A 55,862-nucleotide genomic window follows, 5' to 3' on the forward strand; every position below is an offset into this window, starting at 1 on the left:
CTGATATCACGTAGCGGAGAGATCGCAAGACCGGAACAGGACGGCGAGTGGGGGAAAGAGAGAGCTGATCGTGGGGAGAGACCGACAGGCATAGTGTGAGATCGGGCCGGATTCTCCGCTCGGTCCGGATCCGATTACTCAGCTCCGTTCCCTCGGACCGGTTTAGCCCCCCACCCCTTCGTTTCAGGTGGAACCAGCCACACCCTCGTCCGCCAACGGAGAGAGCAACCACACAATACTGAAATCTGATAGGAACGAACCACAAGACTGCGCCCGAGAAACGTCTCTCATCTAGATAAATACACTAGAAGAACCGGTAAAATAACGCCGACTAGCTAGCGTATTCTATTTTTCTCTAGTACGGGTTTGGTTTAATTACATTGGATATAAATCTTTCCTAGTCTAGACCGATCTCTCTCGAACCCCCTCCCCAGGTTTTCTCGTTCCACTCGAAACGAAGGGGTGGGGGGGTCACGGACCAGCCAGTTCCCCACCGGTCCACGGCTTCGTCGAATCGTCCCGGCTATCGACTCACATGACATCGAAACTGACAGTTCCGGGGGCTCCGCTCACTCACCAGTTCAAACAATCGAAATCTTTAATATAGTATCAACCGGCGTTTCTCGTGGTTCATTTGGACGCGAAGGAACACCACGTTTCCCGGATTCCGACGTATCCCGGGCTCTGAAACCGGATAACTCGTTCGCGTCCCGGGCTCTCCACCCGAAACGAAGGGGTTCGACACGGTCGCCAAACGAAAGTTAAGACGCATGACAGATACGAACGAACGTTCTCAGGACACGCCAGAGTCGGTCGATCCCGGCGGGGAAGACGCCGGTGTCAACCACAGTGACGATGACTCGTCCGCTCGCCCCAACCGTCGGACGGGAGAGGATCCGTCCTCCACCGAGCCTGTCACCGACGGACGTTCCGAGCAGGTGGACGGGGGAGATCCGCCGCTCCCGGACTCCGAGACGGACGAGAAGCCCCCGGAATCGCGGATCGACGAGATGCTCCGGGAGGAGTCCTCCGAGGAGAAAGGCCCCTCCCGTGGACTGTTCGACGACCTCCTCTCGGGAGAACCGATCTTCGAGAAAAAGGAGGTCCTCAGGCCGTCGTACACTCCTCGAAAGCTCCCACATCGCGAGGATCAGATCAACAACATGGCGACGATTCTCGTCTCTGCCCTCCGGGGAGACACTCCCTCCAACATCCTGATCTACGGGAAAACGGGGACCGGAAAGACCGCGAGTGCGAAGTTCGTCAGCGAGGAACTCGAATCCACCTCGAAGAAGTACGAGGTCCCCTGCGAGGTCGAGTACATCAACTGCGAGGTCACCGACACGCAGTACCGCGTTCTCGCACAGCTAGCCAACAAGTTCATCGAGAAGAATCGAAGCCGGATCGACGAGACCATCGACGAGTACGAATCCCTCCGCGAGCGCGCCCGCGAGGACTCCTCCGCACTGGCAGATACCGAGTTCGACTCCGTCGAGGAGGTCGACGAACGGATCGACTCCCTCGAATCCGAACGGGACTCGTTCAACGAGGTTCCGATGACCGGGTGGCCCACCGACCGCGTGTACAACTCGTTTTTCGACGCGGTGGACTACCGCGAACGGGTCGTCGTGATCATGCTCGACGAGATCGACAAACTCGTCGAGAAGTCGGGCGACGACACGCTGTACAATCTCTCGCGGATGAACTCCGAACTCGAACGCTCCCGGGTGTCGATCATGGGTATCTCGAACGACCTGAAGTTCACCGACTTCCTCGACCCCCGGGTCAACTCCAGCCTCGGCGAGGAAGAGATCGTCTTCCCGCCGTACGACGCCAACCAGCTCCGGGATATCCTCGAAGCCCGCGCGGACATCGCGTTCAAGGACGGCGCGTTGACCGAGGAGGTGATTCCGCTCTGTGCGGCCTTCGCCGCCCAGGAACACGGCGACGCCCGCCGGGCGCTGGATCTGCTCCGAACGGCGGGCGAACTCGCCGAACGGGACAACACGAACAACGTCGAGGAGGATCACGTCCGCGAGGCCCAGGAGAAGATCGAAATCGACCGCGTCGTCGAGGTCGTCCGTACCCTCCCCCAGCAGTCGAAACTCGTTCTCTTCGCGATCATCCTCCTGGAGAAACAGGGGGTCCACAACATCAACACCGGCGAGGTCTACAACATCTACAAGCGACTCTGCGAGGAACTCGATACGGACGTGCTCACCCAGCGCCGAGTCACGGACCTGATCAGCGAACTCGACATGCTCGGCATCGTCAACGCCGTCGTCGTCTCGAAGGGCCGGTACGGCCGGACCAAAGAGATCAGCCTCTCGGTTCCACTCGAAGAGACGGAAGCGGTTCTCCTCTCGGATTCGCGACTCGGCGATATCGAGGACGTACAGCCGTTCGTACAGGCTCGATTCGATAACTGACCGATAAATATATCCAGTACTATCCGCCCTTCGTTTCTACTGGAGCGACTCACTCCCCGGCGTCGACGACCTCGTAACTCACGTTCTGTTCTCTGAGTTTGTCGGTGTGTCGTGACAGCGCGTCCGTCGCGGCGAGCAAGAGCACGTCGAGACCTTTCGCAGCGGCTTCCTGGACGGCGTCGGGAGTCCCAAAGCGGATGTCGGGATCGAGTCCCGTCCGCTCCGCGAGCGCGACGGCCTCGGCGCCGGCCACGGCGACCAGGTCGTGTTCCTCGCCCAGTTCGACGACACGCTGTCCGTCGACGCTTTGACTCCCACCGTTCTGGACCTGTGGAATCGAGACGACGGCGACCGTCCCGAGGTCGTATTCGACGACCCCCTCGAAGTTGGTGATCCCGACATCCGTCCCCGGCGTCGCGTCCGTCACCGCAACCGCTGTTGCTCCTCCGGTGTCGCCCGACATCGCCCGCAACACACCGTCCTGCATCGTCAGCGAGACGGTTTCGCCCTCGCTGATCTCCGTCGAGGCGATTGCCGTCTCGGTTTCGACCTGTCCGATCACGTCCTCCGAGACGTGCGAGACGAACTCCCGGAGGCCGTCGGTCTGGGAGATGAGCCAATCGACGCCTTCCTTGGTCACCTCGTAGCGCCCCCTCCCGTGTTTGTTGACGAAGCCCTGTTCGACGAGGTCCTGCAGGTAGTCGCTGACCGCCTGTGCGGTGATCCCGATCGCGTCTGCAATCTCCTGTTGGTTGACCGCAGGCTGTCGTTCCGCAATCTCGACCAGGATCTGGTATCTGGTCGCCGTCCGCTTGCTTCGGAGCACCCCGAACTCTCCTGAATCCGTCTCCTTCGCCATTACCGAATCTCCGTGCCGAAAACGCAAGTAAGTTTTCACTAGTATCTGTCTACCTGCGAAATAACCCCCGCCCGGCGGGACGTAGAACAAACTTGCTTACTCTAAAACAACCAAAATTGTTTTACGTCCTACGCGAGTTGTATATCCCATGGCACACCCAGTGCTTCCACACGAGGCAAAGGCCGGCCCGACGAAAGCGGAGGTCAGGGCGGTGTTGCTTCGCAAACTCGATCTCGATTCGACCGACCACTTCGTCGAGGTCGGATCGTGTACCGGGGCCGTCACGATCGAGGCGGCCCGACGGGCCGGTCGGGTCACTGCGCTCGAACGGAAGAGCAATCGACTGGAAACGACCCGGAAGAACCTCGCGGCCAACGACGTCGACGCGGCGGTCGAACTCCGGCGGGCGGAGGCACCCGACGGACTCCCTCGGGACGCCGACGCGCTCTTTCTCGGCGGGAGCAGAAACTACGCCGAGGTTCTGGACCGCGCGGTCGAGACTGGCATCGACCGCGTCGTGATGAACGTCGCTCGACTCGAAGTCGCCGGGGAGGCGACGGAGGCGTTTCGTGACCGGGACCTGCTCGACGAGGTCGTCCAGTTCCAGGTCAGCCACGGCTACGAACTCGCCGGCGCGACGAGTTTCGACTCGGACAACCCGGTCTACATGCTCGTCGGGGGAGTCGGCGGGGACGACCAGGCCGCCGAGGGGGGAGCATGACGCTGTACGGCGTCGGACTCGGGCCGGGTGATTCCGGGCTGATCACCGTCCGGGGACGGGAACTGCTGGAGAGCGCGGATGTCGTCTACACGCCCGGCCGACTTTCCCGTTCGGTCGCGACCGAGTACGTTCCGACGGACCGCCTCGGGGATCTTGACTTCCCGATGACCCGCGACGAGGACGAACTCCGCCGGGCGTGGAAGGCGGCCGCCGCCGAAATCGCTCCCCGAGCACGCGGGGGGACCGCGGCCTTCGTCACCCTCGGTGACCCGAATATCTACTCGACGTTCGGCCACCTCCGTCGAACGCTCGACGCGTTTCACCCCGAGGTCGATCTGGAACTCGTTCCCGGCGTGAGCGCGGTGACCGCGTTCACGACGGCGCTGGGGATCGAGATCGCCGCGGGCGCGAGTCTCACCCTTCACGAGGCCTCCCGCGGGGCCGCACCGACCGGCCCCGACCGGATGATCCTGTTCAAAGTGACCGACGTGGCGGAGACCCACGAGGGACTGACCGACGCGGGCTACGAGGTGACCTACGGCCGGCGGCTGTACATGGAGGACGGAGAGACGGTCGTCACCTCCGATCCCGCCGACCTCGCGGACCGGGATTACTACACGCTCGCGTACGCGGAGAAGGAGGGACTCGACTCCACGCCGGCCACGGCCACCTTCGAGACGGCCGATACGCCGGAGGCGAGGACCGACGAGTCGGCGGACTCGACGCAGCCGAAACCCCGGACCGACGGCAACGGGATTTCGACTCGAACCGGCGAGACCGACAGGTCGGTGAGTCCCGGAGCGGCCGAACGATCCGACAGCTATCTCCAGCAGTCCCAGCGCGAGATCATCGAGATGGAGCGGGCGATCGGCGAGGCCTGCGGCGACGAACTCCCGGAGGTGCCGCCGCGATGACCGACCCCCAGCGGGCCATCGACGCCCGGGGCCGACGGCCCGCCACAGAGCGCGACGAGCGCATCGCCGAACACAGCGCAGGCGAGAAACAGGAGGGGATCCCCTTCATCGGGGCCGGTCCGGGCGACCCCGGACTGTTGACCGTCACGGGCAAGGAACTCGTCGAGGAGGCGGATCTCGTCGTCCACGCGGGGTCGTTAGTCAACAGCGACCTGCTGGAGCGGTACTGTGCCGACGCCGAACAGGTGACGAGCATCGGCAAGGATCTCGAAGAACTGGTCCCGCTGATCCGGGACGCGTACGAGGAGGGCCGGACGGTCGTCCGTCTTCACAGCGGCGATCCGGCTATCTACGGGGCCGCGGTCGAGCAGATGGACGCCCTCGAACACGAGGGCGTCCCGACGTACATCGTCCCCGGCGTGACCTCTGCCTTCGCCGCCAGCGCGTCGCTGCGCACCCAACTCACCCTCAACGGCGTCGCCAACCACGTCGCCTTTACCCGTCCGCAGGGCAAGACCCTCGACCCCGAGGACGACCACATCGGCGAGTTCGTCGAGATGGGCGACGTGACGACCTGCATCTACCTCGGCACGCACGCGATTCCGGAGACGATGGATCGCCTGCTCGCCGAGGACCACGACCCAGACACCCCAGTTACGGTGGTCTATCACGCCTCTTGGCCGGACGAGGACATCATCGAAGGCACCATCGAAACCATCGGCGAGCGAGTCGAGGCGGCGGGGTACCGCGCCTCGGCGATGGTCATCATCGGCGATGCCGCTCGGAAGGCCGGCTACGACCGCTCGTATCTCTACGACGGCTGGGCGAACCGATCTTCAGGCGAGGCTGACGACTGACATGAGCACTGACACAGACAGCGATACGACAGAATCGACGGACAACGACTCGGGCGGACACTGCTCGACACCCGACTCCGACGGCGAGGTGGCCGAGGAGATCGCGATCATCAGTTTCGAGCGGAAGATGGACACCGCGGAGGAGATCGCGGCCGAACTCGACGGGCAGTACGACCGGATCGACATCGTCGAGTACCACGGCGAGGTCTTCGCCGAGCACTGGGGCGAGTACGACTGTTTCGTCGGGCTGATGGCTTCGGGCATCGCGATGCGCAAGACCGCCCCCCTTCTGGACGACAAGTGGGACGACCCCGCAATCGTCGTCATCGACGAGGCGCTGACCTGGGCGATTCCGATCACGGGCGGCCACCACGGCGCGAATCAGGTCGCACACGATCTCTCCCAACTCGGCGCGGTGCCGGCGATGACGACCGCAAGCGAGGCCGCAGGCAAGCAGGGCGTCGAGAGCAAGGCCAAGGCGCTCGACACCCACGTCGTCAACGGCGATTCGACGGTCGCGACGAACCTCGCCGTGCTCAACGACGAACTCGGTCCCGTCGCACGACTGGACGGTCCCCGCGCGGTGCTGGTCGGCGACGACGTCACGGTACTGAAACGCAACGGCGACGACGGCGTCGTCCTCGGGACAGGCACCGTTTCGGGTGTGGGCAAAGCCCAGGTCATCGACGCCTGGGAGCAGGCGCTCGCCGACCTCGATCTGACGCTTGCGGACGTGGATTTCGTCGCCACAGGCACCCGAAAGGAGGGCGAGGACGGACTCTACGAGGCCGCACAGGAGATCGGCGTCGGGGTCGTCCTCTTCGAGAAGGAGACCCTCGAACGGTTCGAGGGGCCCTCCGAATCGCGCTCGAAGGAGCTGATCGGCTGGCCGGGCATCGCGGAGGCGTCGGCCATCGCCGGCGGCCGCGAGCACGACCTCGCCCGCGAGAAGGAACGCTTCGACGAGGCGGTCACCGTGGCGGTGGGGCGGTAAGATGGCTGCCGACGAGTACGGACGGCTCTACGTCGTCGGAATCGGTCCCGGCCTGCCACACGACATGACACAGGAGGCCACGGATGTCATCTCCACGGCCGACTGTGTCATCGCCTCGAACCTCTACCAGGAGTTTCTGCGCACCGACGGGACACTCCCGCCGGAGAGCGCCGCGATCGACGCGGCGACCGACGGCGGCACCGCCGCTGACCGGGCCGCCGAGTCGGCGCGTCCCGGCAGCGAGGACGGCACGATTCTCGAACGGCCCGACGGCAGCCGCCAGACGCTGATTCGCTCGTCGATGGGCCGTCAGATCGAACTCGCGACGGAGGCCTTCGAGCGCGTCCGGGCCGGTCAGACCGTCGCCCACGTCTCCGGCGGCGATCCGAACGTCTACGGCAAGAGCGATCTGCTCTTTCTGATGGCCCAGGAGGAGGAGGCGACGGACGTTCCGATCGAAATCGTCCCGGGCGTCACCGCCGCACTCGGCGGTGCGGCCAACGTCGGCGCGCCGCTGTCGAACGACTTCTGTACGATTTCGCTGTCGGACAAGTGGCGCGGCTGGGACGAAATCGCGGAGAAGCTCCGGGCCGCGGCGATCAGCGGTTTCGTCATCGTCCTGTACAACTGCTGGCGCGATTACGAGCGGGCGATCGACGTCATCCGCGAGGAGCGGGCCGACGACGTACCAGTCGCCATCGTCAACGACGCCGGCCGCGGCGACGCCGGCCGCAACCTCGACGACGAGACGGAGACGTTCTGCCGACTGGACGAGGCGACGGAGCACGACGACGAGGTCGGCGGCATGGGCACCTCGATCATCGTCGGCAACCACGAGACCGAACGCTGGGAAAACGACTACGAACAGTTTCTCGTCACGCCCCGCGGCGGGCGTGACGTGGAGGATTTCTAATGAGCACTGACAACACCACCGAGACGACCGACGCGAGCACAGACACTGAGACGAACACAGACACCGAATCGAACTGTGGAGCGAGTAGCGCAGAAACCAGTACAGAGTCGAAGTGTGGGGCTAGCAGCGCGGACGCCGCAAGCTCCAGTACGGAAGTCGATACGAGCAGTACGGAGTCGAAACGCGGAGCGAGTTCGGAGACCGACAGCACCTCGAAATGCGGCGCTAGCTCCGACTCGGAGTCGTCGAGTTCCGGCTGTGGTGCGAGCGACGAGAAAGAGGTCGCCTCGACGGTCGAGGACTTCGACGCCGAGCCCGGACAACTCCTCGCGGTCGGACTCGGCCCGGGCCAGCCCGAGGGGATGACACAGCGCGCCCAGTCGGCGCTGCTCGACGCCGAGCACATCGTCGGCTACACGACATACGTCGATCTGCTCCCCGACGAGATCACCGACGACGCCGAGGAGATCTACGACACGCCGATGTGCGGCGAGGTCTCTCGAACGGAGGAGGCAATCGACCGCGCGCTCGCGGGCAACGACGTGGCGATCATCGGCAGCGGCGACCCGAACGTCTACGCGCTGGCGGGCCTGGCACTCGAAATCCTGGAATCGAAGGGCGCGACCGCGAGCATGGTCGACTTCGAAGTCGTCCCCGGCGTCCCGGCCGCCCAGTCCTGTGGCGCTCGACTCGGCGCGCCGCTTGTCAACGACACCGTCTCCATCTCGCTGTCGGATCACCTCACCGATATGCCGACAATCGAGTCCCGGTTGCACGCCGCCGCCAAGGAGGGGTTCACGATCACGGTCTACAACCCCTGGAGCCGCAAGCGCCGGGAGAACTTCCGGAAGTGCTGTGAGATCCTGCTCGAACACCGCGACCCCGAGACGCCGGTCGGCGTCGTCCACGGCGCGGGCCGAGAGGACGAACAGGTCGAAATCGTCGACCTCGCCGACCTGGAGGAGTTGGGCGAGAGCGACCTGATCGACATGACGACGACGCTGGTGGTCGGTAACGAGGAGACGTACGTCTGGGACGACCGGATGGTGACCCCCCGCGGCTACGAATCCAAATACGACTACTGATGACCACCAGCTACAAGATCCGACTCGACCGCGGAGCCTGCGACGGTATCTTCGCCTGTCTCGTCCGGGACGACCGCTTCGCCGAGGCCGACGACGGACTCGCGACGATCGACGTCGACGGGATCACACGCGACGGCGAGGTCCTAATCGCGACGCTTGAGGACGACCAGATCGAAACCGCGCGGCAGGCCGCGGCCGCCTGTCCGGTGGATGCGATCACTGTCACGCCGACGGCTGACCTCGACCAGCACTCGACAGCACAGCCGACGGAGGTGAGCGATGACTGACGCCGCCCCGACTCCCGACCCAGTACCGGACCTCCTCGAAGCGCGGCCGGAGACGGCGTACTTCTGGGGTCGCGTCGCCGGCGACGGCGAACTGACCGACGAGGCCGTCACCGTCCGAGCGGGCGACGAGCAGGCCGCCGACGCGCTCGCGGCACTCACCGGCGTCGACGATGTCGACCACAGCCAGACCGCACGCACCTCCGCCCACGACAGTTCCATCGTCCGGTACGACGACGAGTACGAACTCACCGTCGTCGGCGCCCCGGCCGACCGCGCCAGCGCCGCGCTCGGACTCCCACAATCGGGGTCGCCCGGCGGCTACCGCTTCGGCGCGTTCAGCGAGCAGTACAGCCAACTGCTGCGCGGGATGCTCGAAGCCTGCGGGACGGTTTGTTTCCGCGAGTCCTCGGGCTCGGTCGGCATCTCCTTCGTCCACGACGACGAGCAGTTCCTCGACACGGTCCGCGCGCTTTTGGACGACATCGGGCCACACGTTCCGACCGAGGACCTCGAAGACTCCTCCTCGGGCGGCTACTGGTTCAGCGTCGCCGACGACGCCGACATCGACGAGTTCGCGGCGTGGCTGTACGCGGGCAGCGACCAGACGGGGCTGTACGCCAGCGACCGGAGACAGAAGCTCCGCCGGAGCGTCGAGCGAGCGACCGGCAAGGAGACGGGTGAACTCTCGCCATGACCACGAACGCACCGGCTCCCGCGCAGTCGCTCGACGGCGAAGCGGTGCTGTTGGTCGGCCACGGCTCCCGCCGCGAGAAGTCCAACGAGCAGGTCCGCGACCTCGCCGCCACTCTGGAGGGGCGGTTGGGCGTCCCGGTCGACGCCGGCTTTCTCGAACTCGCCGAGCCGTCGATTTCGGAGGCGATCGACGGTCTCGCGGCGAGTCACGACCGCATCACGGTCGTCCAGCTCTCGCTGTTCGCCGCGAGCCACGTGAAAAACGACGTGCCGCTGGCCGTCGAGCAGGCCCGGGCCGAACGACCGGAGACGACCATCCACAACGGCGCACACCTCGGCGTCCACCCCGCAATCGTCGATTTACTCGACGACCGAGCGGCCGCCGTCGAGGAATCCCTCGGCGTCGACCGCGAGGACGAGGACGTGGCCGTCGTCCTCTGTGCTCGCGGGTCCAGCGACCCCGACGCCAACAGCGACGCGGCCAAACTCGCGCGACTGCTCTACGAGGGCCGGGAGTTCTCCAGCGTCGAAACTGCCTTCATCGGTATCACCGATCCGGAACTCGAATCGCGGCTCCACACGGTCGCGAAGGATCGGCCGGACGCCGTCGTCGTCCTCCCGTACATGCTCGGAGACGGGGTGCTCACCCAGCGCGTGCGCGAGCACACCGACGAGTTCGACGCTGAGTACCCGTACGTCGCGGCCGCGGCGGGCGACCCGCTCGGCACGGACTCACGGCTGCTCGACGTGCTCGGCGACCGCTGGCAGGAGGCCCGCACCGAGAGCGTCCAGATGTCCTGTGACACCTGCAAGTACAAAGTCGAACTCGACGGTTACGAGGAGGATGTCGGCGGAGCGCGAGCGATGTTGCGCGCCCTGACTCACCAGGAGGAACACGCCGACCGGACGGACGTGGACGACGACCCCCACGTCCACGACGCGCCGGCCAAACACGTCGCCGTCTGTACGAACCAGACCTGCGCCGCCGACGGCGCGCCGGCCGTCCTCGAACGACTCCGTCAGGAGGCACGCGACTCCGAGGCCTGCGACGCCCGGATCACCCGCACCTCCTGTCTGGGCCGCTGTGGCGAGGGGCCGATGGTCGCCGTCTACCCCGACGGCGTCTGGTACGGCGGCGTCGAGACCGACGACGCGGCAGAGATCGTTTCGTCCCACCTCGACCGGGACCGCATCGTTTCTCACCTCGTAGACCAAACACTGTAACATGGCTTGCCACGAAATCGAAGCACTACGACTCGGACTGATGAACGTTCTCGGCACCGAAGACCGCAGCGCCCGCGAGCACGCGATGAGCGAACTCGAAGGGCACATGACCGGCCCAATCGAGGCGCTCGCGGAGGCCGATACGCTCTCCGAGATCGAACGCCACCTCGACGCGGCGCTGGTCGATCTCGAAGAGGAGATCGCCGAGACCGACAGCGACGACCCGGAGTACGACTACCTGCGGGGCCGACTGGTCGCCGTTCGCGACGCCGAGCAGGCGGTCCGTCGGCTGACCAGCCAGGGCGAGTCCGTCCTCGACGGACTCGCGGAGGCCCACGACGTGCTCCACGAGACTTTCCCGGTCGATGAGTAGCCTCGCGAACACGGTCGCACTCGACGAGGTCGATCCGGCCCGTTCCCGACACGCCGGCCGGCGCTCGGCGGTGGCACTTGGCTCCGATGCGGTCGTCGTCGGGACCGCCGCCGGGACTGTCCGCGCCTTCGACCGCGATCCACTGGCCGAACGATGGCGGGCAACGCCGGCCCCTGGTCGCGAGGAGGATCCGTCGGTCGTCTCCGCGGTGATCTGCGAGGGAACTGTGATCGTCGGCGAGCGGAGCGCGACCGGCCACGTCCGCGGGTACGACCTCGCGACCGGGGAGCTATCGTTCCGATACGCGACGGCCGACGACATCGGCGCTCCGGCCGAGGAGACGCGGTTTTTCCTGCCGTTCGTCGTCGATATTCGGACGGACGGGGACCGAGCGTACGTCGCCGCTCGCCGTTACGAACGCGACGGCGGCGACCGCTCGTTCGAGAGCGTGATCCACGCCCTCGATCCGGAGGGAACAGTTCGGTGGCGGTACCAAACCGACGCCTCCCCGATCAGCCTCGACGCGGCCGGAGACCGACTCGCAGTCGCGTACAACCGCTGTCCCGGCGAGTACCAGCACGGACTGGTCCTGTTGGACGCGAACACGGGCAGCGAACGCTGGCACTGGGATCCGGGTACCGACGGCCAGCGCCGAGTCGGTGACGTTTCGCTGCTTGCCGACGGTCTCGCGCTCACGTCTCACGGCGACTACCGCGGGTACCGTCTCGACCCCGGCGGAGCGATCCGCTGGCGTGTCGATCTGGCAACGCCCCGAGAGATCGGTGGCGAGACGCTGTACGCCTACCCGAACCACGTCCACGCGAGCGACCACGGCGTGGCCTTCGTCACCGGAAACACGTACGCGGAACAGGGCCGTGACACTGACGGGCTCCACCCGGACGAACACACCGTCTTCGGCTACGCTCCGGCGGGCGGCCAGCGCTGGAAAGCCGACATCGGCGGTTTCGCCCACGGCCTCGCCGCTGACGCCGACCGGATCGCGGTCCCTTCCGCTCAGCACTTCCGAAGCCGTGATCCGGACGACCACGGACTATCGACGTTCGACATCGGTGACGGCCCGCTCCAGGCCACGGAGACAGACGGTATCGTGACGGCGACTGCCGTCGACGGAAATGGAGTCGTCGGGGTCGAGGAGCCGGTCAGCTACCACGACGACGACCGGACCCACGGTCGGTATCGACTGCACGCACAGCCGGTGTGATCGCTGCCGGCCCGAATCGCGGCTTTTGAATCCCCCCACGTCGAACAGAAGGCAATGACACTCGTTGCGTTCGATTTCGACGGGACGCTGTCGGACTCGGAGATGACGGTCCTGCTCGGTGAGCAGTGTGGGGCGGCCGACCAGATGGACGAGATCACCGAACAAGCGATGAACGACGAGATCGAGTACGCCGAGAGCCTGCGCAAGCGCTGTGCGCTGCTCGACGGACTCCCCGAGGCCGACGCACAGGAGGCCTTCGATCAGGTCGTCCTCCGGCCGGAGACGGATGCCGTCGTCGAAGCGCTCGACTCGGCGGGCGTCTACACCGCGATTCTGACCGGCGGGTTCGAGCGCGGCGTCGAATCTGCACTCGAAACGGCGGGGGTCGACGTGGAGACGCTGATCGCCAACCGCCTGCCCGTCGAGGACGGCGAACTGACCGGCGAGGTCGAGGGGCCGTTGATCGAGGGGACCAAAGACGACGCGCTCGATATTCTGACGACGGTCGTCGAGGAACCCATGGAGGAGACCGTCGCCGTCGGTGACGGCGCCAACGACCTCCCGATGCTCGAAGCCGCCGGCTTCGCGGTCGGGTTCGCCCCCAAACCCGCGGTCGAACCGGCCTGCGATGTCGTCGTCGAGTCGATGCCCGAACTGCTCGACGTGCTCGAAGACCGCGGCGTCTGCTGAATGCCGCAGTACGTCTACGTCGTCGAATGTGCCGACGGCTCGCTGTACACCGGCTACACGACCGACGTGGGCCGGCGCGTCGAGGAACACAACGCCGGAGACGGCGCGAAATACACCGCTGGCCGCCGGCCCGTCTCGCTCCGGTACGTCGAGTATCACCCCTCACGGAGCGCCGCCCAGAGCCGCGAACACGCGATCAAGTCCCTCTCTCGAAGCGAGAAAGACCGGTTGCTTCCCGACGCCGACGACCGCGTCGGCATCGACTACTCCGCGGTCGTTTAGACGAACTGTCGGATCGTCAGATCCAGCGTCTGCAGGTCGACGATGGGAGCATAGCCCACGTCGGGATCGAGGTTGACTTTCTTCTGGAAGTCCGTCTGTGACTGCCAGCAACTGGAGTTGATCATCAACACGTCGTGATAGCTCCCGTAGCCGAGTTTGTGGACGTGGCCCGTGTGGAAGATATCGGGGACCTCCTCCATCACGAGATGATCCTCCGGTTCGGGTGCGATCCGGGTCTGGCCGCCGTACTGGGGGGCGACGTGGCGTTTCCGCAGGAGTTGCTCCATCGCGTCGTGCGGGCGTTCGTAGGTCGCGGACTCGTCGGGGAGTTCTGCGATCACCTCGTCCAGAGAGACGCCGTGATACATCAGGACGGACACCCCTTCGACGGTGACGACCGAGGGGTTCGCCGAGATGGTGGCGTCGTGTGCGGACATGATGTTCCGGAGTTCGTCGTCGAAGGCCGGTTGTGGCTCGGCCAGTCGGACGGCGTCGTGGTTCCCCGGGATCATCACAATCTCCATGTCGCCGGGCACGTCTTTCAGGTGTTCGCTGAAGGCCTCGTACTGGTCGTAGATGTCGACGATCTCTAACTCCTCGTCCTGGCCGGGGTAGACTCCCACGCCCTCGACCATATCCCCGGCGATCAGCAGATACTCGACCTCCCCGGCCTCTTCCGTGTGTAGCCAGTCAGCGAACCGCTGCCAGCCCGCCTCCATGAACTCCTCGCTGCCGCAGTGTACGTCGGAGATCAGCGCCGCCTTTACCGGCCGGTCGGCGGTCGACGGTGAGTGTGTCCGCGGAATGTCCGGGAAGTGCAACGAGTCGACGAACAGGATCCCGCCGTCGTCCGCGAGCGTCCCTTCGACCGCGACCACCTCGTCGTGGAGCATGTTCCGCACCTCGTCGGCGAACTCCCGGTCTTTCATGATCAGGCAGGGAAAGGTCCCGGTCGTGTCTTCGAGTTCGACCAGCCAGTGCCCGCTCGCTGTCGAGCGGATATCCGACACTAGCCCGATCAGCGCGGCGTCGCTGCCCGGAGACATCTGTTCTATCGTCTCGGCCGGTCGGTGGTTGACTCGGCCCCGTAGCTGACCTGCGAGTTTCTCGTAGCGGTCCTGAAACACGGAGACGAAATCGCTGTACTCGCCGGTCCCGACGCTCGGGATGTCGCCGCTAACTTCGATCTCTCGGTCCTCTCTCGACCGTCGGTCCGCGGTCTGCTCCCCCGTCGGTTCGACTTCCGTTGTCTGCTCTTCTGTCGATCTGACTCCCGTCGTCTGCTCTCGCGTCGACCGGACCTCGGGAGATGACTCTCTCGCTGATTCGACTCCTGTCGTCTCCTCTTCCGCTGATCCGACCTCTGTGGCCTGCGCTGACTCGTCGAGAGCCGTCCCTGTCGTCGTCTCCCGGCCGCTCCGCGTCTCCGCCTCGGACCGCTGCTCGGTGACTGCGGCCCCTCCCGGCGAGTCGGCCGCCCCGGCCGAATCTCCCGTCTCTCCTTCGGTCTCCGCTCGGCCCGGCCCGGTGGCCGCCGCTGACCCCTCCGTTTCGACTGCAGTTTCCTGCCCCCCGTCACGCGGTTGTCCCTCCCGCGTTCCACCCGAAACGTGGGGGTCGTTCTCGTGGCGCTGACTCCCGGAACTGGCTCCGTCTGACCGGCCCTGTGGCGTCGTGTAACCCTCGCCCGTCGGGTCGTTTTCGATGGTCGCTCGCACCTGTTCGGCGGAGAGTACGAGCGCGTCTTCGGGGGCGTTTTCGACTGCACGCTCGATTGCCCGCATCGGATCGGGTTGGTTGGCGATCAGCGTGACCGCCTCCCGCTCGGCGTTGTATCCCCGGTCGGCGAGCGCGCGGACGATCCGGGCCGGCGTCTCCAGTGGCACACTCGTACATACAGGTAGGCCAGCAAAAGCGTAGCGGAGTACGGCGCTCCAGAGAGTGGCGGCGGCGCTCGGCCCGACCAGCCGCCCTCAGTCGTGCTGTCTGCGACCAGTCCTTCCGGTATCTCGACGCCCCGCCGTAACCTCGCGGGATAACGCAGGTCCGAAACCCTCCGCTGACGCAGGCGTCAGTGTCGGCTGATTCGGTTGACTGCCACGTCCGCCGCCGCCGCAGCCGGGTAGACGATTTCGTCGACGAAGCGCCGGTGTCCGTAGTCTCTCTCGCCGTCTTCCGAGATCCGGAGGATCGTCCGGACGTCCGTGCCGTTCTCTGAGACAGTCTCACAGATTTCGAGATTCACCCCCGTGTCGTCGGTGAGGGCGGCCACGACATCTGCCTCGGCCAGTCCCGCCCGTTCGAGGATACTGTCGTCAGTTCCGTCCCCCGCAATTACGTTGTGCACCTTCGGCGACACCTGCTCGCACCGCTCGTGGTCTCGTTCGACGATGGTGACCGCGTTTCGCTCCTCGCTGAGTTGTTCTGCGACGCGACGCCCGACCCGGCCACCCCCGATAATGATCACGTGTCTTGTCATTGCCCTCTGTTATCTATTGTTCAGCCACAGTGTAAAGTGTTACAGACAGTCATTTCGGGGCGCCAACCCTGCGCTGGCTACCACAGTAGTTCACGAACGACCCAGCGAGCACGCCGCTCCGACCGTCACCGTCGTCTCGCTGTTTGGCTCGTCCGGCGGATCGTGTTCCGCAACCGGGGGAGATAATCCGTCAGATCGCTGGTCGTCAGCATCCCCACTGTCTCGCCGTCGTCGACGACTGGGAGCCGTTGCAGCGAGCGCTCTCTCATCAGCGCCGCGGCCGTGTGGATCTCCTCGCTACTGGACACGGAGACCAGTGATCTGCTCAGAAACGTCTCCACCCGGACCGCTCCGGTGTCCGCACCGGAAGCGACCTGTCGCATGATATCTGACTCGGTCACGATGCCGAGCGTCTCTCCGCTGTCCTGATCGACGACGAGCGCCGACCCGACATCTCGGCGCGCGAACAGTTTCGCGACCGCGCAGGCCGTCGCCTCCGGACCCACTGTGTAGACCGACTCTGTCATCACGTCACCGACCGTCTGTTCAATCATACTCCCTCTCTCTTCCAGGGACGGTTAACGCTGCCGCGTGGCTGATAGCCAGTCTATAACTAATCGGATAGCTCTGTCAGCGTATCGCATGACCGTCGAGCAACAGTCCGGGACGGACATCGAAACTCACCTCCGGCGAGCGTTAGAGACCGCCGAAAACAGCGAGACGAGATATCACCTTCGGGAGGCGCTCCAGAAGTGTTCCGCGGCGGAGTCAGTTCAGTTCGGTTCCGCGTCGGCGTTCGACGACTGACTCGGCCCAACTGATCGCCTCGTCCAGCACCTCCGTCGGGTCGTCGTCGTACTCGAAGTCGCGGATGTGTTCCACGTCGTCGTCGCCGTGGCCGCCGATCAGGTGGGTCTGTTGGCCCTTCCGGTCGGCCGGGACGAGTCGGGCGAGCACGTTGTTGTGTGCCTTCGCGGTCTCGTACTCGGAGAGCCGACGGGTCGGCTCCTCGTCGACCAGAATCGAGAACTTCGAGAGCATCATGTACGTCGCGATGTCCTCCTCGGCGGTGTAGCCCTCGACGCCGGGCAGGTCGTCCGCGAGCCGGGCCTCGTAGCCGTGGATGTCCAACTCCTCTCGGATCGTCCCCGCGGCGTCGCTCCCGCCGGCGCTGGATTCGAGCACGAGCACCGAGTTGTCGATAGTGTCGAGCACCGTATCGAGCGCGCCGGCGAACTCCGCGAGTTCCTCACCCTCCGCCCCGAGGGCTTCGAGATAGCCGGCGTCGGCAATCGACCGGAGGGTCTCGATCTGCGTGCGGAGATCCTCTCGGGTCTTGGGCTGGCCCCAGTACTCCTGCATCTTCGGTCGCTTGTCGACCGCCTCCACGTCCAGCGGTTCGTCGCTGTGACGGATCGCCTCCAGCGCGGCCTGTGCGCTCTCGATGGTCGAGAAGTAGGTGATCGTCTCCTCGACACACACTTCGAGGAGATCACGTTCGCGGGAGAGCACGAGGTCGATCTCGCCGTCGTGCAGCGCCTCCTTGATCGCCTCTTTGTCCTCGAAGTCGTCGAGTTCCTTCACGTCGAAAAACTCCTCGAAGCCGACGACCGGCAGGTCGACGATGGCGGTTCCCTCGAGCGGGATCGGCTTGCCGACGCACATCTGGGCCTTCTGGTAGGCCTTGCCGAAGGTGTCGGCGGTGCCCATCACTTCGCCGGTGGATTTCATCTCCGGCCCGAGGCGGGGATCGCTGCCCGGCAGGCGGTCGAAGGGGAGCACGACCTCCTTGACGCTGACCTGCTCGGGGATCTGCTCCTCGTAGTCGAGTTCGTCGAGCGTCGCGCCGGCCATCACCTTCGCCGCGATCTTCGCAATCGGCACGCCCGTCGCCTTCGAGACGAAGGGAACGGTCCGCGAGGAGCGCGGGTTCGCCTCCAGGACGTACACCTCGCCGTCGCGCACGGCCAGTTGGACGTTCAGCAGTCCGACTGTGTCGAGTTCGCGGGCGATGTCCTCGACGACCTCTCGGACCCGGCGGTTCACGTCCCGACCGAGCGAGCGCGGCGGGATCATACAGGCGGAGTCCCCGGAGTGGACACCTGCCGTCTCGACGTGTTCCATCACGCCGCCGATGAGGACGTTCTCGCCGTCGGAGACGGCGTCCACGTCGAGTTCGACCGCATCTGCCAGGAAGTCGTCGATGAGGATCGGCTTCTCGGGGGAGACACGGACGGCCTCCTCGATGTAGGTCTCCAGATCCTCGTCGTTGTAGACGACATCCATCGCGCGGCCGCCGAGCACGTACGAGGGACGCACGAGCACCGGGTAGCCGATCTCGTGAGCCAGTTCCAGCGCCTCTGGCTTGCTGGTCGCGGTCGCGCCCTCGGCCTGTGCGATGCCGAGGTCGTCCATCAGTTTGTTGAACCGGTCGCGGTCCTCCGCGAGATCCATCGCCTCGACGGAGGTACCCATGATCTCACAGTCCAGGCCGCGGCGCTCGATCTCCTTCTCCAGCGGTTCGCCGATGTCGACGGAGGTCTGACCGCCGAACTGGACCATCACGCCGTCGGCGTTGGTCGCCTCGATCACGTCCGCGACCTCCTCGGCGGTGATCGGCTCGAAGAAGAGGCCGTCGGAGGTGTCGTAGTCCGTCGAGACGGTCTCGGGGTTGTTGTTGACCACGTGGGCGTCGATGCCCATCTCCCGCAGCGCGCGGACGGCGTGGACCGAACAGTAGTCGAACTCGACGCCCTGGCCGATCCGGATCGGACCGCCGCCGACGACGACCACGCTCTCGACGTCGCGGTCGACCTGAAGTTCGTCGCGGTTCAGCCCCGAGATCGGATCCCGTGCGGAGTAGTAGTACGGCGTCGTCGCGACGAACTCCCCGGCGCAGGTGTCGACGAGTTTGAAGTCCCGCTCGGAGGTCTCGGCGTCGACGCTGTCGACGGTCACCGCGCCGCCGTCGGAGCGTGGCTCCGACGAGGATCGCGGACCGTCGGTCCGCTCACCCCCGTCGGGCGTCGCCTCGCCTTCCTCGACTTCCTCGTCGGTCAGCCGTTCGGGGAGCCAGGAGGCGTGGGTGTCCTCGAACTCCCCGCCCGCGAGCGCGGTGATCTCCTGGTCGGTGAACCCGACGTTCGCCGGCGTCTGGAAGTTCCCTTCGGTGGCGTTCTGCGCGGCTTCGGCGATCCGTTTGAACCGTTCGAGATACCACTCGCGGATCTCGGTCAGTTCCCGGATCTCATCGACGCTGTAGCCGCGGTCGAAGGCCTCGAAGATGGCGTACGGGCGGTCCGGCGTGGGCCTCGCCAGGTACTCGTCTTCGAGGGTGTCGTCGTCGACCGCGCCGAGGTCGTCGGCGGGGTCGTACTCCGAACTCCTGAGCGCCTTCAACAGCGACTCCTCGAAGGTCCGGCCGATTGCCATCGCCTCCCCGGTGGATTTCATCGCCGGCCCGAGCTCGAACTCCACGTCGCGGAACTTGTCTTTGGGCCAGCGCGGCACCTTCGTCACGACGTAGTCGATAGCGGGCTCGAAGGCGGCGGTCGTCTCGCCGGTGATCTCGTTTTCGATCTCGTGGAGGCGCTTGCCCAGGGCGACCTTCGCGGTGACGCGAGCGATGGGGTAACCGGTCGCCTTCGAGGCCAGCGCCGAGGAGCGGGAGACGCGGGGGTTCACCTCGACGACGCGGTACTCCCCGCTGGGGGTGCCGTCGTCGCGCCAGGCGAACTGGATGTTACAGCCGCCCTGAATCCCGAGTTCGCGGATGACCTTCAGCGCGGTGTCGCGCATGTCCTGATGGCCCTCGTCGGGGATGACCTGACTCGGCGTGACGACCATCGACTCGCCGGTGTGGATCCCCATCGGATCCAGGTTCTCCATGTTGCAGATGATGATACAGGAGTCGTCGGCGTCGCGCATGACCTCGTACTCGAGTTCGATCCAGCCGTCGATCGACTCGGTGATCATCACGCGGTTGTCCCGGGAGAGATTCAGCCCCTTGCGGACCTGCTCTTTCAGCGTCTCCATGTCGTCGATGACGCCCGACCCTGCCCCGCCGAGGGTGTAGGTCGTCCGCATGATGACCGGGAGGCCGCCGACCTCCTCGACCGCCTCTTCGACCTCGTCGATGGAGTCGATGGTGACCGATGCGGGGACGGGTTCGCCGATGGACTCCATCCGCTGGCGGAACTGGTCGCGGTCCTCGGTTGCGTAAATCGTATCCAGCGGCGTCCCCATCACTTCGACGTCGTGCTCGTCGAGAACCCCCTCCTCGGCGAGTTCGGCGGTGACGTTCAGTCCGGTCTGGCCGCCCAGCCCCGCGATCACGCCGTCGGGGTTCTCCTTCCGGATGATCTCGGCGATGGCTTCGGTGTTGATCGGTTCGATGTACACCTCGTCGGCCATGTCGGGATCGGTCATGATCGTCGCCGGATTCGAGTTTACCAGGACGACACGCGCGCCCTCCTCCTGCAGGGCACGACAGGCCTGTGCGCCCGAGTAATCGAACTCGGCTGCCTGTCCGATCTGGATCGGCCCGCTGCCGATGAGCAAAATAGTTCGATCTTCGGCTGTCATTACACGGAGGGAGTTCGCACATCGTAATAAGCCCGGCGATACGGTACGAAACTCGCAGACGAATTTCGAATATCGTATTGTGACGATATCACACGTCACCCGTTCGCAGACCCGGGGCCGTTGCCCGGGCGTAGCGTTCTTCCCTCCGCTGGTCGGATACCGGGTATGGACGCGCCCAGCCAGGGAGACACGTACACCTTCGAGCGCACGTTCACCCGCGAGGACGTCGAGCAGTTCGCCGAGGTATCGCAGGACACGCAGGCCCGCCACACCGAACCCGACGAGGACGGCCGTCTCATGGTACACGGTCTCCTGACGGCGACGCTTCCGACCAAGATCGGCGGCGACCTCGACGTGCTGGCGGCGTCGATGGAGTTCGAGTTCACGCGACCGGTCTACACCGGCGACACCGTCACCTGCGTCTGTACGGTCGAATCCGTCGAGGAGCGACCACAGCGGTACGACCTCAGTATCGACACCGTCTGCCGGAACGAGTCTGAGACGGTCGTCCTCAGGGCGACGATCGACGGGCACATCTGGAAGGATTAAGCCACGATTCGCACACGAACGAATACATCGTATACGCGGTCGGACTGGAGCGCAGACCGCTACTCGCTCCACGGCTCTCCGAGCCCGAGCGCTCCCAGATCGACGTTGTCGGTGACGAGGTCGGCGGCCCGGTCGTACGGTGATCGGTCGTCCCGCCGAGCCTCGGGTTCCGGTCGGTTTCTCCCGGCGGCCTCGAACACCCGCTCGACGAACGCCGAGCGGGCGTTGTCGTTCTCGAACAGCCCGTGGACGTACGTTCCGAGCACCCGTTCCGTCCCGACACTCTCGCCGCCGAGCGGACGCTCGACCGACTCCGTCGGCGTCGACCGACCCATGTGGATCTCGTAGCCCGAGACTGTCCCCGAGCCACCGGCGAGCGGCCCGACGCCGGAGAGCGTCCGGGTCGTCCGTTCGAGACGCTTGTCGGCGGAAAACCGGGTTTCGACCGGGAGTAACCCCACGGCTTCGACCGTCCCAGACACCGCCGTGCTCTCGATGCCGGCGTTCGTGATCCGCTCCCCGAGGATCTGAAAGCCCCCACAGAGGCCGACGATCGGTCCGTCGAACGCCCGAAGTCGGTCGTCGAACCCCGACTCCCGGAGCGCGAGCAGGTCGTCGACCGTGTTCTTCGAGCCGGGAACGACGACGCCGTCGATCCCGGACAACGAGCCGTCGAGTGGCAGATAGACGACCCGAACGCCCGGCTCGCGGGCCAGCGGGTCGAGATCGGTGAAATTCGAGATCCGCGGCAACCGCGGGACGCCGACGTTGATCGTCCGCTCGTCGGCCACGTCGTCCCCGCCGACGACGCCGCGTTCGTCGCGGTCGGGGATGGAGATGCTGTCCTCGGCGGGCAGACCGGGGTCGTCGTACGGAATCACGCCCAGCACCGGCACTCCGGTTCGGTCTTCGATCTCCTCGATCCCCGGTTCGAGCAGGCTCCGGTCGCCGCGGAACTTCGTGATGACCGCGCCCGCGACCTGCCCGTGGAGTCGGTCGGGGAGCAGTTCGAGGGTGCCGTAGAGGCTGGCGAAAGCCCCGCCGCGCTCGATATCGACGACGACGAGTATCTCGGCGTCGGCGAACTCGGCGGTCTCGACGTTCGCGAGGTCGCGGTCGTGGAGGTTGATCTCCGCGATGCTGCCGGCTCCCTCGGCGACGATCACGTCGTGGTCGGCCGCGAGTCGCCGGTAGGAGTCGACGGCGGCCTCGCGAGCGCGCTCCCAGTGGTCGTCGTAGTAGTCGTCGACGCCGACGTGTTCGGTCGCCTCGCCCTGGATCACCAGTTGGCTCTCGCCGTCGCCCCGCGGCTTCAACAGCACGGGGTTCAGGTCCGTCGTCGGCGTGACCTCCGCCGCCGTCGCCTGGACGTACTGCGCGACGCCGATCTCCCCCCAGTCGCCCGACTGTGAGACGACGACCCGTGCGTTGTTGCTCATGTTCTGGGCCTTGTACGGCGCGACCGAGACGCCGCGACGGGCGAGTGCTCGGCACAACCCCGCTGCGACGGTGCTCTTCCCGACGTGGCTCGCGGTCCCCGCGATCAGCACTGTCTCGGTCATGGTCTCCGCTCAGTACTCAGTTCCCTTCCGTGCGCTGTGGCCCGCGTCGAAGGGGTGGCTCTCCTTGGCGACGTTCGTGACGAGATCGGCCAGTTCGGTGACGTACTCGGGGCGGTCGTGTCCGCCGGTCAACACGAGTTCCAGCCCGTCGGGTTTCGACTCGACCAGGTCGACGACGTTCCCGGGGTCGACGAGCCCCCGGTTCGCGGCGTAGAGAATCTCGTCGAGGACGAGCATGTGGACGCCCTCTTGCGGTGGTCCGTCGAGCGCGAACGGCGAGTCGAGGTCGGCATCTCGGCAGCCGTCCAGTAGCTCGCGAGTCCGTTCGAGGGCACCCCGGGCCTGTGCGGCGTGGTCGTCGTCGTCGGAGCCGTCCCGGAAGCCGTGCCAGCCGTAGTGACCCGCGTTCTCGTAGCTAAAGCCCGGCATCGCGGTGATCGCGTTGTACTCCCCGCGGATCGACTCGACGCTGCCGGCGCCGCCTTTCATGAACTGGAGCATGTGTACGCGGTAGCCGTGGCCGGCCGCCCGGAAGCCCATCCCCATCGCGGCGGTCGTCTTCCCCTTCCCGTCGCCCCACCAGACCTGTGTGAGTCCGAACTCCGCCGGCGCAGCGGGTTCGATCGGCTCGGGCGTCGGCCGCTGGTCGTCCGTCGATTCGTCCGCCGGTTCGCTGTCGTGTTCGTCTGTCATGAGTGCTCTCGTGGATCGAAAACGTCCGCGCGCTGGTCAGTTACGACGCCGTACCTCGCTGCCTCGACGGTTTCCGGTGGCTCGTCCTCGGCGTACCGCGCCTCGAAACCCGCTCGGATCGCCTCGCGGACGCAGGCTCGGGCCGCGGCGCCGACCTCGGTCGCGCTCCCGCTGAACTCGGCCTCCTCACCGTCGACCGCGCTCCCGACGACGATTGCGTCCGTCGTCGTCCCGGTCACGCCGGCAACGTCGAGCAGCGTCGCGGTCTTCGCTTCGGCGACGACGCTGACGAGATTCGCCTGCGCACCGTCTGTCAGCGACCGATCCGTTGCGACGATTAGATTCACCGTTCCGACCGACCCTGGGCCCGCTTCCGAGATATTTCCCTCGTGAGTCTCTTTCGGATCGGCCGGAAGCGTCGCCGGGTTCGAGAGGCCGACAGTGGCGTAGGCCACCACGGGGCCGAGTCGTGCGCCGCGGGCGTGGTTCACGTCGACGCCGGTCAGCAGCGTCGGCCCGGACTCCCGGAATCCCGCCGCCTCGCGTTTTTCGCGGCTGTACCGGTCGATATCCTCGCGCTCCCAGCCCTCCGGCACGGTGATGTTGTACGCCGCCGGTGCGCGCTCGAACCCACCGCTGTAGCCGGTCGAGAGCCACCGCGCGCCGGGACGCCGAAGTCGGAACACGCCCTCGGTCACAGCCGGTTCATACACCGTCCACCACCTCCAGCAGTCGGTCGTTCTCCGCCGGCAGTCGGACGGCGACCCGGACGTGATTGTCCAACCCGCGGAACGTCCGCGCGTCTCTGAGAATCACGCCCTGCTCGCGGGCGGCTTCGAGCACTGCATCCACCGACCGCCCCTTCACGTCGAGCAGCAAAAACGGAGCCGCAGAGGGCGCGACATCGAACGTCTCGGACAGTTCCGCTCGGAGTCGCTGGCGCTCGCTCTCGACACGCTCTCTTGTCTCTGCAACGAACGCCTCCGCCCGGAGACAGTGCGTCCCGACGGCGAGTGCCGGGGCGGAGAGATTCCACGTCCGCCGGGCGGCCGACAGCGCCTGCCCGAACCGTCCGGTCGCGACGGCGAATCCGGCACGAATCCCGGGCATCCCGTACAGTTTCGTCAGCGCCCGCGCGACGACGACCCCCTCCGTTCCGGCCATCGACGGCTGTTCGGTGAACCCGAGAAACGCCTCGTCGACCAGTAGCGTCGTTCCCGCCTCCCGACACGCGGCGGCGAACCGCTCCAGGTCGGCCCTGTCGTACAGCCTCCCGGTCGGGTTGTTCGGGTTGCAGACGACCGCCGTGGCGTGTCCCGATGGGTCGGCAGCGGGAATCTCCTCGGCGTCGACGAAGACGGGGTCTGCGCCCTGGAGACGGACCTCGCGGGCGTACTCCCCGAAGCTCGGAGCCGGGACGAGCACGGAGTCGCCCGGGGAGACCGCGAGTTCGATGCTCCGACGGATGGCCGCGAGCCCACCGGGCGTCGGAACGACGGACTCGGGATCACAGCCGACGTACGCCGCCGCCGCCTCGCGGTACTCTTCCGGCGGCTCCGGCGGATAGCGCTGTGTCTCGCTGAACGCCTTCCCGTAGACCTCCTCGGTCCCCGGCGGCACCCGCGGATTCGTGTTCGCGCTGAAATCGAGCACGTCGGCTCTGTCGCTGCTCCCGTGGGGCGTCCGACCGACCCGCCCTGCGGTTTCGACGCCGCCGGTCGACCGGGCGGTTCCCGGCGGTCGGTCGCCGGCGAGGGACTCGGCGACCGCGGCGTCCTCGGGGTAGTTGACGTTCACCGCCACGCGTACGTCGTGGCTGACTGTGACCCCCTCTCGCTCTGTCTCACCGACGACGTTCACACCTGCCGAAGCGATTGTCTGCCCGTCCCGTTCCATCGTCGTGTCGCTGCTCACCCCGAGCGTTCCTTTGAGGGTATCTGGAACGTAGACGGACAGCGACCCGCTTTCGTGTCGATTCAGCAGTCGATCTATCACTTCACCGTCGAGCAGCGGGAGGTCGGCGGCGACTGTCACGACCGGCGGTTCGATCCGGCCGAGAGCGTACCCCAGGTCTGCGACGTAGCCCTCGCCCGGCGCGTCGATGATCGTCACCGCTTCCCCTCGCTTCGAGTCGAGATACCGGCGCGTCTCCGGGGTGTGCGGGGAGACAACCGCGTAGATGTTCTCGACTCGGCTGTCGACGAGCGCCCCGCAGACGCGGTCGACCATCGGAACGCCACCGACCTCGTACAGCGGCTTCTCGGTGTCGGCGCCGAGGCGGGTGCCGCGGCCGCCGCACATCACGAGAGCGTCCACGCCATCACCCCCGCGTGCAGCGCCGTCGCCCGCGCCAGTTCGTTGGTCGCGCCGAGTACGTCCCCGCTCACGCCGCCGAGGCGTCCTCTCGCCCACCGAGAGACGGCGGCGGCGCTCACCCCCGCACCGAGCAGCGCCGCCGCCCCCGGGAGCAGTCGGGGCCAGCTCAGAAGGGCTGCTGGGGCCGCGAGCAGTCCGACGACGACCCCATCTCGGGCCGTCGCGTTGCCGGTCAGCGACGACCCGAGGCCGTCGTGTGCAGCAGTCCCGAGGCAGACGACCCCGGCCATCGCCGCCTTCGCTCCGACCTCCGCGACGACGACGAGCGCCAGCGCCCGTCTCGGCAGGCCAGCCACGCCGACCGCCGCGGTCCCGAGCGCGAAGACGACCAGCGCGACGCCGAGCACGCCGCCGGTCCCGACTTCGGTGTCTGTCATGACCGCCCGCCGCCGCTGCGGGTCGCCGTGGACGACCGCGGCGTCACCGAGGTCGGCAACGCCGTCCAGGTGGGTGATCCCCGTCAGACCGTAGACGAGTGCGACGAAGATCACGGCGGCGGTCACGTCAGGTCCCGGCAGCAGGAAGACGGGTGCGAGGAGGCACCCGAGTAGCAGACCGACGACCGGGAACACCGTCGGCGTCCGCCGAAACGCGTCCCAGTCGCGCTCGCTCCCGCCGACGGGGATCCGCGAGAGGAACCCGACCGCCCCGCGGACCGCGGCGATGCTCATCCGATCACCCCCGCCGCCCCGGCGGCGACGCCCGCGAGCAGGAAGGCGACCGCACCGGCGACTGCGACGATTCGAGTCCCCCGGCGGGCCTCGGCCGCGCTCGGCAGGTCCCGCTCCGGGTTGAGGACGTACGCGTCTGTCTTGACGAGTTTGACATCCAGCACGGCCGCGAGCGTCGCCATCGGCCACCCGGAGTTCGGCGACGGAGGTGCGGACGCCCACTGGCCGGCTCGGACCATCGCGGCGGGGTCGCCCGCCGCGAGCGCGATACAGCCAGCGCTGACTCGCGCCGGTATCCACATCGCGACGTCGTCGAGTCGGGCGCTCGCCCACCCGACGGGTTTGCTGCGGTAGCCGAGCATCGAATCCAGCGTGTTCACCGCTTTCACCCAGACCGCCGCCCCGACACCGACCGCCAGCGAGAGGTGGACGCCGACCGCGAAGGCGGCAAGCGGCGCGACCACCCCGTCTGCGAGGTTCTCCGCCGCGCTCTCCACTGCTCCGCTCCGGAGTTCGCCCGGTGAGAGGGCGGCGGTGTCCCGTCCGACCAGCGCACTGACGGACTCGCGCGCCGTCGCCGGGTCGGATTCGGTCCCGTCGATCACCTCCTGTGCGACCGAGACGAGCATCCGCAGGCTCACCGTCGAGAACAGGACAAGTCCCGCGAGCACGCCGGCCAGCGCTGTGCTGATCGCCAGCGCGGCCGCCGTCGTCGCCGCAGCGAGCAGGCCGGCGACGAGCGGCAGCACGACGGCGACGACCAGCCCGATGACCTTCGGGCGACGCCACTCCCGGTCGACGGCGGCGACGACCCGGCCGAACCACGCGACGGGGTGGACTCGCTCGGGCGGCTCCTCGAAGAGCAGGTCTCCGGTCAGCGAGAGGCCGACCGCCCCCGCCGCTGTCAGCCCCATCTCTCACCCCGCGCGAGCGGTCCGTCGCCGACGATCCAACTCGACCCGCCGACTTCGCTGATCCCCCCGTCGGTCTCCGGGTCGTCACCGATATGCAACAGCTCTCCGGTCTCGACGCCGAGGGCGTCAGCGACTGCGGTAAACGCGTGGCTGTCGGGTTTCCGCCAGCCGCAGTCGACGCTCGTCACGACGGCCTCGAACCGCTCTCGGTCGATTCCTGCGCTGTCGAGGGCGTGTTCGGCCAGTCCGGCGACGGCACAGTTCGAGAGCACACCGACCGGTCGCCGGTCAGTCAGGTACTCGAGCAGGCGCTCGGCACCCGGTCGGGGTTCGGCCTCGACGGCGAAGGCGGCCCGAACCGCCTCCGCGACGGTCGGCCGTATCTCCTCCCGACGGAGCGGTTCGTTTCGGCTCGCCAGCGCCGCTGCGACGTGGTCTGCGAGCGGGAGTTCGCCCCCCTCTTTCACGTCGAGATGTGCCTCGCGGTAGGCTGTCGCCCAGTCGTCTGGCACGCTCACCCCCCGGGCGTCGAGTTCCCGCGCGACCGCCGCGGCGGGGTCGTCGGGCCGTTCGACGCTGACGAGCGTGCCGAACAGGTCGACGGAGACGGCCGCGCAGTCGGCCACCGCCGCCCGGAGAGCCGTCTCCCGGCACATCTCAGAGCACCTCGAGAAAGGAGTCGAAGGCGCCGCTTTCGGGGTGGAGGTGGGCGTAGGTCCCGAGCGTGTCGTACTCGGTCAGTCCGTCGCGCTCGTCGGTGATCCCGTCCCCTCGAACCACCTCGAAGGCGAATCTGGCGTCTCTCCCGACCGTCAGCGAGGAGTAGTGAAACTCGTGACCGCGGCGCCGTTCGCCGGTCCGGGCGGTCAGCGTCTCCCGCTTTGCGGCGAGTTCGACGTGATCGAGCGCCTGGTAGCGGTCGTGCATTCGGACCTCGGCCGGGAACACTCCGCTCATCTCGTGGCTCTCTCCGTCCGTTGTCTCCAGTTTCTCACACAGCGCCATCAACCCCCCGCATTCGCCGAGCACCGGCAGGCCCTCTTCGGCCCGGTCGCCCAACTCGTCTAACGCGTCGCTCGACGCGAGGGAGTCGCCGTGCAGTTCCGGATAGCCGCCGGGGAGATACACCCCGTCGCAGGCCGGGAGTTCGTCGTCGGCCGTCGGCGCGAAGGTCACCACCTCCGCTCGGCTCCGGAGTCGTTCCAGCGTCGCCGGATAGGCGAAACAGAACGCCCGGTCGCTGGCGACCGCGACCCGGGCACCCGTCTCCGGTCGGCGCTCGGGACTCGGAGCGTCGGCCGCCGGTTCGGCGAGTTCCCGGATCGCCTCGACTCGGATGTGCTCGCTGGCCGCCTCCAACTGTTCGGCCGTCAGCCCGGTCTCCTCGCCCATCTCCAGGCCGAGATGTCGGTCCGGGATCTCCAGATCCTCGCTGGGCGGGATTCGACCCAGGTAGGTCAGCCGCTCCGGCAGTGCCTCCCGGACCCCGTTCTCGTGGCGGCCGCCGTGACACCGCTGTGCGATGACGCCGGCCACGTCGACCTCCCGACCGGCCGCTTCGGCGTACCGCTCGAAGCCGAGGGCCGTCGCGGCGACGCTCTCCATCCCGGCGCTGGCGTCGACGACGAGGACGACTGGCAGGCCGAGCGCTTCCGCGACCATGGCCGTGCTCGACGCGTCGCCGTCGTACAACCCCATGACGCCCTCGACGAGGCAGATGTCACCGTCGCCGCGGTGGTAGTTGCGGCGGATCCCGTCCTCGCCTTCGAGCCAGCAATCGAGCGTTCGGGAGGGCCGGCCCAGGAGTTGCTCGTGGTGGCTCGGATCGATGAAATCCGGGCCGGCTTTCGCCGGCTGGACCGTCAGCCCGGCGTCTTCGAGGGCGACGCTGACCGCAAGCGTCGCGACTGTCTTTCCGACTCCCGAGCTCGTTCCCCCGAGTACGAGCCCGTTCATCGACTGTGCCTCCGGGGTGCTGGATGGCCGTCTCTCATGGCTGTGGTCGCTGTTCGGTTACCCGGTCGTACACCGCGGTGACTCGGTCACGAAACCGTTCCATCTCGATGTCGCGCTCCCGACAGCGCGCGAGCAGTCCTCCCATCCCGACGCCTTCCTTGGCCTCGCCCGCGACGTAGCCGTTCAGCGCCGGATGGTCCCGGTGCTCGAAGCCGGGATCGGTGACCGTCAGCTCCAGACCCAATCGGTCGGCAAGCTCTTCGATTGCGGCGCTGTCGTCCTCTGCGACGAACGACGTCGTCGCGAGCGACAGCGGCGCGTCGACCCCCTCGTGACGGACCAGCGCGGCCCCGGTCGCCAGTTGCGTTCCGCCGGCCAGCGTCACGTCGGTCCCCGATTCCAGCGCACCGACGGTCAGTCCGAACACCGCCGCGAGCACGGGATCACCCATCGTCTCGACGGCCCGGACCGGATCGTCGGCGGCGTCGCCGTCCACCAGACCGCTCGCGTCCATCCCCTCCGCCACGACGCGTCTCTTCAGCCCGAGGGGATTCTCCGGCAACGACGACGAGACTCCCGTGGGTTCGCCGAGCGCGGTGAGCACGCCGAGCGCCGTGGTCGTCCCGCCGGGAATCGTCTCGCCGATCAGTACGCGCTCGTCGCCGAGCGCACGACCCACTCGCTTCCCGGCGGCGACGACCGCCTCGGCGTCCGGGAGCGGCTCCGGTTCGCGAACGTCGGCACCGACCGACCCCCCGAAATCGACCGTCGGTGTCACCGTCTCCGCCGCCAGTCCGGCGTCGACGCCGAGCAGGTCGATTCCGAGCAGTTCGCGAGCGGCCCGGCTCATCACCGCCGGTGTCGGACAGCCGCTCGGGCTCACGGGCACCGGGCGGTCCACCGGCTGTCCGTATTCGAGCAGTTCGAGGTCGGCGGCCGGCGTCTGTCTCATCAGTTCGGGCGTGGCTCCGGCGGCGCTGATCCCGTCGATGCGAGCGGTCTCGGTGTGTCCCCCGACGAGTACGAGCCGCATCTTACGACCGGGAGTGGCCGTCGCCGTCCGTGGCGACTGGCTGCTGGGTCCGGGTTAGCTTCGCCTCGAACTCCTCGCCCGCGTTCCCGAGCGTGCGCCGCTTTTCCACCTCGGCATGAATCGCGTCGGTGATGCGTGGATGACCCGCGAGCGGGCCGGTGTACTCCAGCCCGCCCCGGCCGAGTTCGAGTTCCGTCGGAATCTGCTCGGCTGTCGCCTCGCTCTCCCCCAGAAACAGCGGCACGGCGACCGCGCTCGGATTGCTGACGTTGTACCGGACGCACTCGACGGCCGGGTTCTGCAGCAGATAACAGCTCACGATCTCCCCGTATTCCGTCCGCTCGCGGAGCCGCTCGGCGTGGCGTTCGGTCGTCCGCCGGTGCTCGGGCTGTGAGTTGCTCCCGAATCCGACGAGAACCAGCGTCGCGTCCGAACGGGCCGGGACCACCTCGCCGGCCTTCTGTTCGACCACGTCGGTCACGGCCGCGCTCCTGCCCGGTGGCTCGCAGTAGACGACCTCACCGGAGACGTGCGACAGCGCCGCGGGCACGCCCCGGGTCGTGGCGTGGCTGTGTGCGATCCGCATCGGGACGGCGTACACCCGGTCAGCGGATAGCTCCCGGAGCTGTCCCCGGAGTTCCTGAACCGGCTCGGTCTCGTAGGTCGCCGTCTCGACGGCGTCGACCCCGCTCCGCTCGCGCAACCGGTCGGCGTGTGTCTCGAATAGCCGCGCGCTATCGGCTCGCTCGCGCCCGACGAGCACGATCGATTCCGTCGTCATGGGTCGACCGCCTGCCCCCGATAGTTCAATTTCATCTTAATTACTCCAAGTTGGCTTGGTCTAGCTGTGGCCGTGATCCCAAAAATAGCTTTTGGTCGGCCCGACCCAACCCGTAAACTGCTCGCTCCCGTAGTAGAGGTATGTCGACACTTCAGGCGGACACTGCGGCCGATCCCGACCGACTCGTCGAGGCGCTGCCGCCCGCCCGAGGGGCGTGGGAGCGGACCGACCACGAGGGTGGGATCGTCGAGTACGTCATCGCGGGCGACGACGGCGTCTGTACGGCGGCGAAACTGGTCGTCAGGCCCGACGTCATCGAGGAGACCGCGGTCAGACTCGACCGCAAACGCGACTGCACCGACGTCGGTACGGACCGCTTCGACGACGTTGCGGCGGCCCGAGAGACGGTCGAACGCGAACTCTCGGCCGTGCTCGACGGCATCGAAGCGTAACCAGTGTCGTCCGGAACTGTCCCGAGCTTTTGTCTCTGGAACCCGAGCACCCACTGTGAACCACGACCGCATCCACGCCCGCGAACCGCAGCAGGATCCCGAGCGGTGGACGAGCGGCCGGATCGACTCGATTCGGGAGGAAGACGGCCACTGCGTCGTGACTGTCCGCCCCGAGGACGGCGACCAGCGGGTCGAACTCACGGTCACGTTCGCAGTTCGGGACCTGTTCGTGGAACGACTTCCCATCGACGGCGACCAGTCGCCGGTCGGCGAACGGATCTGGTACCGCGAACGCGGGGGCTGAGCGTTCAGTCCGCTCGCAGGACGAACACCGACAGATCCGAAAACGGCGACTCCTGCTCGGTCTCTGTCGTCTGCTCTGCCAGATCCGCGAGCGCGGTTCGCGTGATCGTCTCCTCGTCGTGTGTCAGGTGTTCGAGCACGAGCGCGTCGAGACCGCCCGCGACCCCGCTGTCGAGTAGATCCGCCGCGATGTCCTCGGGCATCCAGTCGTAGGGTCGCGGCAGGACGAGGAGGTGTCGATCACCGGCGACCGCCCGGATCCGGTCGAGATCCGCCGAGATGTCCCCGCTTTTGTGCAGCGTGACGAATCGGCTGTCCTCCATCGGCGTCCGCGCCCGACTGGCCGCGATCTGCAGCGACGAAATCCCCGGGATCACCTCGACGGGCCGCTCGACCGCCGCCTCGACCTTGCCGACGAACTGATAGCCCGAGTGGTTGGGGTCGCCCATCGCCACCGCGGTTCCGTCCTCGCCCGCGGCGACCCGGTCACCGAACGCCGACAGCGTCTCTGCTTCGTCCCGGTAGCCGCAGGTCAGCGCCTCGCCCTCGATCACGTCGGCTACGAACTCGACGACGCTCTCGAACCCGACGACGACATCCGCCTCCGCTATCGCCCGTCGCCCGCGCGGCGTCAGATACGCCAGATTTCCGGGACCGATTCCGACCGCCGGGACGGCGTTCTCGTGGCGCTGTTCCGGCGCGGCGGCCGCGCGGTCGGCGGGGTCGGGGCCGCTGTCGAGGTCGTACTCACTCATCGAGATCCACCGCGCCGTCGCGCGCGTCGCTGGCGACGTGGACGAGTTCGTTCGTCAGTCCGGCAGCCAGGCCGCTCCCGCCGCGGCGACCGACGTTCGTGATCGCCGGGACGCCGCGTTCCGCTGCGACCGCCCGGAGTCGCTTCCTGCTCTCGGCGGCCTTGACGAAGCCGACCGGCGTGGCGACGACGACCGCCGGTCGCGTCCCGTCCGCGATGCAGTCCGCGAGCGCGAGCGCCGCCGTCGGCGCATTACCCACGACGGCAATCGCTCCGTCGTAGACGCCCTCGCGGTCGAGTTCGAGTACCGACGCGGCGGTTCTGGTTATCCCCGTCTCGGCGGCCAACTCCGCGCCGTTGCCGATGGCTTTCCGGACGGGACAGTCGTGGCCGCGCCCGGTGATCCCGGACTCGACCATCGTGATGTCTGTCACGATAGGCTGTTCGTCGAGCACCGCCCGCGCGCCGGCGCGGATCGGTTCGTCCTCCTCCTCGCCGGTGAACCGGACGAGATGCTGGAACTCGGGGTCGCCGGTCGCGTGGACGCTCTTCTGCCGGATCCGGTCGGCGAGCGTCTCGTCGGGGACGAGTTCGCGCACGCGATCCATGCTCGTCTCGGCAATCTCCATCGCGTCCTCCGTCGTCGCGCCGAGGTCGGCGTACTCTTCTGTCGGTTCGCCCGCGTCGACGCCGCCGTCCGTCCGCGTCTCCTCAGTCGTCATCGCTCGTCACCTCCGTTCGGTTCGCCGCCGTATCCCGCGCTTCGATGTCGCCGTCGGCCCGGAGGTTGATGTCGCGGAGTCGATCCGCCGTCTGGTCGTCGGCGTCCCACAGCCCCCGGTCGATTGCTTCCAGCAGGGTGTCGGTGATGCTCTCCAGCGCCCAGGGGTTCACCTCGCTCAGCCACTCCTGGCGGTCCTCGTCGAAGGCGTACTTCTCGGCGACATCCTCCCAGAGTCGGTCGCTGATGACGCCGGTCGTGGCGTCCCACCCGAGCGCAACGTCGACCGTGGTCGAGAGATCACCCGCGCCCTTGTAGCCGTGTTCCTCCATCGAGTCGAGCCACTCGGGGTTGAGCACGCGCGCTCGCATCGCCTTCCGGACCTTCTCCTCGTTGGTGTAGACATCCACGTTGTCGGGGTCGCTCGAATCGCCCACGTACGAGGCCGGCTCCTCCCCGCTCAGTTCCGTCACCGCGGTGATGAACCCGCCGTGGAAGGCGTACCAGTCGGAGCTATCGAACTCGTCCTGCTCGGCGGTGTCTTCGATCTTCACCGTCGCCTCGACGCTGCCGAGGCGGCGCTCGAAGGCGTCGTGGGCCTCCGAGACGTTGCCGCGGCTGCCGAGCGCGTAGCCTCCCCACTGGACGTAGACATCCGAGAGGTCGCCGCTGTCCTCCCAGTTCCCCTCGTCGACGGCCTTGTTCGTCCCCGCGCCGTAGCCGCCGGGCCGAGTGGTGAACACGCGCTGTTTCGCCGTCTCGGTCGGCTTCTCGACGCCCGCCGCGTCGAGTTCCTCGGCCTCCTCCTCGACGTGCTTTTTGACGTAGTTCATCTCGTGCGGTTCGTCGAGGTCGACGACGGCGTCGACCGCGTCGTGGATCACCCCCGCCGCCTGCGGGAAGGCATCGCGGAAGAGCCCGGAGACACGGGTGGTCACGTCGATCCGCGGCCTGCCCAGTTCGTCGAGCGGGATCGGGTGTACGCCGTCGATCCGTCCGGCGTCGGTCCACTCCGGTTCGACGCCCATCAGCGCGAGCACCTGCGCGATGGTCTCGCCGCGGGTCCGGACCGTCGGCGTCCCCCAGGCGACGACGCCGATCTCCTCGGGGTACTCGCCGTGGTCGTCGCGGTGACGGGCGACGGTGCCAGCGGCGACTTCGCTGCCGACCTCCCAGGCGCTGTTCGCGGGCACTTTCCGCGGATCGAGCGTGTAGAAGTTCCGGCCCGTCGGGAGCAGATCGACGCCGCCGCGGGTCGGCGCGCCGCTGCCGCCCGGGGGGACGTACTCCCCGTTCAGCGCGTCCGCAGTCTGTGGAATCTCCGCGCTCGCTTCCTCGACGCGGGGTGCCACCTCCTCGCAGATGAACGACAGCGCCTCACGGAGGTCGTCGTGTGCGCCGCCCGCGACGCGTGCCTCACCCAGCGGCTCGATATCGACGACCAGGAGGTTCATGTTCACCTCTTGATCCGGGCCGGCATCGACCTCCGAGGCCGGCACGTCGAACTCGTGGTCCGCGAGCGTCTCCACGAGGTCGAGACTCGTCTCGTAGACCTCGTCGGCGGCCTCCGCGTATGTCATCCCGAGTTGCTCGTCGTAGCTTCCCGGTTCGTCGAGCATACGCTCGTAGTCGACACCGAGCACGCCTGCGACGCTCTCGCGGAGACTCGGCCCGCCCGGGTTCTCCAGGCGGGTGAGCGCGACGAGATACTCGACGAGTCGCTCTCCCGCCGGCGGTTCGCCCATCGTGTGCAGGCCCAGCCGGATCTGTGTCGTCTTCACGTCGGTCAGGTACTCGTGGACGCGCTCGACCAGTTCGTCGATAGCGAGGTCGTCGCCGTCGACGCGCCCCTCGGCGAGCGTCGTCCCGGCCTCGTCGGGGCCCCGTACGTCCGCTTTCCCGTCGATCGCCCCCGAGATCCCGAGTTCGACGGCCAGATCGAGGTCGTCGATCTTCGCCCGCAGCAGGTCTTCCAGGTGTTCACCGTCGTCGGTCCGGGCGTCCTCCATACCCGCTTCGCGGTACTGGTCGGCCAGCGACTCCAGTTCGGCCAGGTCGTCGTACGTGCCCGCGTTGCCCATCACCGGCGTCAGGTAGTCGACGACCGCGGCGTAGGAGCGCCGCTTCGCCTGTGTCCCCTCGCCGGGGTTGTTGATGATATAGGGGTAGATGTTCGGCAGCGCACCGACCAACTGATCAGGAGCGCTCTCGCCGTTCAGTCCGACGGTCTTGCCGGGCAACCACTCCAGACTGCCGTGGGTCCCCAGGTGGACCACCGCGTCGGCGTCGAAGGAGTTCCGGAGCCACTTGTAGAAGGCCACGTAGTCGTGCGGCGGCTGGAGGTCCGAATCGTGATACACCTTCGAGGGATCCATCCCGAACCCGCGGGGGGGCTGGACAGTCACGAGCACGTTGCCGAACTCGACGCCCGGAATCGCGAACGGTCGGTCGGGGGCCTCGCCCCACTCCTCGACGATGTTCTCCTGGAACCGCTCGTCGGTCGACGCGAAGTACTCCTGATACTGCTCGGGGGCGACCGTATCGACGCTCGACTCCCGCACGTCCTCCGGAGCGACCCAGCGGTCGTCCAGGGTGAGTTGCGCGGTCAGGCGGTCGATCAGAGCCTGTCCGTCGGCGGCGTGGCCCCCGCCCAGGTCGTACCCACGCGCGTCGAGTTCGTCGAGCAGATTGACCGTCGACTCCGGCGAGTCGAGGCCGAAGGCGGTCCCGATGCCGTCGTCGCTCGGGGGATAGTTGTGCAGGACGACGGCGACCTGTTTCTCCTCGTTGGGGGTGTGGCGCAGGTTCGCCCAGTTGACCGCGAGTTCGGCGGCGTGCTCGACGCGGTCCTCGATGGGGAAGTGCTGTTTCGGCGCGGTCCCGATACCCGCCTCGTCGTCGGTCCGTTCCTTCCCGCTGATCGGGTGGGTGATGACGTTGCCGTCGAACTCCGGCAGCGCGACCGACAGCGCGAGCTCGAAGCCCATCACGCCCGTGTCGCTGGCCTCGTACCGCGACCGCGAGCGCATCGTCGTGACGGTCTGAATGACGGGCACCCCGAGACGATCCAGGAAGACCGCCTCCGCGTCGTCGCCCTCGTCGTCGGCCGAGCGACCCCGCTCGTCCATCGACAGCGAGAACATAAACGAGGAGAGCACGCCGTCGACGACCGGTTCGCCGTCGTCGAGCAGCCACTCCTCGGTGACGCGCTCGGCGTCCCACTGTTCATCCGTCTCCGTCGCCGGGTTGCAGAAGATCGGCAGGGCGTTCGCGCCCCGGGCCTCCAGCGCTCGAACCTGCGCGTCGACGTATCTGGTGTTCTCGTGGGTCCAGTGAGACTCGTAGAACCAGACGGCGACAGTCGGCTTGTCGGGGTCGAACGTCGACCGCAGTTCCTCGTAGGAGACGCCCGGACGGTCGGGATGGTACACCCCCTCGGTCGGCAGCGTCACCGCGTCGTCGTACTCGAAGCGCTCGTCGCCGTACTCGTCTGCGAGAAACCGCAGACAGTTGGCGACGTTGCTCGTCCCGCCTTTCTCCAGGTACTCGCAGACGCGGTCGCGGTCCGCGGCCGTCGTCGAGGTGTCCTCGATGGCGTAGCCGTCGCCGGTCGATTTCACGACCAGCGGCACGCCCGCCTCCGCGAGACGTTCGACGGCGTGGTCGTACCCCGGCATGCTCTCCTCCGCCCCGTGTAGCCAGAACACCGCCGCCGTCGCCTCGCTGATCTCGTCGAGAAAGGCCTCGACGTCTTCCTGACCGTCGAAGTCGCTCTCCGACCGGACGATCAGATCGATACCGACCTCGGCGGCGGCCCGCTGGACGGCCCCGAGTTCGTTCTCCGTCGCCGTGTAGAGTCCAATCGTTGGCATAACGTTTTAAACCTCTGTTTGTCTAATACAAGTATGATTGAATACGGGCAGGACAAAAAAAGTTCGCACGAGCGGACTTCCAGGCCCTCATTTTCGGATATAACCGGCCAACAGGAACTCAAACAGGCTTTACTGGCCGTCGGCGCGAACGACGAGTTGGACGGTCTGTTGATCCAGGGAGAGAAGGGGACGGCGAAATCGACCGCGGTGCGGGCGCTCGGGGAACTGCTCGGCGAGCAGCGCGTCGTCGCGGACTGCCCGTACGGCTGTCCGCCGGCAGATCCGGCCCGGCAGTGCGCGGACTGCCGGGAGCGCACCGATCCGCCGGTCGAACGCCGGTCCGTCCCGCTGGTGACGCTGCCGCTGGGCGCGACCCGCGAGCGCGTCGTCGGCACCCTGTCGGTCGCGGACGCGCTGGCGGGGGAGTACGAGTTCGACCCCGGACTGCTCGCCCGCGCCAACCGGGGCATCCTCTACGTCGACGAGGTGAACCTGCTCGACGACCACCTCGTCGACGTGTTGCTCGATGCCGCCGCGAGCGGTCAGAATCAGGTCGAACGCGACGGGGTGAGCGTCTCCCACCCGGCGGAGTTCACGCTCGTCGGGACGATGAACCCCGAGGAGGGCGAACTCCGCCCGCAGCTCCGCGACCGGTTCGCGCTCCAGACGACCGTCACCGGCTGTCCCGACCTCGACGACCGCGTCGAGATTATCGACCGCGCGCTCGGCGAGACAGACGACTCGTCCTCGGCGGACGACCCGAGAGACCGATTTACCAGCGCCCGACAGTCCCTCGACGACGTTGTACTGCCACGGGAGTACAAAACTGATATCGCCGAACTGTGCCGCGATGCCGGCATCGACGGCCACCGCGGGGACATCGCCACCGCCCGCGCGGCCCGGACTCTCGCCGCGCTGGACGGTCGCTCGAAGGTCATCGAGAGCGACGTTCGGCGGGCGGCCGAACTCGCCCTGGCGCACCGGCTCAAATCCCGCCCGTTCGAGGATCCCCCTGATCTCGACGATCTGCTGGACGAGCAGTTCGGCGACGAGCAGGACGAGGACGGCTCCGAAGAGCAGGATGCCGACGATGCGGACGGAGACGACCCCGACGAGGGCGAGGAGGGCGAACGCGACGGGGCTGAGGCCGACGGAGACGGGGGCGACGAAGCCGACGACGGTGGCGACGCTGATCCCGAGCGGAGCGACGGCTCGGCCGACCAGCCAGACCACTCCGACGACTCCGGGGATGGGGACACTCCCTCCCCGGAGACGGAGCAGCACGACGACCAGGCAGAGGACCCGCCAGCAGAGGATTCGGGAACTGCCGGCGCGGCCGATCCCCCGGAACCGGAGGGAGAGTCCTCGATGTCGGATGGTGGTGATTCCTCGGACGCGCCCGACGAGGAAACAGAGGGACAGCCGCTGGTGCCCGGGCAGTCCAGAGCCGCCGTCGGGGACGCGACGGCTCCCGAGATGGAGATTCCAGACGCGGCCGGGCAGACCGACGGCTCGTCGGCAGGCGGTTCCACGCGGACGACACCCACGACCGACGGCACCGGGAGCCGCGTCCGGACGACCAGCGCGACCGACGGCGCGGACATCGACGCCGCGGCCTCGGTTCGGGCCGCGGCCGCTCGGGGCGGCGACAGCGTTCAGTCGCGGGACCTCCGCCAGTCGGTCCGCGTGAGCGACAGCGCCGCGCTCGTCCTGTTCGTCGTCGATGCGAGCGCGTCGATGCGGCCCGCGATGCGCGCCGCGAAAGGCACGCTACTCGACCTGCTGGACGACGCCTACAGGAACCGCGACGAGGTCGGATTCGTCGCGTTCGCGGGCGAGCGCGCCGAGGTGTTGCTCCCGCCGACGGACAGCGTCACCCGCGCGGCCCGCCATCTCAAGGAACTTCCGACGGGCGACCGGACGCCGCTTCCCGACGGCCTCCGCACCGCCGGGACCGTGCTGAACCGTGCGGACCCGGCGACCAGCGTCGTCGTTCTCGTCACCGACGGAAAGGCGAACGTCGCCGACGGAAGTCCCGTCGCCGAGACCCGTCAGGCCGCGCGACGACTCGCCGCACTCGACGCACGGGTCCTCGTCGTCGATGCGGGCGACGAGCGGGAGGCCGGCCTCGTCGGCCCGATTGTCGAAGCGACCGGCGGTGAACGCGTCCCGCTCGCCGCGCTGTCTGCCGACCGGATCGACGCCGCCGTCGGCGGCGCGAGCGAAACCTGAGTTTTGTCGTCCCGTAAGTTTTACAACTGAGCTTGTACTCTATCAACTGTGGTTTCAGATGTCGCAAACTGAGACAGTTCACGACCGGATCGAACAGGCCCGCACGGAGTTGACGCCGACACAGATCGCCGTCGGTCTCGCACTGGCGGCGTCGCTCGGGTTCGTCCTCATGTTCCTGCAGGACCCGATGGTCCACGACGCGATGCACACGTTCAGACACGGCGCGGGGATCACCTGTCACTGATGTGGCCCACGCTGAAACGCGGGGTGGCGGCCGGCGGTCTCGTCGGCGTCGTCTACGGGCTGTTCACGGCCGTGGTCGTCCATCCGCTGACCGCGTCGCTCGCGGAGATCGCACACCACGGCGGACACGGTCACGACGCGGGCGCACACAGCCACGCCGTCTCCGAGACGACGACGGCGGTCGTCAGCGTCGGTAGCGGCGTTCTCTGGGGGATCTTCCTCGGCGCGGCCCTCGGACTCGCCTACTACTTCCTCGAACCGGCAGTTCCGGGATCGTCGGCCACCCGTCCGTACGTTCTCGCCGGCGCCGGCTTCCTGACGGTCTCCGTCGGCCCGTGGCTCGCTCTCCCGCCGGTCGCGCCCGGGATGGAACACCAACTGGCGGCGTCGACTCGCCTCGTTCTCTACGCGGGGCTGATGCTCGCTGGCGCGGTGCTAGCCGTCCTCGGGACGGCCCTGTACCGGCGGGCCGGTGACCGGAGACGCGGCGTCGCCGCGGGGCTGGCACCGATCGTCGCCGCCGTCGCGGTCGTCCCGCTTCTCACGCCGACGGTCGTCACCGCCGGCGGACTGTCGACGGATCTCGTCGCCGCTTACCGGGGACTCGTCGTCTTCGGGCAGGCCGGCCTGTGGTTCGGACTCGCGACCGCGTTCCGCTGGCTCGGCCCGGCACCCACCAATCTCGACCTCACGCCCCATGAAACGCAGATCTGACCAGCACCGAGACCGCCTCGACGCCCACGTCTTCGTCTGTACGAACGACCGCGAGGAACACGACTGCTGTGCCGGGGCGGACGGCGAGGCCGTCGCGACGGCGATCAAACAGTGGCTCCGCGACCGTGACGCCTTCTGGACCGCCGTGTCGGTGAGCACGACCGACTGTCTGGGACTGTGTAGCGCCGACGGCGCGGCGCTGACGATCCAGCCCCGCAACGAGTGGTACTCCGACGTTAGACCCGAGGACGTTCCGGAGTTGCTCGCCGCCGAGTTCGGGCCGGAGGCCGATCAGACCGGTGCCGGTCCGACATCGGCTCCGGCAGACGACTGACTACGGCGTCGGCGGATCGCCGTCGTAGGCGTCCATATCGGCGTAGAAGTTCAACAGCCCGAACTTCAACTTCTCCGGGTCCATGTCGATCATCTCCGCGCGTTCCTCCGGCGGGAAACTCCCCCGGACGGCGTAACTGGGCATCTCCATCTCCGCTCGCTCGGTGTACCGGGAGTCGACGAGCACCCGGGCACCGAAATCCTCCGGCGAGCGGACGACCCGCCCCAGCGCCTGCCGGGTCTTCCGGATCGTCGGAATCTCGACGGCGTATCGCCAGCCGGCGCTGTCCTCGCCGCGGCCGGTTCCGCTGGTCTCGTCGCCGAAACTCTCCTCGTAGGCGTCTTGGACCGCCTGCATCCGCTCGTCCAGATGCGGGTAGGGGACGCCGACGACGATCACGCTCCGCGCGTCGTCGCCGTCGTAGCTCACTCCCTCGCCGAGGGTCCCCCACATCGAGGTGTAGAGGACGCCGTCGTCGTCGTCGGTGAACCGCTCGCGGAGGTCGTGGGCCGACGTGCCGGGTTCGTCGAGGTAGGTCGTCCCCTCGCTCACCCGTTCGCTGTATCGCTCGGCCTCGCCGTAACTCGGGAAAAAGACGAGCGTGTTTCCGGGGGTCATCCGCACCGTGTCCTCGATGATCTCGGTGACCGACTCCTGCACTGCGGGTTCCTCGCGTTTGCTCGCGAACAGCGCCGGCCCGTCGACGGTGTACGTGCGCCGGCGCTGCTCGGGGAACTGCGCGCCGTAGGCCATCGTCTCGACATCGTCCAGACCGAGCACGTCCTCGGTCACGTCGAACGGCCGCAACGTCGCGCTCATCAGCACGCTCGCGTGGAGGTCGTCGAACAGGGCTCTGGTCACCTGGTTCGGGATGCAGGTGTACAACTCCGCGCGGCCGTATATCTCGCCGTCGGCGGGATCGGTCCCGGTATCCAGCGTCTCCCCGTCGGTCCCGTCCTGCTCTCGGCGCACGCTGACGACTGGGTAGGTCCCCATCGCGCCGCTCTCTTCGAGCCACTGGGCGACGAACTCCGCGGCTTGGAGGGTCTGACACTCCTTGCGGACGCTTCGCTCGCCGTTTTTGTACTCCCGCTCGTACCGGCTGTCGAGTTCGTTGCCGAGTTCGACCGCGGCGTCGATCTCGCTCTCGTAGCCCGGGCCGACGTACGTCTGCAGGAAGGCGAGCGTCAGGTCGTCACGCCTGTCCTCGTTGTCGATTGCCAGGTCGTACCAGTTCTCGCCGACGGTCGCGCGCTCGCCGAACTCGAAGCCCTCCTCGTAGGCCTCCCGGAGCGCGCCCAGAAACGTCTCCAGGACGTTCTCGGCGTTGTCCGCCCGCGGGTCCTCGACCCCGGAGAGTTCGTCCAGCGCGCTCTCGACGGTGTTCTCGGTCAGCGTCCGCCGAGCGTGGTCCCGCGCCGCCGATTCAACGTTGTGGGCCTCGTCGAAGATCGCGATCACGTCCTCCGGGTCCCGCCCCAGCCACCGGAAGAACTGCTCGCGGATCATCGGACTCAGCAGGTGGTGGTAGTTACAGACCACCAGATCGACGCCTTCGACGCCCTCCTTGAGCAGTTCGTACCCGCAGAGGCCGCGCTCGTGGGCGTACTCGTAGATCTCGTCGGGCGTCCGAACGTCCTCGTACAGCCAGGCGAAGAAGTCGGTCGTATCGGCGGTCAGGTTCCGGTAGTAGTGGTCGCAGGTCGCGCGGTCGGCAAACTCCTCCAGTTCCTCCTCGACCGATTCGAGTTCGTCCATCACCGAACTCCGCGCGGCCGCGGCGTCGCTGTCGCCGGCCTGACCCTCGGCCAGCAGTTCCCCCTGTTTCCGTTCGAGTTCGGCCTGCTCCTGTTCGGCCTCGACCAGGTCGCGGGTCGTGTCCCGAAGCGCCTGACACTCCTGGTAGTCCACGTCGATGTGACACATCGATCCCTTCCCGCGGAAGACGACCGCCCGGATGTCCTCCGTCTCGGCGATGGCGCTGGCGTCCCGCCGGAACTGCCGCATCTGCTGGTGGACGTTCGTGGTGATGACGACCGTCTTGTCGTGTTCCCGGGCGTACTCCAGGGCGGGCACCAGCGAGGCCAGCGTCTTTCCCGTCCCGGTGGCCCCCTCGAACAGCATGTCCGAGCCGTCTTCTAAGGCCTCGTAGATCCGACCCATCGCCTCGCGCTGGTGTTCGTAAGGTTCGCTGTAGGGGAAATACCGGAGATACGACGCCTGTGACACGACCGGGGTTAGGCCCCTCTGGAATAAAACGCTGATCCCTCCAGGGTGGACGGTGTCCCGCCCCGCCCCGGCAACCACCGGAGCGACGGCGGGAGTGCCGGTTCGGATTGCCACACTGCGGTCCTTTCTCTCAGACGAACCCATCAATAATCACGAAACACAACAGTAAATTTTTACTCGATACACGTAAATTCGTCCTGTATGAGAAATCCAAGCCGGCCCGTCGCTGGTGTCCTCGCCCTCCCCCTGGTTTGCTGTGTAGCGGTCGGCTACGCCGCAGCGGCCGGGATCGCCGGGGACACCAGCGCCCCCGCTGAACTTCGTTCCGACAGCATCGACACCGCTCAGGAGAACATCACGGCCTTTCCGGTTGCAGGTGGTGCCAACGGCACCGTTCCGATCAAAGTCGAGATGTACGGTATCGAGACGGTGACGGTCACGTACGGTCAACTGGGAGGGGGTCAGCACGTGCGCTTCGATGTGACCCTCCGTGATGCGAACAACGACGGTATCGGGACTGTCACCTTCGACCCGGTCGAGTTCGGAGCCCCGAACGACGGGTTCACCAACAACGACACGACCGACATCGTCAACACGAGTGCGGAGTACGCGACCGGACTCGACGAGGTCGGCCTCGCTAACGGAACCTACGATGTCTACGTCTCGACAGGCGAGACCCCGCATTACAACTCCGAGGTCGCGGACTCGGCACAGTCGGTGATCGAAGACGAGTATCTCACGAACGGCACCTACGAACGGGTCGAACTCGTCGCCGCCGCAGCGCCCGAGTTCACGATCACGGAGACCGATCTCTCGGCGACGACCGTCACCGTCTCCGAGTCGGTCAACCTGACCACGACCGTCCGCAACAGCGGCGGTTCCGCGGCGGAGTACACGGTCACCTTCACCAGCGACGGCGAGGAGATCGGAACCGAGACTGCGACCGTCGAGCCAGGTTCGACAGAGGTGCTCGCGTACGAGCACAGTTTCGAGTCCGCGGGCACCTACGAGGTTGCGGCTAACGGAATGCAGATCGGTGAGGTCGCCGTCCAGGCAGACGGACAAAGCGACGGAGGCTCGAACGGCGGTGAGAACGGCGAGTCGGACGACGGCACCGACGAGGATTCGAGCGACGGTAGCGGACCCGGATTCGGCGTCTTCGTCGCCCTCCTCGCGCTCTCGGGCGCGGCCGTCGTCGCGAAACGTCGCGGATAAGGAGTCGCCCTGCCCTCCTACACCCGAATCGTCCGTTTCGACGCGGGAGCCTCGCCGTCGGTCCTCACTCGCCGCCGAGTGTACCCCACTCGCCCTCGAAGAAGGTCAGCGCGTCGCCGTCTTCGAGTTGCTCGGCGGCCTCGACGTGGCCGATGTAGATCGTGTGATCGCCGGCTTCGACGGCCTCGTGGATCGAGCAGTCGACGTACCCGAGCGACTCCGAGAAGACGGGCGCGCCGGTCTCGGCGGTCGTGGTCGGGTGGTCCTCGAAGGGGTCGATATCCTCCTCGGCCATGTCGGCGAAGTGTTCGCCGAGGATCTGCTGGTCGGCGGCGAGGATGTTGACACAGTAGCCGTCGGCCTCGCCGCTCTGCAGTTGGTCGTGGGCTTCCGTCCCGTGATCGAGACAGACGAGCACCAGCGGCGGGTCCAGAGAGACGCTACTGAAGGCGTTGACCGTGATCCCGTGTGGCTGGTCGCCGTTCAGTGTCACCGCAGTGACGCCGGTTGCGAACTCGCCCATCACGCTCCGCAGGTCGATGTCTGACATACCGTTCTGTTAGGGGTTCCGACAGATGAAGATTCGTCTTTCCGTCCGGTATCAGCGCTGATAGCACCGGGGCAAAGCCTTTCGTACTGGCAGCGAATGCCCGTCGTATGTCAGAGGGTGCGTTCGTGCTCGACGAACCGGGAGTGTATGGGGAGTTCGATCCTGCCGAACGACAGTGGATCCAGGCGCTGTACGAACTCCCGTTGCCGGTCGTCGTCGCCGACGAGTCCAGCCGTATCGTGGTGTTCAACGACGCGATGCAGGAGCTGTTGTCGCTCGACGCGGCGGCGGTTCCCGACCTCGAACCGTGGGAGATCTTCCGCACCTACGAGACCCACGGCACGAAGACGACGATGGCCGAGCGGACCAGAGAGGCCGGCGAGCCGATCCGCGGCATCGAGACGGAACTGCTCGATCACGACGACGTGACCCACGATGTCGTCATCTCCAGCACACCGATGTACGACGCCGCCGGAGAGATCACGGGGACGGTGACCGCGATCCGGGACGTGACCGAACTGCGGGAGAAAGAGCGCGAACTGACGGCGACCCACGAACGGGTCGCCGACCAGCTCGCGGATGTCGTCGAGCGACTCGACGATATCTCCGGGCGCGTCGCGGCCAACGCCGAGCGCATCGAGAGCGACGCCGTCGAGCAGGACTCGAACCTCCAGGACGCGCTCTCGGAGATCGAGTCCGTCAGTGCGAGCATGGAGGAGATTGCGGCGACGACCGACCAGATCACCGAGACGGTCGGGGAGGCCCGGGAACTGGCGAGTGCGGGCCAGCAGGCCGGCGAAGAGGCCGGCGAGGCCGCCGACGGGGTGCTCGCGGCCAGCGAGCAGCTCACCGAGACGATCACCCAACTCGCCGACCGGATGGACGACATCGACGAGATCACCGAGGTGATCGCCGAGATTGCCGACCAGACGAACATGCTCGCGCTGAACGCGAACATCGAGGCCGCCCGCGCCGATCAGGGCGGCGAGGGCTTCGCCGTCGTCGCCGACGAGGTGAAATCGCTGGCGAACGAGACCCAGGAGTACACCGACGAGATCAGCGAGGAAGTTCGGGAGATTCAGGAGAGCAGCCGCACGGCCGTCTCGGAGGTCGAACAGGCCTACGACCAGGCGGTCACGGCGAGCGAGCAGGTCGACGCGGCGCTGGACTCGCTGTCGGAGATCGTCGGCGCAATCGAGGACGCGGCGGCGAGCACCGACGAGATCGCATCGGCCAACGACGAACAGGCCTCTCGCGTCGAATCCGTCGCCGCAACGATCGACGAGGCGGCCGACCAGGCCGAGACGGTCCGGGAGGGTGCTCAGGATACCGCCGAACTGGCCGACACACAGACTGCTATCGTCGACGACGTCCGACGGACTGTCGACGACCTCGCCGCCGATCTGGAGGACTGAGATGGAGGTCGCAATTCTCGTCTACGGCGGCTTCGACGAACTCGACGCTATCGGTCCCTACGAGGTCTTCGAGAACGCCGCCGACGCCGGCGCGGACTGTTCGGTCTCGCTCCGGACCATCGAGGCTACCGACCCGGTGACGGCCAGCCACGATCTGACGATCCAGCCCGACGGTCCGCTCGACGCCGTCGAACCGGATCTGCTGGTCGTGCCCGGCGGCGGATGGAACGACCGCTCGACAGCGGGCGCGTGGTCGGCCGCAGAGGAGGGGACGATCCCCCAGCGGATCCGCGCCCTCCACGACGAGGGGGTCTCTGTCGCCGGGGTCTGCACCGGCGGGATGCTCCTCGCCCGTGCCGGGGTTCTCGACGGCCGCCCGGCGGTCACCCACGCGGGCGCACTCGCTGACCTCCGAGCGACCGACGCGGAGGTCGTCGACGCGCGGGTCGTCGACGACGGCGACGTACTGACCGCCGGCGGCGTTACCTCGGGGCTGGATCTGGCCGTCCACCTCGTCGACCGGGAGTTCGGCAGCGAGGTGGCCGAGACCGTCCGGACGGAGATGGAGTACGAACCGCGCGGCCGGGTCCACCGGTAATCGAAGGGAAGATTTGTACCACCGGCCCGCTAACCCCACGCTAATGGAGGGGCCACTCTGGACCGAACGGCACGCGCCGACCATCGAGGAGTTGCCGCAGGCGGAGGTACGCGATCACTTCGAGCGGGCGCTGGAGGAGCCGATGAATCTCGTGGTCCACGGTCCGGCGGGCAGCGGCAAGACCGCCGCCGTCCGCGCGCTCACCCGGGCGGCCCACGACACCCCCGACGCCGACCGGATCGAGATCAACGTCGCCGACTTCTTCGATTCCACGAAAAAGGAGATCGCAGAGGACCCGCGGTTCAGTCGCTTCATCGACGCCAAGCGCCGCCGGAACTCCTCGAAGGCCGATCTGATCAACCACGTCCTCAAGGAGTCGGCCAGCTACTCCCCCGCGACCGGCGAGTACAAGACGGTGGTACTGGACAACGCCGAGGCGATGCGGGAGGACTTCCAGCAGGCGTTGCGCCGGGTGATGGAGCAGTACTACGAGGCCAGTCAGTTCGTCATCACGACCCGCCAGCCCTCCGCGCTGATCGCGCCGATCCGCTCGCGGTGTTTCCCGATTCCGGTCCGTGCGCCGACACAGGACGAGATCATCGGTGTCCTCGAAGAGATTGCCGAGGCCGAGGACGCCGCCTACGACGACGAGGGCCTCGAATACATCGCCGGCGCGGCCGACGGCGACCTCCGACAGGCCATTCTGAACGCGCAGACGACACACGAGCAGGAGGGTGAGATCACGATGAACGCCGCCTACGAGACGCTGTCCTCACTGGGCATCGACGAGCGCGTCCAGGAGATGATCGCCGACGCGGAGGCCGGCGAGTTCACCGACGCCCGCTCGACGCTGGACGAGTTGCTCGTCGACGAGGGATACAGCGGCAGCGAAGTCCTCGAAGACGTCCTCGCGGTGGCCCGCTCTCGGTACTCCGGCGACCAACTGGCGGAACTCCACCGCCTCGCCGGCGAGATCGATATGGATCTCCACGAGGGGACCAACGACCGCCTGCACGTCTCTCACCTGCTCGCGAACCTCGCGGAATAACCCCCCGAGGGCGCTTCTCTCGATTTATTTTGTTTTCGGTCGGTTCAGTCCCGCTTCCCACGCACCGGTCTCCGTCTCGTCTCCTGGTCGCGGTCTCGTCTCCGGCCGCCGTCGAGGTGTTTGCCCAGCGCCTCGATCCGCTCGGTGAGTTCCGCAGCCACGTCGCCGCCCCGCCCGTCGAGTTCTTCGAGTCCGCCGACTAGCTGTGCTTCGAGCGTTCGGTTCAGATCGAGCGCGATGGTCAGTTGTTCGGCCCCGCGGGTCATCGCCGCCCGCTCCGTCCGTTCGTGGCTCTGTTCGACGGCGGTGTACAGTTCTCCCTGCTGCTCTCGTAGCCCGTCGAAGACGGTATCGACCGTCCCGTGCAGTCCGTTATCCGTCGACCCCTGCACACACTCCGCGACGGCCAGCGACCGATGGACGGACCCCCGGCCCAGTTCGAGCAGTTGTCGCCCGGCCTCCTCGCTGGCAGACAGCCCCTCCGCCGTGACCTCGCTGTGGACCGACCGCGGTAGCTCCAAGAGGTCTGCGCCGCGTTTGAGCGTCTCCCGCTGGAGTTCGAAGAGCGGCCCGATTGGCGTCTGGTACTCGCTCATCGCTTCGCTCCGAACACGGGCGGACAGGATCGAAAAGTCGTCGGTTCAGAACGCGCCGGTCTCCCGTCGCATATTCAACGCGCTAGTGAAGTCCGGCCGGGAGATCAGCCCGATCGGTCGGCCGTCCCACTCCACGAGCGCGACCGGAGAGTCGCTCCCGATCAGTTCGTACAGTCCGTCGACGGCGGCCGCCCGCCCGTCGATCCGCGGCACCTCGTCGGTCGCCACCGACCCGACCGCGGTCGTCGCGAACCTGTCGGTCGGCACCGACCGCAACTCGCCCGTTGTCACGACGCCGACGATGTCGCCGTCGCCGTCGACGACCGGGAGTTCGGATCGCCGGCTGGCGAACAGTCGATCCAGTGCGGCCTCGACGGTGGTGTCTGCCGGCAACGGCTCCTGATCGCTGACGAGATCCGCCACGGTGAGATCCGAGAGCAGCCCCGCGATGACGACCGACCGGGACTCGTTGGTCGCCGCGACGTGGACGAACAGCGCCAGGATCAAAAGCAGGGGGCTGAACGTGATGATCCCCACGCCGAGAAAGAGCAGCGCGAAGATCGTTCCGACGCTCGCGGCCGTCCGGGTCGCGCTGACGTACGAGCGGTTGCGGGCCAGAAGCGCCCGCAGCACGCGACCGCCGTCCATCGGAAAGGCCGGGAGCATGTTGAACGCGGCCAGGAAGACGTTCATCACCGCGAGAAAGCCGACGCAGTAGACGGGCAGTACCGCCGACTCCGGGAGCACGACCAGCACCGCGAGCGCGGCGCCAGCGAGCAGGAGACTCGACGCCGGGCCGGCGATGGCGATCCAGAACTCCCGGTCCCACTCGTCGGGCATACTCGACAGACTCGCGAGTCCGCCGAGCAACCACAGCGTGATCGACTCCACTTCGATCTCGTAGTGCATCGCGGCCCACGCGTGGCCGAGTTCGTGGAAGGTGACGCTGCCGAACAGCGCAACCGCCGAGACGGTCCCGATCAGCCACCTGTCCTCCGGTCCCGACAGCGCCGCCGGATCGACCGTCGCCGGGGTCAGCCCCGTAATCACTCGCGAGTAGGCCTCGATCTGCTCGCCGCTGCCGATCAGAAACGCCAGAATCGGGAGAAACACCAGCAGGGAGATGTTGATCCTGATGGGGATCCCCCAGACGCGGAAAATCGTGTAGTTGTACTTCGACATACTCCCCGGAGGTGCGGCCCGGAGGTATGTTTTGGGATCCCCCGACTCCCTGCCCACGCGCCCCGGCCCGCAGGCTACTCGATCATCGGCTCGACCGCCGTCATCGTGAACTCCTTGTCTTCCTGGCTCATCCCGCTGACGAACCCGAGTCGGATCGCGTCGACGCCCTCGATGTCGGCGAAGGTGTCGAGTTTCGACCGCACGTCTTCTGGCGTTCCGACGGCGGCCACCGAATCGAGCAGGTCGTCCGGCAGCGCCTCGGCCATCGCCGCCGTGTCCCGATTCTCCCACAGATCCCGAATCTCGGCGACGGTGTCCTCGTATCCCTGCTCCGCAATCGAATTGCCGTAGAACGGTCCGTACGCGCCGATCAGAAAGGAGATCATCTGCTTCGCGACCGCGCGGGCGCGGTCGGGGTCCTCGCTGGCGAACGTGCGGATCAGCGGGCTGACCCGGATCTCTTCGGCCGAGCGCTCGCCCAACTCCGCCCCGCGCCGTAGATCCGCCAGCCGGTCTTCGAGTCCCTCGACGGTGAACAGTTGCGGTACCCAGCCGTCGGCGAACCGCCCGGTCAGTTCGGTCCCTTTCGGTCCGAGCGCCGCCACGTCGATTGCCGGCGGCTGGTCCGGAATCGAGCGCTCGTAGCTCAGTCCGCCGAGATCGTAGATCTCGCCGTCGTAGGTGACCGATCCGCCCTCGTAGACCTCGTGGACGATGTCGATGGTCTCGCGGAGTCGCCGGAGCGGGCGGTCGAACTCCCCGCCGTGCCAGCGCTCGGCCAGGGCGGGCGAACTCGTCCCGAGTCCGAGCCGAAACCGGCCGTCGGTGATCTCGTCCATCGTCAGCGCGGTCTGGGCGTACACCGTCGGGGCACGGGCGTACGGCGAGAGCACGTCGTCGGTGATGCCGATCTCGTCGGTGCGCTCGGCGATGACCGTCAGGACCGGGACGATGTTCCACCCGGTTGTCTCGCCCATCGTCACGTTCGCGAAGCCGTGTTCTTCGGCCAGTTTTGCCTGTTCGGCGATCGAATCGATCTCGCTGTGGTCGTCGGTCATCAGGACCAGATCGAACGGCGCTGTCATCGGTGTCGGTGACACAGCCACCGGATAAAAACGTGGGTGTCCGCGCCAGCCGACAGCCAGATACCGCTCCGGGTCGAAGCCAGCCTCGTGAGTGCTCGCCAGGCGACGACGGGCGCCGACACCGACGCCACACTTCCCGACAGCGCACGCCGCCGCGTCGCCGCCGTCGTCGCCATCGTCTTCGTTGACCTGCTCGGGTTCGGCATCATCATCCCGATTCTTCCCTTCTACGTCCGTTCCTTCGGCGTGAGCGACGTGTTCATCGGCCTGCTGGCGGCCTCGTACTCGCTCGCACAGTTCGCCGCCGCACCGGCGCTCGGGCGGATCTCCGACCAGCGCGGCCGGCGACCGGTGCTCATGCTCTCGGTCGGCGTCGCCGGTATCGCCTGGCTGGTCTTCGGCGTCGCGGCGGAGATCGGCTCCGCGTACGGGACGACTCTCGGACTCGTCGTGCTGTTCGGCGCCCGTCTGTTGGCGGGAGCCGCGGGCGGAAACATCGCCGCGGCACAGGCGTACATCGCGGACGTGACGCCGCCGGCAGATCGCCCCGCCGCTCTCGGTCTGGTCGGGGCGGCCTTCGGTCTCGGTTTCGTCTTCGGACCGGCCATCGGTGGGCTGCTCGCGAGTCCGGCGGCCGTCTCCCTCGCCGGTCGGTTCGTCCCCGCCGTCGTTCCCGTGACGCCGTTTTCCCTGCCGAGTTTCGCCGCCGCGGGCTTCTCCTTTCTCGCGCTCGCGGCGGCGGCGGTCGTCCTCGAAGAGCCCGACCGGCCGCGCTCGCCGGCCCGGAAGGTGACCTTCGTCGGCCAGTTCCGCTCGGCGCTGTCCGACGCCGCGCTCCGACCGCTGGTCGTCGCCTTCTTTTTGAGTTCGCTCGCGTTCGCCGGCCTGACGGTGATGTTCGTTCCGTTCGTGGCCGATTTCTTCGGCTACGACGCCACCGACGCGGCGCTGTTTCTCGCGTACATCGGCGCACTCGGCATCGTCAACCAGGGATTTCTCGTCGGTCGGCTCTCCCGGCGGATCGGGGTCAGGCAGGTCGTCCGGGTCGGCGTCGTCTCGCTGTTCGTCGCGCTCGTCCTCGTCGCGGCCTCGCCGCTCGCGGGCACCGCGGCGCTGTCGACGGCCGGTCCGGAGTGGCTGACCGGCGGGCTCGTCGTCCTGCTAGCCTTCGGCGCGTTGACTTCTTTCGGCAACGGTGCGATCACGGTCGGCCTGGCGTCGCTGGTCTCGCAGGCGACGGCCGCGGACGCCCAGGGCTCGGCGTTCGGCGTCACGCAGGCGGCCGGCAGTCTCGGCCGGACTATCGGGCCCCCGGTCGCTGCCGCCGCCTACGTCGGGGCCTACTGGTCGCCGTTTCTCGGCGGTGCGCTGTTGCTCGTCCCCGTGTGGCTGTTGCTCCGGACCGCCCCGAAGCTCTAACACCCGACCGGTCGAACCCCCGCTATGCGCGTGCTCGTTCTCGGATCGGGCGGCAACACGCCCATCCCGACACCGACCTGTCGCTGTGCCGTCTGCAAACAGGCCCGCTCCGAAGGCGTCCCCTACGCCCGCGGCGGCAACTCGCTGTATCTCCCCGAGTCGGCGGCGCTGATCGACGCCCCGGAGTTCGCCTTCCGGGCGCTGAACCGCGAGCGAGTCGAGGCACTCGAGTACATCCTCCTCACCCACTGGCACCCAGACCACGTCAACGGTCTCCGACTGGTTCAGTCGCGGGATCTGAGCGCTCACGACGGACTGCTCGACGCCGTCGCCGCGGGCGGCCCGACACTGGTCACGACCGAGGCGGTCTACGAGCGCACCCGCGAGGTCTTCGGTCAGATCGACCACTTCCGCCAGCAGGGGTTTTTCGACGTGACCTTCCTGGACGACGGCCCCCTGCGGATCGACGGGACGACAGTCCGCTCGATTCCCTACGCCCTCGAAGGCGAGGAAGAAGACGCGACGGCCTTCGAGATCACTCGCGGCGAGCAGACGGTGCTGATCGCCTCCGACGACTCCCGGTATCTGGAGGAGGACCGACTCCCAGAGGAGATCGATCTCGCGGTCTTCGAGTGTGGCTACTTCGAGCGCGGCCCCGACGGCGAGCGGATCCTGACCGAAGCGGATCTGTCCTTTCTCGCCGACGAACTCGGCCACGAGGAGGTCATGGCCCGGATCGACCGCCTCGATCCCGACCGAACGCTGCTGACCGAGATCGAACACTTCACCGCCCGCAGCCACGACCACTTCGCGGAACTCGCCTCGACCGACGGCTACGAGGGCGTCGAGTTCGCCCACGACGGCCTGGAGATCGAAATCTGATGAACGTCGTTCGCACGCCCGACGGTCGTCGTCTGGAGGTCGACCGGCGGATCGACGCCGACCCCGCGAGCGCGTGGGACCTGCTCGTCACGCCGGACCGCTGGCCGGAGTGGGGGCCGAGCGTCCGGGCCGTCGACTGCGCGGCGGCGCGGATCAGCGAGGGGACGACCGGCCGCGTCAGGGTGCCCGGCGGCGTGTGGATCTTTTTCGAGATCACGGCCTGCCGGGAGCCGACGGCCGGGCGAGCGGGGCGGTGGAGTTGGCGCGTGGCGAAGATCCCGGCCACCGGCCACCGGGTCGAACCCGTTTCTGGAGGCTGTCGAGTCGTCTTCGAGATACCGCTCGTCGCGGCGGGGTACGCGCCCGTCTGTTCCCGGGCGCTCGATCGAATCGCGTCGATCCTGCGGTCGGAGCCGTGAGGCGTTACGACCCCGGCATCCGTACCTCGCCGCCCCCGCTTCGTCCCGCACCGCCCTCTCTGCCGCCGCCCCGCTGCCAGTGGACAATCACGCCTCCGAGACCGAGCGTCAGTACGACCAACCCGCCAATCGTTCCGAGCACCGGGATCACCGAGAACAACCCCCCGAGCACGGTGGCGACTGCCAGTGCCGCCGGCCACGTCTCCCCGACGACTCGACCCGCGGTGAGATAGCCGATCACGCCGACGACGACGATCCCGAACGCTATCGGGACCAACAGCACGACGCCGATCCGACTGAGCACGAGAATCACCGCCAGCCCGAACAGACTGAACAGTCCGAGGAGTCCGGCCCCAAACGAGCTACCAGGTTCCTCCAGGATGGTGTCCGTCACGTCCTCCGTGTACTCCGGAGAGACCAGCACTAACGCGGTGCCGATAACGAATATCGTGACCACAGTGAGCAGTGGTCGTTCGTGCAGCACGAAACTGGGATCTGCGGCCCCGCCGACCTCTGCACTCGCGGGTTCGACGAACACCGACGCGCAGACGAGACCGCAACTCACCAGCGCCGGCCGTCGCGGCGAGTGTCGCTCCATCGCTTCGGAAGTGTCCGGCCGACACTAAGTCTGTGGTCACGGTTCCCGCGGAGAGAAACGCGGACTGTGCGGGACGGCCCCGCCGACAGCAGTCCCGGCAGAAACTCTCAGCCGGAGTGTTTCGCGGCCAGCACGTCGACCTCTTCGATCTGTGGCTCCTCGGCGAGCAGTTCGTCGGCGTTCGCCATCAGTTGCTCGGCAATCTCCCCGTCGAGGTGTGCCTGTCGGCCGTCCTCGTCGGGGAAGGTATCGAAGATGCCGAAGGTCGTGTCGTCGAATCGCAGCGCGAACCACGTCGTCGTCTTCTCCTCGTCTTCGGCCATCGGCAGTGCCGATTCGAGAAACTCCTCGACCTCCTCGGCCTTCTCGGGTTTCGCTTCGAGCGTCGCCTGCAGCGCGTATTCGGACTCAGACATTCCAGATCAGGATACGCTCGGCCCGCGAATAAAGCCAGGACCTAACGAGGTTGGGCCGCGGGTGCGCGCTCGCGTCTGTGTCGGCGGTACTGCCGGGCCAGCAGGGCCACGCTGATCAGCAGGCTCCCGGCCAGCGCCCAGAACGCGGTCGTGAACCCGGCCTGCTGGGCGACGATGCCGACGAACCCCGGGCCGAGGGCGTTCGCCGTCAGGAACACCGCTCGGGAGGCCCCGACATCGCTGCCCATACTCCCGTCGGGGGCGGCCTCCATCACGACGGTATCTGCGATCGGAAAGCCGGATTTGTAGCCGAGCGCGGTCAGCACCGTCCCGACCGCGATCACCGGCAGGGAGGGTGCAACCAACACCAGAGCCGTGCCGACCAGCGAGACGAGCAGGCCACAGACGCCGACCAGCAGCCGAGGGAACCGATCAGAGAGGTCTCCGGCGACCGGCTTGGCGAGGATCCCGGCCCCGAACAGCAGCGCGAAACTCCCGCTCGCAACCGTCTCGGAGAAGCCACCGGAGACAAGCAGCGTCGGGAAGAAATTGGTCAACCCGCCGACGAAGAAGTAGAATATCGAGAACGCGACGAGCGTCTCCCGCTGGTCGCGCGTCGCGACGAGACGGCCCGCAGTCTCCCCTGGGCTCAGCTCCACCCGTGCCCGCTCGTACGGCTCCCGGTTCCAGAGTACGTACAGCACCCCCACGAGCGTCAGGACGACGATCACCGGCAGAAACGCGACTTGCCACACCGTCGTCGCGAGGACGGCGACGGCCAGCCCCGAGGCGAGGACGCCGCCCACGTCCGTCCCGGCGGAGTAGATCCCGAGCGCCCGCCCCCGGCGAGCGGTGAAGAGATCGCCCAGCAGCGCCCGCGACGGGCTGGCGAACAGCCCTTTTCCGATCCCGAGGACGACGACCGCGCCGACGAACAGCGCGGCGGTGACCGACAGCGCAATCGCGACGAAGCCGACGACCAGCACGCCGAATCCGGGGACGATCAGCGTCGCCCGCGAGAGTTCATCGGAGTACGTGCCGCTGGGATACTGGACGACGGCGTAGACCAACCCGAAGGCGGTCAGCGCCGCCCCGATTCCCGCCGGCGAAAACGACAGCGTCTCGGTGATCCGGGGCAGCAACGGCGGCAACAGAAACCGGCCGCACTGCAGCGTCGCCCACCCGAGCGCGAGCGCGAGCAGAATCCGGTTCTCGTAGCGGAGGCGCCTGGTCACAGCGCGTCTGCAATCGCGGGTGCGGCGCTCACTTCGCTGACGCCACGCTCGATGGTGTCGGTCCCGTAGATCGCCTCGACGCCGGCCCGGGCGAGTTTCAACTGGGCGTTCCGGACCAACAGGGGATGGACGCAACTGACGAACACGCGCGCGGCGTCGCGCTCGTTCAACACCGCGACGGACTGACTCATCGTCGACCCCGTCGCGAT

55 protein-coding genes and 2 pseudogenes (1 of these 57 running past the window's edge) are annotated in these 55,862 nt (G+C 67.3%); 29 read left to right on the forward strand and 28 right to left on the reverse strand.

What is annotated here, in order from left to right:
* Positions 1–770: 770 nt before the first annotated feature.
* On the forward strand, positions 771–2,429 hold the full coding sequence (locus tag GRX03_RS00005) for a Cdc6/Cdc18 family protein (RefSeq protein ID WP_303646650.1): 1,659 nt from the start codon (positions 771–773) through the stop codon (positions 2,427–2,429).
* A 49-nt stretch (positions 2,430–2,478) separates the two neighbouring features.
* On the opposite strand, the gene GRX03_RS00010 is transcribed toward GRX03_RS00005, so the two are convergent.
* A complete protein-coding gene (locus GRX03_RS00010) occupies positions 2,479–3,288 on the reverse strand; it encodes a DUF7839 domain-containing protein (RefSeq protein WP_159762165.1) in 810 nt (269 codons plus the stop codon).
* Positions 3,289–3,436: 148 nt separating this feature from the next.
* Between GRX03_RS00010 and cbiT the strand changes: the two genes are divergently transcribed.
* The 13 genes from cbiT to GRX03_RS00075 are packed head-to-tail and all read left to right on the forward strand — an operon-like array spanning position 3,437 to position 13,543.
* The gene (cbiT, locus tag GRX03_RS00015) at positions 3,437–4,009 is read left to right on the forward strand and encodes a precorrin-6Y C5,15-methyltransferase (decarboxylating) subunit CbiT (protein ID WP_159762166.1); all 573 of its coding nucleotides are present in this window, start codon (positions 3,437–3,439) and stop codon (positions 4,007–4,009) included.
* Positions 4,006–4,923, forward strand: a complete 918-nt coding sequence (locus GRX03_RS00020) for a cobalt-factor II C(20)-methyltransferase (protein ID WP_159762167.1) — start codon at positions 4,006–4,008, stop codon at positions 4,921–4,923. The genes cbiT and GRX03_RS00020 overlap by 4 nt, the downstream gene beginning before the upstream one ends.
* Positions 4,920–5,780: a cobalt-precorrin-4/precorrin-4 C(11)-methyltransferase gene (locus tag GRX03_RS00025; protein WP_159762168.1), complete on the forward strand. Its 861-nt coding sequence runs from the start codon at positions 4,920–4,922 to the stop codon at positions 5,778–5,780. The genes GRX03_RS00020 and GRX03_RS00025 overlap by 4 nt, the downstream gene beginning before the upstream one ends.
* A gap of 1 nt (position 5,781) precedes the next feature.
* Complete coding sequence (gene cbiG, locus GRX03_RS00030; RefSeq protein ID WP_159762169.1) at positions 5,782–6,774, forward strand: cobalt-precorrin 5A hydrolase; 993 nt, start codon at positions 5,782–5,784, stop codon at positions 6,772–6,774.
* 1 nt (position 6,775) lies between these two features.
* A complete protein-coding gene (locus GRX03_RS00035) occupies positions 6,776–7,687 on the forward strand; it encodes a precorrin-3B C(17)-methyltransferase (protein ID WP_159762170.1) in 912 nt (303 codons plus the stop codon).
* Positions 7,687–8,772 carry a precorrin-3B C(17)-methyltransferase gene (cobJ, locus tag GRX03_RS00040; RefSeq protein WP_159762171.1) on the forward strand — a complete coding sequence of 362 codons (1,086 nt, stop codon included), beginning with the start codon at positions 7,687–7,689 and terminating at the stop codon, positions 8,770–8,772. Before GRX03_RS00035 ends, cobJ begins: the two co-directional genes overlap by 1 nt.
* On the forward strand, positions 8,772–9,059 hold the full coding sequence (locus tag GRX03_RS00045) for a ferredoxin (RefSeq protein ID WP_159762172.1): 288 nt from the start codon (positions 8,772–8,774) through the stop codon (positions 9,057–9,059). Before cobJ ends, GRX03_RS00045 begins: the two co-directional genes overlap by 1 nt.
* Positions 9,052–9,753, forward strand: a complete 702-nt coding sequence (locus tag GRX03_RS00050) for a cobalamin biosynthesis protein (protein ID WP_159762173.1) — start codon at positions 9,052–9,054, stop codon at positions 9,751–9,753. The genes GRX03_RS00045 and GRX03_RS00050 overlap by 8 nt, the downstream gene beginning before the upstream one ends.
* Positions 9,750–10,976, forward strand: coding sequence for a CbiX/SirB N-terminal domain-containing protein (locus GRX03_RS00055; RefSeq protein WP_159762174.1), 1,227 nt, complete (start codon positions 9,750–9,752; stop codon positions 10,974–10,976). The genes GRX03_RS00050 and GRX03_RS00055 overlap by 4 nt, the downstream gene beginning before the upstream one ends.
* A gap of 1 nt (position 10,977) precedes the next feature.
* Positions 10,978–11,349, forward strand: coding sequence for a DUF3209 family protein (locus GRX03_RS00060; RefSeq protein WP_159762175.1), 372 nt, complete (start codon positions 10,978–10,980; stop codon positions 11,347–11,349).
* Positions 11,342–12,571, forward strand: coding sequence for an outer membrane protein assembly factor BamB family protein (locus GRX03_RS00065; RefSeq protein ID WP_159762176.1), 1,230 nt, complete (start codon positions 11,342–11,344; stop codon positions 12,569–12,571). The genes GRX03_RS00060 and GRX03_RS00065 overlap by 8 nt, the downstream gene beginning before the upstream one ends.
* A 54-nt stretch (positions 12,572–12,625) precedes the next feature.
* Positions 12,626–13,261, forward strand: a complete 636-nt coding sequence (serB, locus tag GRX03_RS00070) for a phosphoserine phosphatase SerB (RefSeq protein ID WP_159762177.1) — start codon at positions 12,626–12,628, stop codon at positions 13,259–13,261.
* Complete coding sequence (locus tag GRX03_RS00075) at positions 13,262–13,543, forward strand: GIY-YIG nuclease family protein (RefSeq protein ID WP_159762178.1); 282 nt, start codon at positions 13,262–13,264, stop codon at positions 13,541–13,543.
* On the opposite strand, the gene GRX03_RS00080 is transcribed toward GRX03_RS00075, so the two are convergent.
* The 3 genes from GRX03_RS00080 to GRX03_RS00090 all read right to left on the reverse strand — a co-directional run bounded on the left by GRX03_RS00080 (position 13,540) and on the right by GRX03_RS00090 (position 16,576).
* Positions 13,540–15,429, reverse strand: a complete 1,890-nt coding sequence (locus tag GRX03_RS00080) for a DNA-directed DNA polymerase II small subunit (RefSeq protein ID WP_368277876.1) — start codon at positions 15,427–15,429, stop codon at positions 13,540–13,542. The two genes, GRX03_RS00075 and GRX03_RS00080, sit on opposite strands and share 4 nt — an antisense overlap.
* 185 nt (positions 15,430–15,614) lie before the next feature.
* Positions 15,615–16,022, reverse strand: coding sequence for an NAD(P)-binding protein (locus GRX03_RS00085; protein WP_159762179.1), 408 nt, complete (start codon positions 16,020–16,022; stop codon positions 15,615–15,617).
* 125 nt (positions 16,023–16,147) lie between these two features.
* Positions 16,148–16,576, reverse strand: coding sequence for a CBS domain-containing protein (locus GRX03_RS00090; protein ID WP_201289140.1), 429 nt, complete (start codon positions 16,574–16,576; stop codon positions 16,148–16,150).
* Positions 16,577–16,664: 88 nt separating this feature from the next.
* Here GRX03_RS00090 and GRX03_RS16430 point away from each other — a divergent pair, with 88 nt between their 5' ends.
* On the forward strand, positions 16,665–16,829 hold the full coding sequence (locus tag GRX03_RS16430) for a hypothetical protein (RefSeq protein WP_201289141.1): 165 nt from the start codon (positions 16,665–16,667) through the stop codon (positions 16,827–16,829).
* Here the strand turns inward: GRX03_RS16430 and carB are convergent.
* Positions 16,791–20,606 carry a carbamoyl-phosphate synthase large subunit gene (gene carB / locus GRX03_RS00095; protein ID WP_394351720.1) on the reverse strand — a complete coding sequence of 1,272 codons (3,816 nt, stop codon included), beginning with the start codon at positions 20,604–20,606 and terminating at the stop codon, positions 16,791–16,793. The genes GRX03_RS16430 and carB overlap by 39 nt on opposite strands.
* 165 nt (positions 20,607–20,771) lie before the next feature.
* Here carB and GRX03_RS00100 point away from each other — a divergent pair, with 165 nt between their 5' ends.
* The gene (locus tag GRX03_RS00100; protein WP_159762180.1) at positions 20,772–21,155 is read left to right on the forward strand and encodes an FAS1-like dehydratase domain-containing protein; all 384 of its coding nucleotides are present in this window, start codon (positions 20,772–20,774) and stop codon (positions 21,153–21,155) included.
* 59 nt (positions 21,156–21,214) lie between these two features.
* Here the strand turns inward: GRX03_RS00100 and GRX03_RS00105 are convergent, their stop codons facing one another.
* The 11 genes and pseudogenes from GRX03_RS00105 to GRX03_RS00150 all read right to left on the reverse strand — a co-directional run bounded on the left by GRX03_RS00105 (position 21,215) and on the right by GRX03_RS00150 (position 31,141).
* Positions 21,215–22,717: a cobyric acid synthase gene (locus tag GRX03_RS00105; RefSeq protein ID WP_159762181.1), complete on the reverse strand. Its 1,503-nt coding sequence runs from the start codon at positions 22,715–22,717 to the stop codon at positions 21,215–21,217.
* 9 nt (positions 22,718–22,726) lie between these two features.
* A complete protein-coding gene (locus GRX03_RS00110; protein WP_159762182.1) occupies positions 22,727–23,410 on the reverse strand; it encodes a cob(I)yrinic acid a,c-diamide adenosyltransferase in 684 nt (227 codons plus the stop codon).
* On the reverse strand, positions 23,407–24,123 hold the full coding sequence (locus GRX03_RS00115; RefSeq protein WP_368277877.1) for an adenosylcobinamide amidohydrolase: 717 nt from the start codon (positions 24,121–24,123) through the stop codon (positions 23,407–23,409). Before GRX03_RS00115 ends, GRX03_RS00110 begins: the two co-directional genes overlap by 4 nt.
* Positions 24,116–25,117: pseudogene (gene cobD / locus GRX03_RS16435) on the reverse strand (threonine-phosphate decarboxylase CobD); the annotation flags it as partial. The gene GRX03_RS00115 and the pseudogene cobD, both read right to left, overlap by 8 nt.
* Before the next feature lie 285 nt (positions 25,118–25,402).
* Positions 25,403–25,711 (reverse strand): annotated as a pseudogene (locus tag GRX03_RS16975) (NTP transferase domain-containing protein); the annotation flags it as partial.
* Positions 25,711–26,457, reverse strand: a complete 747-nt coding sequence (gene cobS / locus GRX03_RS00125; protein WP_159762184.1) for an adenosylcobinamide-GDP ribazoletransferase — start codon at positions 26,455–26,457, stop codon at positions 25,711–25,713. The pseudogene GRX03_RS16975 and the gene cobS, both read right to left, overlap by 1 nt.
* Positions 26,454–27,371 (reverse strand): adenosylcobinamide-phosphate synthase CbiB, encoded by a 918-nt coding sequence (cbiB, locus tag GRX03_RS00130; RefSeq protein WP_159762185.1) that lies wholly within the window; start codon positions 27,369–27,371, stop codon positions 26,454–26,456. Before cbiB ends, cobS begins: the two co-directional genes overlap by 4 nt.
* A complete protein-coding gene (locus tag GRX03_RS00135) occupies positions 27,362–28,027 on the reverse strand; it encodes an HAD family hydrolase (RefSeq protein WP_159762186.1) in 666 nt (221 codons plus the stop codon). The genes cbiB and GRX03_RS00135 overlap by 10 nt, the downstream gene beginning before the upstream one ends.
* Before the next feature lies 1 nt (position 28,028).
* Positions 28,029–29,327, reverse strand: coding sequence for a cobyrinic acid a,c-diamide synthase (locus tag GRX03_RS00140; protein WP_159762187.1), 1,299 nt, complete (start codon positions 29,325–29,327; stop codon positions 28,029–28,031).
* 34 nt (positions 29,328–29,361) lie between these two features.
* Positions 29,362–30,360, reverse strand: a complete 999-nt coding sequence (locus GRX03_RS00145; protein WP_159762188.1) for a nicotinate-nucleotide--dimethylbenzimidazole phosphoribosyltransferase — start codon at positions 30,358–30,360, stop codon at positions 29,362–29,364.
* Position 30,361: 1 nt separating this feature from the next.
* The gene (locus GRX03_RS00150; RefSeq protein ID WP_159762189.1) at positions 30,362–31,141 is read right to left on the reverse strand and encodes a CbiX/SirB N-terminal domain-containing protein; all 780 of its coding nucleotides are present in this window, start codon (positions 31,139–31,141) and stop codon (positions 30,362–30,364) included.
* A 140-nt stretch (positions 31,142–31,281) separates the two neighbouring features.
* On the opposite strand from GRX03_RS00150, the gene GRX03_RS00155 reads away from it, so the two are divergent.
* The gene (locus tag GRX03_RS00155) at positions 31,282–31,593 is read left to right on the forward strand and encodes a hypothetical protein (RefSeq protein WP_159762190.1); all 312 of its coding nucleotides are present in this window, start codon (positions 31,282–31,284) and stop codon (positions 31,591–31,593) included.
* A gap of 55 nt (positions 31,594–31,648) precedes the next feature.
* The gene (locus GRX03_RS00160) at positions 31,649–31,897 is read left to right on the forward strand and encodes a DUF7861 family protein (protein ID WP_233739750.1); all 249 of its coding nucleotides are present in this window, start codon (positions 31,649–31,651) and stop codon (positions 31,895–31,897) included.
* A gap of 4 nt (positions 31,898–31,901) precedes the next feature.
* Here the strand turns inward: GRX03_RS00160 and GRX03_RS00165 are convergent, their stop codons facing one another.
* The 3 genes from GRX03_RS00165 to cobN are packed head-to-tail and all read right to left on the reverse strand — an operon-like array spanning position 31,902 to position 37,243.
* A complete protein-coding gene (locus GRX03_RS00165) occupies positions 31,902–32,651 on the reverse strand; it encodes a cobalt-precorrin-7 (C(5))-methyltransferase (RefSeq protein WP_159762191.1) in 750 nt (249 codons plus the stop codon).
* Positions 32,644–33,372: a precorrin-8X methylmutase gene (locus GRX03_RS00170; RefSeq protein ID WP_159762192.1), complete on the reverse strand. Its 729-nt coding sequence runs from the start codon at positions 33,370–33,372 to the stop codon at positions 32,644–32,646. The genes GRX03_RS00165 and GRX03_RS00170 overlap by 8 nt, the downstream gene beginning before the upstream one ends.
* On the reverse strand, positions 33,362–37,243 hold the full coding sequence (gene cobN / locus GRX03_RS00175) for a cobaltochelatase subunit CobN (protein WP_159762193.1): 3,882 nt from the start codon (positions 37,241–37,243) through the stop codon (positions 33,362–33,364). Before cobN ends, GRX03_RS00170 begins: the two co-directional genes overlap by 11 nt.
* A gap of 33 nt (positions 37,244–37,276) precedes the next feature.
* Between cobN and GRX03_RS00180 the strand changes: the two genes are divergently transcribed.
* The 4 genes from GRX03_RS00180 to GRX03_RS00195 are packed head-to-tail and all read left to right on the forward strand — an operon-like array spanning position 37,277 to position 40,766.
* Positions 37,277–39,475 carry a VWA domain-containing protein gene (locus GRX03_RS00180; RefSeq protein WP_159762194.1) on the forward strand — a complete coding sequence of 733 codons (2,199 nt, stop codon included), beginning with the start codon at positions 37,277–37,279 and terminating at the stop codon, positions 39,473–39,475.
* A gap of 58 nt (positions 39,476–39,533) precedes the next feature.
* Positions 39,534–39,719 carry a CbtB domain-containing protein gene (locus GRX03_RS00185; RefSeq protein ID WP_159762195.1) on the forward strand — a complete coding sequence of 62 codons (186 nt, stop codon included), beginning with the start codon at positions 39,534–39,536 and terminating at the stop codon, positions 39,717–39,719.
* Positions 39,719–40,432: a CbtA family protein gene (locus GRX03_RS00190; RefSeq protein WP_159762196.1), complete on the forward strand. Its 714-nt coding sequence runs from the start codon at positions 39,719–39,721 to the stop codon at positions 40,430–40,432. Before GRX03_RS00185 ends, GRX03_RS00190 begins: the two co-directional genes overlap by 1 nt.
* On the forward strand, positions 40,416–40,766 hold the full coding sequence (locus GRX03_RS00195; protein WP_159762197.1) for a (2Fe-2S) ferredoxin domain-containing protein: 351 nt from the start codon (positions 40,416–40,418) through the stop codon (positions 40,764–40,766). Before GRX03_RS00190 ends, GRX03_RS00195 begins: the two co-directional genes overlap by 17 nt.
* Here the strand turns inward: GRX03_RS00195 and GRX03_RS00200 are convergent, their stop codons facing one another.
* On the reverse strand, positions 40,767–42,995 hold the full coding sequence (locus GRX03_RS00200; RefSeq protein WP_368277878.1) for an ATP-dependent DNA helicase: 2,229 nt from the start codon (positions 42,993–42,995) through the stop codon (positions 40,767–40,769).
* A gap of 201 nt (positions 42,996–43,196) precedes the next feature.
* Here GRX03_RS00200 and GRX03_RS00205 point away from each other — a divergent pair, with 201 nt between their 5' ends.
* Complete coding sequence (locus GRX03_RS00205; RefSeq protein WP_159762199.1) at positions 43,197–44,210, forward strand: PGF-CTERM sorting domain-containing protein; 1,014 nt, start codon at positions 43,197–43,199, stop codon at positions 44,208–44,210.
* A 64-nt stretch (positions 44,211–44,274) separates the two neighbouring features.
* Here GRX03_RS00205 and GRX03_RS00210 read toward each other — a convergent pair whose 3' ends face one another.
* Complete coding sequence (locus GRX03_RS00210; RefSeq protein ID WP_159762200.1) at positions 44,275–44,760, reverse strand: flavin reductase family protein; 486 nt, start codon at positions 44,758–44,760, stop codon at positions 44,275–44,277.
* A gap of 107 nt (positions 44,761–44,867) precedes the next feature.
* Here GRX03_RS00210 and GRX03_RS00215 point away from each other — a divergent pair, with 107 nt between their 5' ends.
* The 3 genes from GRX03_RS00215 to GRX03_RS00225 are packed head-to-tail and all read left to right on the forward strand — an operon-like array spanning position 44,868 to position 47,821.
* A complete protein-coding gene (locus GRX03_RS00215; protein ID WP_159762201.1) occupies positions 44,868–46,175 on the forward strand; it encodes a methyl-accepting chemotaxis protein in 1,308 nt (435 codons plus the stop codon).
* A 1-nt stretch (position 46,176) separates the two neighbouring features.
* On the forward strand, positions 46,177–46,773 hold the full coding sequence (locus GRX03_RS00220; protein ID WP_159762202.1) for a DJ-1/PfpI family protein: 597 nt from the start codon (positions 46,177–46,179) through the stop codon (positions 46,771–46,773).
* A gap of 43 nt (positions 46,774–46,816) precedes the next feature.
* Entirely contained in the window at positions 46,817–47,821 is a 1,005-nt protein-coding gene (locus GRX03_RS00225; RefSeq protein WP_159762203.1) for an AAA family ATPase, read from the forward strand.
* Between the two features lie 44 nt (positions 47,822–47,865).
* On the opposite strand, the gene GRX03_RS00230 is transcribed toward GRX03_RS00225, so the two are convergent.
* From GRX03_RS00230 to GRX03_RS00240, 3 genes are all read right to left on the reverse strand, one after another.
* Positions 47,866–48,417, reverse strand: a complete 552-nt coding sequence (locus GRX03_RS00230) for a hypothetical protein (protein ID WP_159762204.1) — start codon at positions 48,415–48,417, stop codon at positions 47,866–47,868.
* A gap of 45 nt (positions 48,418–48,462) precedes the next feature.
* Positions 48,463–49,599, reverse strand: a complete 1,137-nt coding sequence (locus GRX03_RS00235) for a site-2 protease family protein (RefSeq protein ID WP_159762205.1) — start codon at positions 49,597–49,599, stop codon at positions 48,463–48,465.
* 74 nt (positions 49,600–49,673) lie between these two features.
* Positions 49,674–50,684, reverse strand: a complete 1,011-nt coding sequence (locus tag GRX03_RS00240; protein WP_159762206.1) for a TIGR04024 family LLM class F420-dependent oxidoreductase — start codon at positions 50,682–50,684, stop codon at positions 49,674–49,676.
* 87 nt (positions 50,685–50,771) lie between these two features.
* Between GRX03_RS00240 and GRX03_RS00245 the strand changes: the two genes are divergently transcribed.
* From GRX03_RS00245 to GRX03_RS00255, 3 genes are read left to right on the forward strand one after another with little or no spacing between them, the layout of a single operon-like run.
* Positions 50,772–52,103 carry an MFS transporter gene (locus tag GRX03_RS00245; protein ID WP_368277879.1) on the forward strand — a complete coding sequence of 444 codons (1,332 nt, stop codon included), beginning with the start codon at positions 50,772–50,774 and terminating at the stop codon, positions 52,101–52,103.
* Between the two features lie 24 nt (positions 52,104–52,127).
* Positions 52,128–52,985, forward strand: coding sequence for an MBL fold metallo-hydrolase (locus GRX03_RS00250; RefSeq protein ID WP_159762207.1), 858 nt, complete (start codon positions 52,128–52,130; stop codon positions 52,983–52,985).
* The gene (locus GRX03_RS00255) at positions 52,985–53,404 is read left to right on the forward strand and encodes an SRPBCC family protein (RefSeq protein WP_159762208.1); all 420 of its coding nucleotides are present in this window, start codon (positions 52,985–52,987) and stop codon (positions 53,402–53,404) included. Before GRX03_RS00250 ends, GRX03_RS00255 begins: the two co-directional genes overlap by 1 nt.
* Before the next feature lie 4 nt (positions 53,405–53,408).
* Here GRX03_RS00255 and GRX03_RS00260 read toward each other — a convergent pair whose 3' ends face one another.
* The 4 genes from GRX03_RS00260 to GRX03_RS00275 form a co-directional block, all read right to left on the reverse strand.
* Entirely contained in the window at positions 53,409–54,002 is a 594-nt protein-coding gene (locus GRX03_RS00260; RefSeq protein WP_159762209.1) for a hypothetical protein, read from the reverse strand.
* 107 nt (positions 54,003–54,109) lie between these two features.
* Positions 54,110–54,418 (reverse strand): putative quinol monooxygenase, encoded by a 309-nt coding sequence (locus GRX03_RS00265; RefSeq protein WP_159762210.1) that lies wholly within the window; start codon positions 54,416–54,418, stop codon positions 54,110–54,112.
* Between the two features lie 41 nt (positions 54,419–54,459).
* Positions 54,460–55,653, reverse strand: a complete 1,194-nt coding sequence (locus GRX03_RS00270; protein ID WP_201289142.1) for an MFS transporter — start codon at positions 55,651–55,653, stop codon at positions 54,460–54,462.
* Positions 55,650–55,862, reverse strand: partial view of a ribose-phosphate diphosphokinase gene (locus tag GRX03_RS00275; protein ID WP_159762211.1) — the 3' portion only. 630 nt of this gene lie beyond the right edge of the window; 213 of the gene's 843 nt are visible here — the last part of the coding sequence; its start codon lies beyond the right edge, outside the window; its stop codon occupies positions 55,650–55,652. The genes GRX03_RS00270 and GRX03_RS00275 overlap by 4 nt, the downstream gene beginning before the upstream one ends.

The sequence above is a fragment of the Halovenus carboxidivorans genome (genome assembly GCF_009831575.1).
GTDB lineage: Archaea > Halobacteriota > Halobacteria > Halobacteriales > Haloarculaceae > Halovenus > Halovenus carboxidivorans.

Coding starts and splice junctions, on each gene's coding strand:
- GRX03_RS00155 (WP_159762190.1), top strand. CDS start 31,282: ATGTCGACACTTCAGGCGGACACTGCGGCCGATCCCGACCGACTCGTC.
- GRX03_RS00220 (WP_159762202.1), top strand. CDS start 46,177: ATGGAGGTCGCAATTCTCGTCTACGGCGGCTTCGACGAACTCGACGCT.
- GRX03_RS00150 (WP_159762189.1), bottom strand. CDS start 31,141: ATGACGACGGAATCGATCGTGCTCGTCGGGCGCGAGCGAGCCGATAGC.
- GRX03_RS00165 (WP_159762191.1), bottom strand. CDS start 32,651: ATGAGTGAGTACGACCTCGACAGCGGCCCCGACCCCGCCGACCGCGCG.
- carB (WP_394351720.1), bottom strand. CDS start 20,606: ATGACAGCCGAAGATCGAACTATTTTGCTCATCGGCAGCGGGCCGATC.
- GRX03_RS00225 (WP_159762203.1), top strand. CDS start 46,817: ATGGAGGGGCCACTCTGGACCGAACGGCACGCGCCGACCATCGAGGAG.
- GRX03_RS00185 (WP_159762195.1), top strand. CDS start 39,534: ATGTCGCAAACTGAGACAGTTCACGACCGGATCGAACAGGCCCGCACG.
- GRX03_RS00100 (WP_159762180.1), top strand. CDS start 20,772: ATGGACGCGCCCAGCCAGGGAGACACGTACACCTTCGAGCGCACGTTC.
- GRX03_RS00255 (WP_159762208.1), top strand. CDS start 52,985: ATGAACGTCGTTCGCACGCCCGACGGTCGTCGTCTGGAGGTCGACCGG.
- GRX03_RS16430 (WP_201289141.1), top strand. CDS start 16,665: ATGACCGTCGAGCAACAGTCCGGGACGGACATCGAAACTCACCTCCGG.
- GRX03_RS00075 (WP_159762178.1), top strand. CDS start 13,262: ATGCCGCAGTACGTCTACGTCGTCGAATGTGCCGACGGCTCGCTGTAC.
- GRX03_RS00170 (WP_159762192.1), bottom strand. CDS start 33,372: ATGACGACTGAGGAGACGCGGACGGACGGCGGCGTCGACGCGGGCGAA.
- GRX03_RS00195 (WP_159762197.1), top strand. CDS start 40,416: ATGAAACGCAGATCTGACCAGCACCGAGACCGCCTCGACGCCCACGTC.
- GRX03_RS00010 (WP_159762165.1), bottom strand. CDS start 3,288: ATGGCGAAGGAGACGGATTCAGGAGAGTTCGGGGTGCTCCGAAGCAAG.
- GRX03_RS00265 (WP_159762210.1), bottom strand. CDS start 54,418: ATGTCTGAGTCCGAATACGCGCTGCAGGCGACGCTCGAAGCGAAACCC.
- GRX03_RS00235 (WP_159762205.1), bottom strand. CDS start 49,599: ATGTCGAAGTACAACTACACGATTTTCCGCGTCTGGGGGATCCCCATC.
- GRX03_RS00135 (WP_159762186.1), bottom strand. CDS start 28,027: ATGTGCCGGGAGACGGCTCTCCGGGCGGCGGTGGCCGACTGCGCGGCC.
- GRX03_RS00215 (WP_159762201.1), top strand. CDS start 44,868: ATGTCAGAGGGTGCGTTCGTGCTCGACGAACCGGGAGTGTATGGGGAG.
- GRX03_RS00055 (WP_159762174.1), top strand. CDS start 9,750: ATGACCACGAACGCACCGGCTCCCGCGCAGTCGCTCGACGGCGAAGCG.
- cobJ (WP_159762171.1), top strand. CDS start 7,687: ATGAGCACTGACAACACCACCGAGACGACCGACGCGAGCACAGACACT.
- cbiG (WP_159762169.1), top strand. CDS start 5,782: ATGAGCACTGACACAGACAGCGATACGACAGAATCGACGGACAACGAC.
- GRX03_RS00060 (WP_159762175.1), top strand. CDS start 10,978: ATGGCTTGCCACGAAATCGAAGCACTACGACTCGGACTGATGAACGTT.
- cobS (WP_159762184.1), bottom strand. CDS start 26,457: ATGAGCATCGCCGCGGTCCGCGGGGCGGTCGGGTTCCTCTCGCGGATC.
- GRX03_RS00145 (WP_159762188.1), bottom strand. CDS start 30,360: ATGCGGCTCGTACTCGTCGGGGGACACACCGAGACCGCTCGCATCGAC.
- GRX03_RS00250 (WP_159762207.1), top strand. CDS start 52,128: ATGCGCGTGCTCGTTCTCGGATCGGGCGGCAACACGCCCATCCCGACA.
- GRX03_RS00105 (WP_159762181.1), bottom strand. CDS start 22,717: ATGACCGAGACAGTGCTGATCGCGGGGACCGCGAGCCACGTCGGGAAG.
- GRX03_RS00210 (WP_159762200.1), bottom strand. CDS start 44,760: ATGTCAGACATCGACCTGCGGAGCGTGATGGGCGAGTTCGCAACCGGC.
- GRX03_RS00050 (WP_159762173.1), top strand. CDS start 9,052: ATGACTGACGCCGCCCCGACTCCCGACCCAGTACCGGACCTCCTCGAA.
- GRX03_RS00085 (WP_159762179.1), bottom strand. CDS start 16,022: ATGACAAGACACGTGATCATTATCGGGGGTGGCCGGGTCGGGCGTCGC.
- GRX03_RS00260 (WP_159762209.1), bottom strand. CDS start 54,002: ATGGAGCGACACTCGCCGCGACGGCCGGCGCTGGTGAGTTGCGGTCTC.
- GRX03_RS00035 (WP_159762170.1), top strand. CDS start 6,776: ATGGCTGCCGACGAGTACGGACGGCTCTACGTCGTCGGAATCGGTCCC.
- GRX03_RS00190 (WP_159762196.1), top strand. CDS start 39,719: ATGTGGCCCACGCTGAAACGCGGGGTGGCGGCCGGCGGTCTCGTCGGC.
- cbiB (WP_159762185.1), bottom strand. CDS start 27,371: ATGGGGCTGACAGCGGCGGGGGCGGTCGGCCTCTCGCTGACCGGAGAC.
- cbiT (WP_159762166.1), top strand. CDS start 3,437: ATGGCACACCCAGTGCTTCCACACGAGGCAAAGGCCGGCCCGACGAAA.
- GRX03_RS00065 (WP_159762176.1), top strand. CDS start 11,342: ATGAGTAGCCTCGCGAACACGGTCGCACTCGACGAGGTCGATCCGGCC.
- GRX03_RS00020 (WP_159762167.1), top strand. CDS start 4,006: ATGACGCTGTACGGCGTCGGACTCGGGCCGGGTGATTCCGGGCTGATC.
- GRX03_RS00005 (WP_303646650.1), top strand. CDS start 771: ATGACAGATACGAACGAACGTTCTCAGGACACGCCAGAGTCGGTCGAT.
- GRX03_RS00090 (WP_201289140.1), bottom strand. CDS start 16,576: ATGATTGAACAGACGGTCGGTGACGTGATGACAGAGTCGGTCTACACA.
- GRX03_RS00205 (WP_159762199.1), top strand. CDS start 43,197: ATGAGAAATCCAAGCCGGCCCGTCGCTGGTGTCCTCGCCCTCCCCCTG.
- serB (WP_159762177.1), top strand. CDS start 12,626: ATGACACTCGTTGCGTTCGATTTCGACGGGACGCTGTCGGACTCGGAG.
- GRX03_RS00140 (WP_159762187.1), bottom strand. CDS start 29,327: ATGAACGGGCTCGTACTCGGGGGAACGAGCTCGGGAGTCGGAAAGACA.
- GRX03_RS00110 (WP_159762182.1), bottom strand. CDS start 23,410: ATGACAGACGAACACGACAGCGAACCGGCGGACGAATCGACGGACGAC.
- GRX03_RS00025 (WP_159762168.1), top strand. CDS start 4,920: ATGACCGACCCCCAGCGGGCCATCGACGCCCGGGGCCGACGGCCCGCC.
- GRX03_RS00045 (WP_159762172.1), top strand. CDS start 8,772: ATGACCACCAGCTACAAGATCCGACTCGACCGCGGAGCCTGCGACGGT.
- GRX03_RS00240 (WP_159762206.1), bottom strand. CDS start 50,684: ATGACAGCGCCGTTCGATCTGGTCCTGATGACCGACGACCACAGCGAG.
- cobN (WP_159762193.1), bottom strand. CDS start 37,243: ATGCCAACGATTGGACTCTACACGGCGACGGAGAACGAACTCGGGGCC.
- GRX03_RS00180 (WP_159762194.1), top strand. CDS start 37,277: ATGATTGAATACGGGCAGGACAAAAAAAGTTCGCACGAGCGGACTTCC.
- GRX03_RS00230 (WP_159762204.1), bottom strand. CDS start 48,417: ATGAGCGAGTACCAGACGCCAATCGGGCCGCTCTTCGAACTCCAGCGG.